The sequence below is a fragment of the Pirellulales bacterium genome, from assembly GCA_036499395.1.
GTDB lineage: Bacteria > Planctomycetota > Planctomycetia > Pirellulales > JACPPG01 > JACPPG01.
The window spans coordinates 1-57,671 of sequence record DASYDW010000064.1 but is presented as its reverse complement, the minus strand read 5'-3'; the positions used below and the strand labels follow the sequence as shown (position 1 = coordinate 57,671).

At 59.1% G+C, this 57,671-nt stretch carries 50 protein-coding genes and 1 tRNA gene (1 of these 51 running past the window's edge); 29 read left to right on the top strand and 22 right to left on the bottom strand.

Annotated elements, in window-relative coordinates:
- Positions 1 to 1,390, bottom strand: partial view of a mechanosensitive ion channel domain-containing protein gene (locus tag VGN12_11460; protein HEY4310060.1) — the 5' portion only. Its footprint begins 878 nt before the window's first position; the window shows 1,390 of its 2,268 coding nt (coding positions 1-1,390); it begins with the start codon at positions 1,388 to 1,390; its stop codon lies off the left edge, out of view.
- A gap of 299 nt (positions 1,391 to 1,689) precedes the next feature.
- Between VGN12_11460 and VGN12_11455 the strand changes: the two genes are divergently transcribed.
- The 8 genes from VGN12_11455 (at position 1,690) to VGN12_11420 (ending at position 6,597) form a co-directional block, all read left to right on the top strand.
- A complete protein-coding gene (locus VGN12_11455) occupies positions 1,690 to 2,073 on the top strand; it encodes a metalloregulator ArsR/SmtB family transcription factor (GenBank protein ID HEY4310059.1) in 384 nt (127 codons plus the stop codon).
- Positions 2,074 to 2,075: 2 nt separating this feature from the next.
- Positions 2,076 to 2,531 (top strand): SRPBCC domain-containing protein, encoded by a 456-nt coding sequence (locus tag VGN12_11450; protein HEY4310058.1) that lies wholly within the window; start codon positions 2,076 to 2,078, stop codon positions 2,529 to 2,531.
- Complete coding sequence (locus VGN12_11445) at positions 2,518 to 3,492, top strand: transglutaminase-like domain-containing protein (protein ID HEY4310057.1); 975 nt, start codon at positions 2,518 to 2,520, stop codon at positions 3,490 to 3,492. Before VGN12_11450 ends, VGN12_11445 begins: the two co-directional genes overlap by 14 nt.
- 78 nt (positions 3,493 to 3,570) lie before the next feature.
- On the top strand, positions 3,571 to 3,984 hold the full coding sequence (locus VGN12_11440) for a VOC family protein (GenBank protein HEY4310056.1): 414 nt from the start codon (positions 3,571 to 3,573) through the stop codon (positions 3,982 to 3,984).
- An 85-nt stretch (positions 3,985 to 4,069) separates the two neighbouring features.
- Complete coding sequence (locus VGN12_11435; GenBank protein HEY4310055.1) at positions 4,070 to 4,609, top strand: SRPBCC family protein; 540 nt, start codon at positions 4,070 to 4,072, stop codon at positions 4,607 to 4,609.
- Between the two features lie 94 nt (positions 4,610 to 4,703).
- Complete coding sequence (locus tag VGN12_11430; protein HEY4310054.1) at positions 4,704 to 5,105, top strand: DoxX family protein; 402 nt, start codon at positions 4,704 to 4,706, stop codon at positions 5,103 to 5,105.
- 83 nt (positions 5,106 to 5,188) lie between these two features.
- Positions 5,189 to 6,304: an exo-alpha-sialidase gene (locus VGN12_11425; protein HEY4310053.1), complete on the top strand. Its 1,116-nt coding sequence runs from the start codon at positions 5,189 to 5,191 to the stop codon at positions 6,302 to 6,304.
- A complete protein-coding gene (locus VGN12_11420; protein ID HEY4310052.1) occupies positions 6,301 to 6,597 on the top strand; it encodes a MoaD/ThiS family protein in 297 nt (98 codons plus the stop codon). Before VGN12_11425 ends, VGN12_11420 begins: the two co-directional genes overlap by 4 nt.
- A 33-nt stretch (positions 6,598 to 6,630) precedes the next feature.
- On the opposite strand, the gene VGN12_11415 is transcribed toward VGN12_11420, so the two are convergent.
- Positions 6,631 to 7,029, bottom strand: a complete 399-nt coding sequence (locus VGN12_11415; GenBank protein ID HEY4310051.1) for a hypothetical protein — start codon at positions 7,027 to 7,029, stop codon at positions 6,631 to 6,633.
- 334 nt (positions 7,030 to 7,363) lie between these two features.
- On the opposite strand from VGN12_11415, the gene VGN12_11410 reads away from it, so the two are divergent.
- The gene (locus VGN12_11410) at positions 7,364 to 8,368 is read left to right on the top strand and encodes a class I SAM-dependent methyltransferase (protein HEY4310050.1); all 1,005 of its coding nucleotides are present in this window, start codon (positions 7,364 to 7,366) and stop codon (positions 8,366 to 8,368) included.
- Positions 8,369 to 8,588: 220 nt separating this feature from the next.
- Positions 8,589 to 9,086: a hypothetical protein gene (locus VGN12_11405; protein ID HEY4310049.1), complete on the top strand. Its 498-nt coding sequence runs from the start codon at positions 8,589 to 8,591 to the stop codon at positions 9,084 to 9,086.
- Between the two features lie 52 nt (positions 9,087 to 9,138).
- On the opposite strand, the gene VGN12_11400 is transcribed toward VGN12_11405, so the two are convergent.
- The 5 genes from VGN12_11400 to VGN12_11380 all read right to left on the bottom strand — a co-directional run bounded on the left by VGN12_11400 (position 9,139) and on the right by VGN12_11380 (position 15,153).
- Positions 9,139 to 9,771, bottom strand: coding sequence for a DUF805 domain-containing protein (locus tag VGN12_11400; GenBank protein ID HEY4310048.1), 633 nt, complete (start codon positions 9,769 to 9,771; stop codon positions 9,139 to 9,141).
- Between the two features lie 201 nt (positions 9,772 to 9,972).
- On the bottom strand, positions 9,973 to 10,737 hold the full coding sequence (locus tag VGN12_11395; GenBank protein ID HEY4310047.1) for a hypothetical protein: 765 nt from the start codon (positions 10,735 to 10,737) through the stop codon (positions 9,973 to 9,975).
- Between the two features lie 247 nt (positions 10,738 to 10,984).
- A tRNA-Lys gene (locus tag VGN12_11390) sits at positions 10,985 to 11,058 on the bottom strand.
- Between the two features lie 398 nt (positions 11,059 to 11,456).
- On the bottom strand, positions 11,457 to 12,959 hold the full coding sequence (locus VGN12_11385) for an MBL fold metallo-hydrolase (GenBank protein ID HEY4310046.1): 1,503 nt from the start codon (positions 12,957 to 12,959) through the stop codon (positions 11,457 to 11,459).
- Between the two features lie 292 nt (positions 12,960 to 13,251).
- Positions 13,252 to 15,153, bottom strand: coding sequence for an ABC-F family ATP-binding cassette domain-containing protein (locus tag VGN12_11380; GenBank protein HEY4310045.1), 1,902 nt, complete (start codon positions 15,151 to 15,153; stop codon positions 13,252 to 13,254).
- A 374-nt stretch (positions 15,154 to 15,527) separates the two neighbouring features.
- Between VGN12_11380 and VGN12_11375 the strand changes: the two genes are divergently transcribed.
- Positions 15,528 to 17,735, top strand: a complete 2,208-nt coding sequence (locus tag VGN12_11375) for an FdhF/YdeP family oxidoreductase (protein HEY4310044.1) — start codon at positions 15,528 to 15,530, stop codon at positions 17,733 to 17,735.
- Between the two features lie 15 nt (positions 17,736 to 17,750).
- A complete protein-coding gene (locus VGN12_11370) occupies positions 17,751 to 18,884 on the top strand; it encodes an SAM-dependent methyltransferase (protein ID HEY4310043.1) in 1,134 nt (377 codons plus the stop codon).
- Between the two features lie 66 nt (positions 18,885 to 18,950).
- Here the strand turns inward: VGN12_11370 and VGN12_11365 are convergent, their stop codons facing one another.
- Positions 18,951 to 21,047, bottom strand: coding sequence for a redoxin domain-containing protein (locus tag VGN12_11365; protein HEY4310042.1), 2,097 nt, complete (start codon positions 21,045 to 21,047; stop codon positions 18,951 to 18,953).
- A gap of 396 nt (positions 21,048 to 21,443) precedes the next feature.
- Here VGN12_11365 and VGN12_11360 point away from each other — a divergent pair, with 396 nt between their 5' ends.
- Positions 21,444 to 22,442, top strand: coding sequence for a sugar phosphate isomerase/epimerase (locus VGN12_11360; GenBank protein HEY4310041.1), 999 nt, complete (start codon positions 21,444 to 21,446; stop codon positions 22,440 to 22,442).
- A 31-nt stretch (positions 22,443 to 22,473) separates the two neighbouring features.
- Here VGN12_11360 and VGN12_11355 read toward each other — a convergent pair whose 3' ends face one another.
- The 6 genes from VGN12_11355 to VGN12_11330 all read right to left on the bottom strand — a co-directional run bounded on the left by VGN12_11355 (position 22,474) and on the right by VGN12_11330 (position 33,367).
- Positions 22,474 to 23,787, bottom strand: a complete 1,314-nt coding sequence (locus tag VGN12_11355; GenBank protein HEY4310040.1) for an MFS transporter — start codon at positions 23,785 to 23,787, stop codon at positions 22,474 to 22,476.
- A 77-nt stretch (positions 23,788 to 23,864) separates the two neighbouring features.
- A complete protein-coding gene (locus tag VGN12_11350; GenBank protein HEY4310039.1) occupies positions 23,865 to 25,343 on the bottom strand; it encodes a DUF1501 domain-containing protein in 1,479 nt (492 codons plus the stop codon).
- A gap of 11 nt (positions 25,344 to 25,354) precedes the next feature.
- Positions 25,355 to 28,057, bottom strand: a complete 2,703-nt coding sequence (locus tag VGN12_11345) for a PSD1 and planctomycete cytochrome C domain-containing protein (protein HEY4310038.1) — start codon at positions 28,055 to 28,057, stop codon at positions 25,355 to 25,357.
- Between the two features lie 186 nt (positions 28,058 to 28,243).
- Complete coding sequence (locus VGN12_11340) at positions 28,244 to 30,406, bottom strand: PAS domain S-box protein (GenBank protein HEY4310037.1); 2,163 nt, start codon at positions 30,404 to 30,406, stop codon at positions 28,244 to 28,246.
- A gap of 454 nt (positions 30,407 to 30,860) precedes the next feature.
- Positions 30,861 to 31,289 (bottom strand): response regulator, encoded by a 429-nt coding sequence (locus VGN12_11335; GenBank protein ID HEY4310036.1) that lies wholly within the window; start codon positions 31,287 to 31,289, stop codon positions 30,861 to 30,863.
- A gap of 254 nt (positions 31,290 to 31,543) precedes the next feature.
- Complete coding sequence (locus VGN12_11330) at positions 31,544 to 33,367, bottom strand: CHASE3 domain-containing protein (protein ID HEY4310035.1); 1,824 nt, start codon at positions 33,365 to 33,367, stop codon at positions 31,544 to 31,546.
- A 378-nt stretch (positions 33,368 to 33,745) separates the two neighbouring features.
- On the opposite strand from VGN12_11330, the gene VGN12_11325 reads away from it, so the two are divergent.
- Positions 33,746 to 35,212, top strand: coding sequence for a sigma-54 dependent transcriptional regulator (locus VGN12_11325; GenBank protein ID HEY4310034.1), 1,467 nt, complete (start codon positions 33,746 to 33,748; stop codon positions 35,210 to 35,212).
- 57 nt (positions 35,213 to 35,269) lie between these two features.
- Here the strand turns inward: VGN12_11325 and VGN12_11320 are convergent, their stop codons facing one another.
- Positions 35,270 to 36,046: a response regulator gene (locus VGN12_11320; GenBank protein ID HEY4310033.1), complete on the bottom strand. Its 777-nt coding sequence runs from the start codon at positions 36,044 to 36,046 to the stop codon at positions 35,270 to 35,272.
- A 434-nt stretch (positions 36,047 to 36,480) separates the two neighbouring features.
- Here VGN12_11320 and VGN12_11315 point away from each other — a divergent pair, with 434 nt between their 5' ends.
- Positions 36,481 to 36,816, top strand: a complete 336-nt coding sequence (locus VGN12_11315; protein ID HEY4310032.1) for a hypothetical protein — start codon at positions 36,481 to 36,483, stop codon at positions 36,814 to 36,816.
- Between the two features lie 16 nt (positions 36,817 to 36,832).
- On the opposite strand, the gene treZ is transcribed toward VGN12_11315, so the two are convergent.
- Positions 36,833 to 38,728 carry a malto-oligosyltrehalose trehalohydrolase gene (treZ, locus tag VGN12_11310; GenBank protein ID HEY4310031.1) on the bottom strand — a complete coding sequence of 632 codons (1,896 nt, stop codon included), beginning with the start codon at positions 38,726 to 38,728 and terminating at the stop codon, positions 36,833 to 36,835.
- Positions 38,729 to 38,847: 119 nt separating this feature from the next.
- On the opposite strand from treZ, the gene VGN12_11305 reads away from it, so the two are divergent.
- Positions 38,848 to 39,234, top strand: a complete 387-nt coding sequence (locus VGN12_11305) for a low affinity iron permease family protein (GenBank protein HEY4310030.1) — start codon at positions 38,848 to 38,850, stop codon at positions 39,232 to 39,234.
- Between the two features lie 124 nt (positions 39,235 to 39,358).
- On the opposite strand, the gene VGN12_11300 is transcribed toward VGN12_11305, so the two are convergent.
- Entirely contained in the window at positions 39,359 to 39,532 is a 174-nt protein-coding gene (locus VGN12_11300) for a DUF1328 domain-containing protein (GenBank protein HEY4310029.1), read from the bottom strand.
- A 258-nt stretch (positions 39,533 to 39,790) separates the two neighbouring features.
- The gene (locus VGN12_11295) at positions 39,791 to 39,988 is read right to left on the bottom strand and encodes a CsbD family protein (protein ID HEY4310028.1); all 198 of its coding nucleotides are present in this window, start codon (positions 39,986 to 39,988) and stop codon (positions 39,791 to 39,793) included.
- Positions 39,989 to 40,338: 350 nt separating this feature from the next.
- On the opposite strand from VGN12_11295, the gene VGN12_11290 reads away from it, so the two are divergent.
- The 3 genes from VGN12_11290 to VGN12_11280 all read left to right on the top strand — a co-directional run bounded on the left by VGN12_11290 (position 40,339) and on the right by VGN12_11280 (position 41,449).
- Positions 40,339 to 40,758, top strand: coding sequence for a CsbD family protein (locus VGN12_11290; GenBank protein HEY4310027.1), 420 nt, complete (start codon positions 40,339 to 40,341; stop codon positions 40,756 to 40,758).
- A 102-nt stretch (positions 40,759 to 40,860) separates the two neighbouring features.
- Positions 40,861 to 41,064: a hypothetical protein gene (locus VGN12_11285; protein HEY4310026.1), complete on the top strand. Its 204-nt coding sequence runs from the start codon at positions 40,861 to 40,863 to the stop codon at positions 41,062 to 41,064.
- Between the two features lie 76 nt (positions 41,065 to 41,140).
- On the top strand, positions 41,141 to 41,449 hold the full coding sequence (locus VGN12_11280; protein HEY4310025.1) for a hypothetical protein: 309 nt from the start codon (positions 41,141 to 41,143) through the stop codon (positions 41,447 to 41,449).
- 158 nt (positions 41,450 to 41,607) lie between these two features.
- Here VGN12_11280 and VGN12_11275 read toward each other — a convergent pair whose 3' ends face one another.
- Entirely contained in the window at positions 41,608 to 42,474 is an 867-nt protein-coding gene (locus VGN12_11275) for a hypothetical protein (protein ID HEY4310024.1), read from the bottom strand.
- A gap of 425 nt (positions 42,475 to 42,899) precedes the next feature.
- Here VGN12_11275 and VGN12_11270 point away from each other — a divergent pair, with 425 nt between their 5' ends.
- The 3 genes from VGN12_11270 to VGN12_11260 all read left to right on the top strand — a co-directional run bounded on the left by VGN12_11270 (position 42,900) and on the right by VGN12_11260 (position 45,221).
- Positions 42,900 to 43,205 carry a hypothetical protein gene (locus VGN12_11270; protein HEY4310023.1) on the top strand — a complete coding sequence of 102 codons (306 nt, stop codon included), beginning with the start codon at positions 42,900 to 42,902 and terminating at the stop codon, positions 43,203 to 43,205.
- Between the two features lie 121 nt (positions 43,206 to 43,326).
- On the top strand, positions 43,327 to 43,995 hold the full coding sequence (locus tag VGN12_11265; protein HEY4310022.1) for a DUF5752 family protein: 669 nt from the start codon (positions 43,327 to 43,329) through the stop codon (positions 43,993 to 43,995).
- Positions 43,992 to 45,221, top strand: a complete 1,230-nt coding sequence (locus tag VGN12_11260; GenBank protein ID HEY4310021.1) for a glycosyltransferase — start codon at positions 43,992 to 43,994, stop codon at positions 45,219 to 45,221. The genes VGN12_11265 and VGN12_11260 overlap by 4 nt, the downstream gene beginning before the upstream one ends.
- Positions 45,222 to 45,322: 101 nt before the next feature.
- Here VGN12_11260 and treY read toward each other — a convergent pair whose 3' ends face one another.
- Complete coding sequence (gene treY, locus VGN12_11255; GenBank protein HEY4310020.1) at positions 45,323 to 48,661, bottom strand: malto-oligosyltrehalose synthase; 3,339 nt, start codon at positions 48,659 to 48,661, stop codon at positions 45,323 to 45,325.
- 434 nt (positions 48,662 to 49,095) lie between these two features.
- Between treY and VGN12_11250 the strand changes: the two genes are divergently transcribed.
- From VGN12_11250 to VGN12_11220, 7 genes are all read left to right on the top strand, one after another.
- The gene (locus tag VGN12_11250; GenBank protein HEY4310019.1) at positions 49,096 to 50,571 is read left to right on the top strand and encodes a sigma-54 dependent transcriptional regulator; all 1,476 of its coding nucleotides are present in this window, start codon (positions 49,096 to 49,098) and stop codon (positions 50,569 to 50,571) included.
- A gap of 83 nt (positions 50,572 to 50,654) precedes the next feature.
- Entirely contained in the window at positions 50,655 to 50,888 is a 234-nt protein-coding gene (locus VGN12_11245) for a hypothetical protein (GenBank protein ID HEY4310018.1), read from the top strand.
- Positions 50,889 to 51,268: 380 nt separating this feature from the next.
- Positions 51,269 to 51,433: a DUF3309 domain-containing protein gene (locus VGN12_11240; GenBank protein HEY4310017.1), complete on the top strand. Its 165-nt coding sequence runs from the start codon at positions 51,269 to 51,271 to the stop codon at positions 51,431 to 51,433.
- A 93-nt stretch (positions 51,434 to 51,526) separates the two neighbouring features.
- Positions 51,527 to 51,709, top strand: coding sequence for a hypothetical protein (locus tag VGN12_11235; GenBank protein HEY4310016.1), 183 nt, complete (start codon positions 51,527 to 51,529; stop codon positions 51,707 to 51,709).
- Between the two features lie 239 nt (positions 51,710 to 51,948).
- Positions 51,949 to 52,998, top strand: coding sequence for a glycosyltransferase family 4 protein (locus VGN12_11230; GenBank protein HEY4310015.1), 1,050 nt, complete (start codon positions 51,949 to 51,951; stop codon positions 52,996 to 52,998).
- Positions 52,982 to 55,162, top strand: coding sequence for an amylo-alpha-1,6-glucosidase (locus VGN12_11225; GenBank protein ID HEY4310014.1), 2,181 nt, complete (start codon positions 52,982 to 52,984; stop codon positions 55,160 to 55,162). The genes VGN12_11230 and VGN12_11225 overlap by 17 nt, the downstream gene beginning before the upstream one ends.
- A 225-nt stretch (positions 55,163 to 55,387) precedes the next feature.
- A complete protein-coding gene (locus VGN12_11220; protein HEY4310013.1) occupies positions 55,388 to 55,513 on the top strand; it encodes a hypothetical protein in 126 nt (41 codons plus the stop codon).
- A gap of 158 nt (positions 55,514 to 55,671) precedes the next feature.
- On the opposite strand, the gene VGN12_11215 is transcribed toward VGN12_11220, so the two are convergent.
- Positions 55,672 to 56,838, bottom strand: a complete 1,167-nt coding sequence (locus tag VGN12_11215; GenBank protein HEY4310012.1) for a choice-of-anchor tandem repeat GloVer-containing protein — start codon at positions 56,836 to 56,838, stop codon at positions 55,672 to 55,674.
- A gap of 413 nt (positions 56,839 to 57,251) precedes the next feature.
- Positions 57,252 to 57,515, bottom strand: a complete 264-nt coding sequence (locus VGN12_11210) for a GIY-YIG nuclease family protein (protein ID HEY4310011.1) — start codon at positions 57,513 to 57,515, stop codon at positions 57,252 to 57,254.
- Between the last annotated feature and the right edge of the window lie 156 nt (positions 57,516 to 57,671).

Genomic DNA, 57,671 nt, shown 5'->3' with positions numbered 1-57,671 from the left:
ATGAGACTTGCGGTGAATCGAGCCGGGCATCGAGTTCGCCAAGAAATCGCCGTGCCCAGCGCTCGTTAACCTTGAGCCGGACGAGGTGCGTTTCGCAGGTTTCGCGAACTTCTTGCCATCGTTCGCATTGAAAGTCACCCCACTTTTTCAGCTCGGCGTCCTCGTTGTCGCGCATGCGTTGCGAGACCTTTCCTTGCTCGAGCCGCGTGGTTTCGACCAGTTGTTGCAGCGAACGTTGTCGGTCGCGCAACTCGCTGACCAGGCCATTGAGGGTCTCGCGCCATTCGGCCACCTCGGCCGGTGTGGCCGTGCCGGTCTCGGCCGCGAATCGGCATTCCCAATAATACCGGAAACGCCGGGTGTCGCTGATTTCTTCATTCAGTAGCGACATTTCGATCTGTTGGGAGTCGCGGGCGGCGTGCCACGATTGGGCGGCCCAATCGATCGTCACTTGCGCCGACTTACGTTCGCGCAACTGCTTGACCGCGGCGGCCTCTTGTTGCTCAGTCTGTCGGCGCTGACCGCGGACCTCCTTCAACCTGGCGTTTAAGTCGGTTTCGGCGGCCGTCAGTTCTTTCAATCGATCCTGTAGATCTTGCTTGCCGAAACGCACGTCGCGGCCGACCAGTTCGATCTTTTCGGTAAGCAGGGTCTTGCGCAACGTTCCGATATCGTGCCTTAGCGTACGCACGTCGGCCTCGAGTTGTCTTACCGCAATCAGTTCCTTGGCTATCTGACTTTCTCGCTGCGCCAGCTTCAAATCGGTTGTCAGGCCCGCTTGTCGTTCCTTATGTTTATTATCATTGAGCGCCTGCTGAATGCGGCGGCGTTCGCGCTCGGCCTTGTCGTATTGGGCCTGTGTCGCTTCCTTCATTTGCGCGGCTGTCTTCAGATCAGCGCCGTTGACTTCTTCGTGGTCGTCCTCGGCGGCCAAATCGTCGCGCAATTCTTCCAATAACAGAAACGAATACGGCTTGGCTTTCGTAGGCCCGAACTTCCGCAGCGCTTCCAGGTCGTCATTGGCCCGTTGCTTTTCGAATAGCAGTTCTTGCCGTTGTTCGAGCCGGGATTGCTGTTCGCCGTAAACGCCGTCCAACGTTTCCAGGAACTCCAGCTCGTCCTCGATCGTGGAAACGTCAAGTGAGTCGGTGCCGGCCGTGGCGCCAGGATCGCGCTTGCCGAGCGCCGCGATCTGTGCGGCCAGTTCCTTGCGCTTGGCGAGCAACTCGTCGAGTCCCGTGCGGGCGGATGACTGCGCATCGGCAACGGGCTGTGCTTGCTCGGCGAACGCCGGTGATGCCGTGGCAAGTATCGCTGCCACGCGGATCGCATCTGCGATAAGCCGTGCGAATAACCAGCCGACGGGGCGGAAACGAGCAGAGGGTCGCATAGCGACTCCTTGGGCATGAGACGGCGGATTCGGCTCGCCGAGGCGAGTCATGCGGGGCAGGAAGCTTAGTCTTCGCCACGGTCCGCGCATAGACGATTCCCGACGCGTTCCGGTCCAGAACGCAAGTACAAAGCAAAAGAGCGTTTGCGCCGCTAGCTTATTGGGCCACGCGGTTAAGCTTCGCGCGTGATGCAGGACCATATTGGCGAGGGAGCGGGCACGAAATCGCAATTCTTCGATTCCCGCAAAATCCTGGTCCGCGGCATTGACGTATTCCGATATAGGAATACACTTCAAGCATGGCAAGAGCAGCAACCACGACCGACGTATTTAACGCGATCGCCGAGCCGCGGCGACGAAAAATCATTGATGTCCTGGCCGGCGGGCGGATTTATGCCGTCGGCGAATTGGTCGACGCACTGGGGATGCCGCAGCCCACGGTCTCGAAGCATTTGGGTGTGCTTCGCAAGGTGGGCATTGTTTCGGTGAGCAAGCAAGGGCAACAGCGCTTGTATCAACTCAATCCGAAGGAGCTCAAACCTGTGCATGACTGGGTAAAAACTTACGAGCAGTTTTGGACGCATCAGCTCAGTCGCATCAAGGCGCACGCCGAACGAAAGGCGCAGGCCCGGTCCTCGTCGTCGGCGCAAGTCCCTAAATCTCAACGCGATCCGGAGGATTAAACGTGCTCGATACAACCGCCGACGCCGTGCAGACTTTGGAAATCATCAGGCACGAGCAGATTGCCGCGCCGATCGACGTTGTCTTCGAGACGCTGCTTGAGCATTTGGGCCCACACATGGAAGTCGGCTCAGGCGCACCACTGGCAATGAAGCTCGAGCCCTGGCCTGGTGGTCGCTGGTTTCGCGATCTGGGTAACAATGCGGGACATTTTTGGGGGCATGTGCAAGTTATCAAGCCGCCGGTGCTACTCGAAATCTGCGGACCGCTATGCATGTCCTACCCGGCGATCAACCACGTGCAATATCGTCTGACCGCCGAAGGCAAGCTGACGCGATTGGCGATGAGCCATCGGGCGATTGGGGCCATCATCGCCGAGCATCGCGATGGGATGCCCGGCGGCTGGGCTCACGAGCTTTCGCAAATCCGCCGCGCGGCCGAAAGCCGTGTACAGCGCTAACCGTCCTTACGTCGGTTTTCAATCGACCTCGGACCAAACTGCTCTCGAAGAACAAGTCCTGTTGACGATGACGCAAATCCAATCAGATACGATCTTGGATTTCTATACGCAAACGGCTCCTTTTACAGCGCTCGATAGGCACGAATCGAGCTGCGCTGCCTTGCCGGTCGACGTGCCAAGCCTGACGCGGATCGTGCAGGGGTTGATGATTCACGAGTTCTTTACGTCAGCCTATGGAGTTACGATCCCTGACGCGCGGCGCGTTGAATCGCATTTACGCCCGGTTGCTCAGCTTCTGGATCGTATTCTCGAATTGGATGGCCGACCGCTCGACGTGCCGCGTGCTGCTGATTTCCGATTGCTGGGCGTTTGTCGGCACTTTTCTCTGCTGCTTGTTGCGCTGCTGCGTCACAAGGGAATTCCGGCCCGCGCTCGTTGTGGGTTTGGGACCTATTTCAATCCAGGCTATTACGAAGATCACTGGGTTTGCGAATACTGGCATCATGACCAGCAGCGATGGGTGCTCGTCGATGCGCAATTCGACCAGGCGTGGCGATCGACCCTGAAAATTACGCACGACGTCATGGATGTGCCGCGAGATCGATTTCTGATCGCTGCGGACGCCTGGCGATTGTGCCGGGCGGGCGTCGCGGATCCGGAAAAGTTCGGCATCTTTCGTGGCAACTTGCGCGGGCCGTGGTTCGTGGCGGGCAATCTGGTGCGTGACCTCGCGGCGCTAGTCAACCACGAGATGTTGCCTTGGGACGTGTGGGGTGCCATGCCCGGCCCTGCGGATCAAATGAGCGATGATGCCTTGGCATTCTTCGATCACCTGGCCGAGTTGACGCATGACCCGGATGTGCGACACTCCGAATTGATCGCGCTTTACGAAAGCGATTCACGCGTGCGCATCCAGGCAGTGGTTTTCAATGCCGTGCTGCAACGGCCCGAACACGTTTAAGAGAAAGCGATTCCCACTTCCGAATACCCGCTTCGATCACTCAACGACGAACAAGTTTTCCTGACGAGGAGCAACGCGATGCACGTACAGCCTTATCTTTTTCTCGATGGTCGCACCGAAGAGGCGCTCAAGTTTTATGAAAGCGCTCTGGGTGCCACGATCGAGCGGCTGCTGCGCTTTAAAGATAGCACCGAGCCGCCACAACCCGGCATGGTCCCGCCTGGCTGCGAGGATAAGATCATGCACGCTCAATTCAAGGTTGGGGATACACTGATCATGGCCTCGGACGGGCGATGCACCGGTGAACAGGTGATTCAGGGGGTGGCGCTGACGATCACCACGGACTCTGATACCGAGGCCGAAAAGGTCTTCTCGGCGCTGGGCGCCGGTGGTCAGGTGCAGATGCCGCTGACCAAGACCTTCTTTTCGTCGCGCTTCGGCATGTTGGCCGATCGCTTTGGCGTTTCGTGGATGGTCCTTGTGCGGCAATAGCATGTGGGTTGAAGTAGGGCGATGTGGCTGCTGTTGCGGCTATCCAAACATTGCGATGGCTTTCGACTCTTGGTGAGGAACAACGATGCTCGTCAAAATTGCGATCGGTTTCGTAGCGGTAATCGTGTTGTTCGTGATCGTTGTCGCTTTGCAGTCGTCAACGTTCCGCGTCGCACGTTCGACGAAAATCGCTGCCGCGCCGGCGGCCGTATTTCCGCAGGTCAACGATCTGCACAATTGGGAAGCGTGGAACCCGTGGGGCAAGATCGATCCGGCGATGAAGCTGACGTACGAAGGGCCCGAATCGGGCGTTGGCGCGGCCTATCACTGGGATGGCAACAGCCAGGTGGGTGCCGGCAGCGCTACGATCACCGACAGCCGGTCGGACGACCTGGTGCAGTTGCGGCTCGATTTTCTCAAGCCCTTCAAGAACACTTGCGTGGCCGAATTCGATTTCCAACCAGACGGAGACGCAACGACCGTCACTTGGACGATGGACGGAAAGAAGAACTTCATCGGCAAAGCGATGGGCTTGTTCATCAGCATGGACTCGATGGTCGGCGATCAATTCGAACGAGGGTTGGCCGATTTGAAGGCGGTCGTCGAAGCGACTCCGCAAGGCTAAGCTGCAGGGGCGGCGCGGTCAGCGGTTCTTTGCCGCACCTGATTTCGCTCATTTCGATCAACAAACCCTCGACTGATTCTGGGGAGCAACCATCATGTCATCTTCTGCAACCGGAGCCGCGGTGCCTGCTTCGCGAAAACTGTATTGGGCCGGCTGGGTCCTGACGATCCTGCCTTCACTCCTGTTCCTGATGACCGGCGCCATGTCAGTGACGCGGCAACCACAGGCAATCGAAGGGCTCGAAACCTACGGCTATCCCGCCAACGTTGGAGTGCCAATCGGGATTACCGAACTCGCCTGCGTGGCGCTGTACTTGTTTCCGCGCACAGCCGTATTGGGGGCGATTCTGTTGACCGGCTACCTCGGAGGGGCAACCGCCACGCACGTCCGCGTCGGCGAGCCGTTCTTCGCGGCGATCATCGTCGGCGTATTGGTTTGGCTGGGCCTGCTGTTGCGTGATGCACGGCTACGTGAACTGGTTCCGCTGCGCAAGTAGAGCAGTCCACAACGACAAATTTCCACCGAACAATTGCTTACTCGCCTCCCAACTAGAGCTGCCACATCACGCAGGTTCCTGACATGAGCACAATACGGGTCCTGGTCGGCACGCGCAAGGGCGCCTTCATCCTGACTGCCGACGGCAAACGCGAACGATGGGACGTCAGCGGACCGCATTTCGCCGGCTGGGAGCTGTACCACGTCAAAGGTTCGCCCGTCGATCCGAACCGGCTCTACGCATCGCAATCGAGCGGTTGGTTCGGCCAAACGATGCAACGCTCGGACGACGGTGGCAAGACATGGAGCCCGGTCGGCAATAAGTTCGTCTACGAGGGCGTTGCCGGCACGCACATGTGGTACGACGGTACGCAGCACCCTTGGGAATTCGCCCGGGTGTGGCACTTGGAGCCTTCGCTAACCGATCCCGACACGGTTTATGCTGGTGTCGAAGACGCGGCACTGTTTCGTACCTCCGACGGCGGGCTATCATGGCATGAGTTGCCCGCCTTGCGCTGCCACGAATCAGGCCCCTCCTGGCAGCCGGGCGCAGGGGGCATGTGCCTGCACACGATCATCCTCGATCCAACCGACCCACAACGCATCTACGTCGCCATTTCGGCTGCCGGCGCGTTTCGGACCGACGACGGTGGGCAGAGTTGGAAGCCGATCAATCGCGGCTTGCATTCGCAATACATTCCCAATCCCACGGCCGAAGTCGGCCATTGCGTTCATCGCATGGCGATGCATCCCGCGCGGCCGGGCGTGCTGTTTATGCAAAAGCATTGGGACGTGATGCGCAGCGACGATGCCGGCGATAATTGGCGCGAGGTCAGCGGCAACCTGCCGACCGATTTTGGGTTTCCGATCGACGTGCATGCCCACGAGCCGGAGACGATCTACGTCGTTCCGATCAAGAGCGATGCCGAGCATTTTCCACTCGACGGTAAGCTGCAGGTTTACCGCAGCCGCAGCGGCGGCAACGAGTGGGAAGCCCTGACGAACGGCTTACCGCAAAGCAATTGTTATGTGAACGTGCTGCGCAACGCCATGTCGATCGATTCGCTCGATCCTTGCGGTGTTTATTTCGGCACAACCGGCGGCCAGGTTTATGCGTCGGCCAATGCCGGCGATAGTTGGGCGCCGATCGTGCATGACTTGCCGCCCGTGCTCTCGGTCGAGGTTCAGACGCTACCATGATCCGCGTACAACTTCCCACACCGCTGCGCATCCTGGCGCAGACGGGGGCCGAGGTACAGGTAGAGGTCACTGGTGATGTGACGCAGCTCGCCGTGCTCGATGCGCTCGAAGCCCGGTATCCCAACCTGCGCGGGACGATTCGCGATCAGGTGACGGGAAGGCGGCGCGCGTTCGTGAGATTCTTCGCCTGTGATCAGGACCTCTCGCTCGAATCGCCTGAAGCGATGCTGCCCGCAGCAGTGGCCAGCGGCGCAGAGCCCTTCGTGATCATCGGCGCCTTGGCCGGCGGTTAGCCGCCACGCCAAGCACACAGCATTTCAGACCGTTTATTGCACCTGCTGACGATTCAACGCCGGGTAATAGTGCATGTAGTTGGCGCGGGTGGCGATATGCCCCGTCGGGCGCAACTTCGAGTTTTTGTCACCGCCCGATTGCGATCGGCTTCGAGTAATCTGTTGTTGCTGCTGTTGAACTTCGCGCAGCGCGGCCGTCGACTGCTTGTTGAACTTCCGCTGCTCCAGTTGTGGTTTCACCAGCAACTGGTAGTTCATGAAGACGCCCGTCGTCGTATCGCTATTGTTGTTCATTAAGTTCATGTACGGGCTGACAGATGGGGGCGGCGTGTAGTCGTCGTACGGGCGACGCGTTTGCGCACTGGCGCTTTCGGTGAGCCCTAGCAGTGCAATCGCCAAGGTTCCGGCCCCGATGGTCAAGAAGTGTCGCATGATCATTGATCCTCGCTGACGTACAGGAAAGCGTTGCTGCGAGTGCTAGCAAGCCTCCCGGAATGAGCGAATTCGACTGCTCCTACCATTCGGCAATTTTGCCCGGCAAACATTGCGGAATCCGCAAAGTTTGCCGAGTTTCGCCATGTTCAAGGCCGCAATAAATAGGGGCAGCATGCAACGAATTCGTTGCCAGCATCCACTCCGTTGGTCTGAGTTATTGCGGCCGAGCTTGACCGAAGTGGGACGTCTTCCTATTTTCCGCCACGGGCTTGGTCTCGAATGCCAGATCGTTGCGCCGAAATCGGTTATCGAGTCGGAGAAGTCCACGGCCATGGAACCCCTGATCGCCGACCCGCATGCTTGCGATTTGTGCGGTGAAAGTCTTTTCGAGCCGATTGCTTATCGTGATCGGCGCGGCGGATTGCTCGAAACGGTCGTTTGTGCGCGTTGTGGATTGGTGCAACACGCGCACGTCCCGAGTGAAGCAGAACTGGCCGATTTTTATGCGCGCGACTATCGCCGTGCGTATCACGGCGAAATCAGCCCCTCACCGCGGCGCGTGATGCGCGCCTGGCGCAAGGGCGAATTACTACTCGGCAGGTTGTCGCGCCATCTAGGCCGTGGGGACCGACTGCTGGAGATCGGTTCCGGCATCGGTTGCACCGTGCAGGTGTTCGAGCTGGCCGGCTACGACGCACAAGGGGTCGAGCCCAACCACGGGTTTTGCGAATACGGCGTGCGGAAGCTGCACGCGCGCGTGCGCAAGGGGTTCTTATTTGACGTTGCGCCTGAGGCGCAGTTCGACGTTGTGCTGCTGGTACACGTGATCGAGCATCTCGGTTCGCCGCGGCGAGCCCTGGAGCACATTTATCAACTTTTGCGGCCGGGCGGGCAGCTGTACCTCGAATGTCCGAACTTCGCCGCGCCGTTCGCCAAGGTCGAGCGGTTGTTGCACTTTGGGCATATCTACAACTTCACCTCGACCACACTTGAAACTTTGGCGCGGCGCGCTGGCTTCGAGTTGGTCACGCAATTCGCAACGCCCGAAGATCCGAACCTGCGATTCTTGCTGCGAAAGGCGGGCGACCTCAGCCGCACGATTCCGTCCGATGCCTATTCTCAGACAATGGCGGTCCTGCAGCGGGGAAGTGTGGCCCGATATCATATTCGCGCAAGCTATCTGCAGATGAGACTGAGCATGCTGCGCCGCTATGCGGAAGAATTTCTCTTCGCGCGCTCGTTTGTGCGGCGCCGCATCGAACTGTGTGCGAAAAAAGCGCAACACCGGATGCTCTCTTCTTGCTCCGACACCGCGGCCCATCCGGTCGCGGCCTAGTATGGCGTTGTCAGACCGTCCTGGCTAAGACGCGATGGCTCGTTGTAACGGCCGAGAAATTTCCGAGATTTTCTTGTCGCTCTGTCCGGCTGTGAATCCGATATCGCGCACGTGCCGGGTGTATCAATCGATCTGGCGCCTGGCTAGAATTCCGGCTGTGCATTGATAGCGGGCGTCGGGTAGGCGCCTCGCGCTATTGCCGTTCGGGAGGTTACTTCTCATGGTTCTCGGTTCGCCAGCGCTTACCTTCGCGCATGTCGCCATCAGCCTGATTGGGATAGCCTCGGGCTTCGTCGTCGTGTGGGGTTTGTTGAACTCACAACGTCTTGATCGTTGGACCGCGGTATTTTTGATCAGTACCGTGGCCACGAGCGTCACCGGCTTTATCTTCTTCCCATTCAACGGCATCACACCGGGCATCGTGATCGGCGCCATTTCGCTCGCCGTGCTGGCTGTCGCGATCGTGGCCCGCTATCCGCGGCGCATGATCGGGGCGTGGCGGCCGATTTATGTGGTCAGCGCGATAATTTCGCTGTACCTGAATTTCTTCGTGCTGATCGTCCAGTCGTTCATGAAAGTGCCGGTTCTGCATGATCTGGCCCCCACACAGTCTGAGCCCCCGTTCGCGATCGCGCAGGGCGCGGCGTTGATCGTGTTTGTCGCGCTGACCGTGGCGTCAGTGCTGAAGTTTCGCGATCAGACGGTGGCTGCCAACTAAGTAAAGCTGCGGGCAGCGCGAGGGCGATGCAGCGGTGCGTCTGCGGAAACCGCTACGCATTTTGTCCTAGCGGATTCGGCCCGTACTTGTTCGTGCCCGGCTCACTGGCGCGGGTCAAAAAGATCAGCATGATTATCCAACCGACAATCGGCACAATGGAAATCAGTAACCACCAGCCGCTTTTGCCGATGTCGTGCAATCGGCGGATTCTCACCATGACCGTAGGAACGATTGCGGCGAGCGCGTACAAGTTCACAATCATGCTCGAGCCATTGGCCATTCGTCCGGCGATCATCAGCAGAATTATCACGATGTAATGAAACAGGAGGAACGTCCAATACTCCATGCGGCGCGCGCGGCCGCTGGGATCGGCGAATTTTTTCCAGACGACCAGGTACCATTGAAAGCCGAAGCCTTCGGGCTGATTGCCGGGCGCTGGGGCCGACCCTTGGGCCGGCGCAGCCATTGCCCCGACGTGACGCGGCTCCTCGGACATGACCGACAAGTCCGCCGGCTGCGGAAACAGTCCATTGATCCTGCGGGCGGGAATCCAGTCCTGCATTCCCTGCTTCCAGACCCAATCGTCCGGAGTTATCGTTCCGCTCTCGGCAAACTGCCGTAGCTGAGCTGCCGACACAGGTCCCACGCGATTTCCGCCCTGGGAATAAAACCATTCGTCGGCCATGCCAGATGCCCCGTGAAGCGTTGAGAACAAAGACTTGTCGTATCGGACATCGCCCGCGATTAAATCACGGTAATGATGTCGACAGACGTACGAAAAGCTTAGTCTCGGCAAGAAACAAAAAAAAGCCTTTCCACGACAGTTGTCATGGAAAGGCTTCTTTCTTGCGCGGGCAAGCCGGTACCAATGAGGTGAAAGGTACGGCTATTTCTTTTTGCGCTGCCAAGTCCAGCCGGCGATGCAAACACCTAGCATTCCCCAGGTGGCGACGCTGGCCGGCTCGGGGGCAATGGTTAGCTGGGGATCGGCCGTGAGTCCGGAGTAAGCGACGTTGTCGAACTCGAACGCCAACTGGCTACTTTGTATCTTGACTTCATCGAAGGGGACGTCCGAATTGAAGTTTACGTACACCGTCCCGTTTTGCTGTTGATTGCCATAGTACTGACTAGCGATGATTTGCGTACCGGTGAATGAGGTCACTACTTGGCCGTCGTTGAGAAACGTCAGAGTGTTGTAGTCATCCACCGAGCCCCACAACATGCCGAAATACGATTGCGAACCCGACGAGAACGTCAGGACGATCGAAGCACCTGTCGGAACCCCGTCATTGCTGCCACTCGTTAAATATTGCGTCGAGTCCGGGCCAGTGTATGTGCTATTCGGATCCGCGCCAAAGTGCAAGTTATTGTCGCCGGAGAGATAGGGAGCCGCGTAGCTTGTGGTCGTTCCGGTAGCAGTGTCGGCGTTGGGTGTAAATGTTGCCGTGATGTATCCGTTACCAGCCGTGTTCTCAGCAACGCCCACATTCTGATTGTCAATAGACAAGCTATCGAAATTCACATAGCTGGCTCCAGCGGCTGCATGTCCGCCCACACCGGAATCAAGAAGCACGACACCCGCCCGAGTCATTTGACCACTGCAAATCAGCGCCGCGAATCCCGCAGCCAGGCAAATCAACTTTCGGTTCATCGTTTCCTGCCTCGTAAATAGGGTGCCGAACGAGGGACGAGACCCCGTCTTTCAAAATTCCCTTTTCACCCTTCTATATGCCGCCGGCTGCCGGATACTGACGGCCGACAAACCAGGCTGCGCAAAACGCTAAAAAGCAATTCGCAAAGCGGAAACCGCCGGGCAGAAAAAGGTGTCAGACACCTTTTTCGTGCAGCGCGCAAAAAAAGGCCCTGCCATAACGTCTGTTATGGCAGGGCCTTGCGAGTGCCCCCTCCCGGACTCGAACCGGGAACCCTCTGATTAAGAGTCAGATGCTCTGACCAATTGAGCTAAGGAGGCGTCTATTTGGGAGTCATTGGTTTTCAATGACTTGTGTCTTTACGTCTTCGTTCGATTCGACTTCTTTCCAGCGTTTTATCCGCACCCTTTCGATGATGACTCAGCTGGAACAGGATTTTGGGCAATTTGGGTCATTTGACAATGCCGCCATGCGAAATTCTTTAACCGATTGCATTTGGCATCGTACTGCGAAATTGCGGGAATACAAGTCCGCCCAGTCCAGTTGCGGCCCGCCCGACGGTCGCTGGACTCAATTGATCAATGACTTGGGTTTGGCCGGCGACGCGACTTACGCCGACCGCACTTAGGCGCTCCTCAGATGGTTGCGTCAAACGGAGCGAGGCGCCGATCCTGGCCCCTTTGTTCGCAGTATTGCAATTTGCCGATGCGTTCCGCAGCTACACGGATCGTGAAGCCCCGGCGGGCTGGCGGTCGACTTGCCGAGATCGGGCTCGCTCGATTGCTTGATTCGTTAGCGACATGGCGTCGGGGCGCGGCCGGTGAGGCAAAAAGTTGCGCAACCGCATATTGCCGTGTACCAGCTTGTTGAACACCAGGTGGAAGTACAACAGCACCTCGCGCCAGCGCAAGGTCCAGGTTTGGAGGAAACGGCCCTGCAACATGCGTCTCATCGGCAGCATGTCGTACTCGTAAAAATTGAACAGCGAGTTCAGCCGCTCGATGTACCGTTTGTCGCGCTTTCGCGACCGGTAACGAACTCGCTTGCTAATGGCCAGATGCGAAAACAGGTCCATTTTCAGGCACTGCCGCATAATCAACGTCGACGTGTGGATCTGGATCGGATTCGCGTCGTCGTCGTAATGATCCAGTTCTTCGAGAGTGCCGCGGTACAGGTCGACGCGAAAAATCGTCTTCACATCCCCGGCCGTGAGCACATACGTAATGGGCTTGTTACGAAACGACCGCTTCACGAAAAACGGCAGCGCCTTGCGAAACTTGTCGAAGTATTTCTGCATGTCGGCCAGAGTGACCTTTGACCGGGCCTCCTTGGCATAGAATTTCTCCAGTTTCTCGCGGTTTCGCTCTAGATATTCCTGCAAGCGCTGTTCGCGGTTGGTGAAATAGTCTCCATCCGACACGCAGAACCCGTCCTCCGTCGACCAACTATCGCCCGACACCATAACCTGCACGCTGGGATTCTCGATCCCGTGCTCTTCGAAATAGTCGCGGACCATGGTCGGCGTCTGCACCAGATCGTTGAAGCGATACGTCTCGCGGTGCAAGTAGCATTGATTACTGGCGAACGGAACGGCGTAGGTGGCTCCGGACGACAAGGCGAAATCGGCGAAATTCTCGACATAGGCCGAGATATCGTCGACGGCTTCCTGCGGCGCGTCGATCAGTTCGTAACACAATCGCGAATTGGCCGAACTGTGGCTGCGGAGCACGAAATCGAAGTTCTTATGCCGGTCCACGATCTGCTTGAGCGGACCACCCATGAATTTTGCGTCGTTGGCGTTGAGAATCTTGATTCCCTCGCACTCAATCACCAGCGCGCTATCGAGAAAAACACCGAATTGATACGAAGTAATACGAAAGTCAGGCGCTAAATCGACCGCTTCGCCATGGCGCAGCTCGACAATATTGGTAAAGCCCATGTGCTCGAGGTCGTTGCGAATGCGGCGGAAGTTGCCCTTGGGCACGTAGATCCGTGTCCCCTTGTCGAACTTCCGCAGCGATGGCCCCTGGAAGTGATCCCAGTGGATGTGCGTGACGTAAATGAAATCCGGCTTGAGCGAGCGAACGAGTTCACTCGGAACGGGAGGGTAATTCCACCACGAGCGCCAGTAGCAGCTCCCGAGAATCCACGGATCGGTGACCAGAGTTCGGCCATTCGACGTAACTTGGAGCCCAGCGTGCGATAGCACTTGAAACTTCATGGTGCGTACTCCGTAGACTCCGAGCAGACATGGGGACGGACGTGGTGACAGTCTTACTCGATTTTAGGTCGCGCCTGCGCTCGCAGCAAGCGCGCCAGGTTGTCTCACATTTCGCTCACGGTGAGATTTCACCCAGCCTGCAAGGCCTCGGACCGCGCGATCAGTTTAGCCTGAGTATTCGCTCGGCCTATTGACTGTCGACGTGGTTAAAATGCAGCCTCGCGCCAGGAATTTGATCGACGCCGGCGACAGGTCCGTGCCTGGTCTCGTGGTGGACTTCCGCGAGTCCGAATCAATTCAGTTCGCTGGCCTCTTCCCAATGCGGATAAAGCGATTCCAGGGCCGTTCGCTGCTCGGTGATTTCCGCCTGAATTTGTCGCACACGCTGCCCATCGCGCAAGGCCTCGGGCGTGGCCAACTCGGCATGCAACGCCTCGACGCGCGATTCACGCTGAAAGATTTCCGCCTCTAGATCGGCCACCTTGCGATAGGGAAATTTGCGTTTCGGTCGTGCCGCTTTTTCGGCGCGGCCTGGACGCTTGACCGCAGCTTTCGCTTTCTCGTCAGCCGCTCGGCCATTATCGTCGCCGGCCAATCCTTGCGCGACCAGATGCAGATAGGCGTCGTAATTTCCTTCGATCACACGAAATTTTCCCGGTTCGACCACCAGCAGGTGATCGACAACACGATTGAGAAAGTATCGATCGTGGCTGACCAAGAGCACGGTGCCGTCGAACTCGGTCAGCGAACGCTCGAGCGAGTCGCGCGCCCACAGGTCCAGATGGTTCGTCGGCTCGTCCAGCACCAGGAAGTTCGCATCGTCGGCCGCCAGTTGCGCTAGCGCAGCCCGGCTACGTTCACCGCCGCTCAGGCTGCCGACTTTTTGAAACACGGCGTCTCCTGTGAGTCCGAATCGCGCCAGCAGGCTACGCCTTTGCGGCTCGTTGAACTGTTTGCGCACAGGCCGGATCGCGTCGACTACTTGTTCCTCCGAATCCAGGCTGCGCAGCAACTGATCGTGATATCCAATGCGCACTTTCGCGCCGATGATGGCGCGCCCGTCGTCTAGTTTCTCTTCCCCTACCAGACAGCGCAAAAGGGTCGTCTTGCCCGAGCCGTTTGGGCCAAGAATTCCCCAACGCTCGCCGCGCTGAATATCGAAGGACAGGTCTGTGAATAGCGGCCGGTCGTAGGCCTTGGCCAGGCGCTCGACGCGCAGCACGACGTCACCCGTGCGGTCGGCCGGCGTAAAACCCATCGGCGGCGCCTGAATTTCGCGTGGAGCGTCGACCCGTTCGATCCGCGCCAGCTTTTTGCGCCGGTCTTCGGCCTGGGCGTGATTCTGCCCATAGTGGTTGCGGCGAATGAAGTCCTCGGTCTTGGCGATCTGCTCTTGTTGCTTTTCGTAAGTGCGCGCTTGCACCTCCAGACGCTGGGCCTTTTGCCGCCAATACGCCGAAAAATTGCCGGTATAGCAGTCGACTGTGCCGCGAAATAACTCGACGGTGCGATTTGTGACCTTGTCCAGAAAATAGCGGTCGTGGCTGACAATGATCATGGCCTGCTGGCTGTCGGCCAGAAAGCGCTCGAGCCACTGCGTGGCCTCGATGTCGAGATGGTTCGACGGTTCGTCGAGCAACATCACGTCAGGCTCGGCCAATAGCAGCCGCGCCAGAAGCAAGCGGTTATGCTGACCGCCACTGAGCTGCTCGATGGGCTGCTGGAAGTTCTCGCGCGAAAATCCCAGTCCTTCCAGCACGCGCTCGATGCGGTGGTCGATGTTGTAGGCGTCGCGGTGCGAGAGCTCGTGTTGCAGCCGTTCGTAGCGCTCGGCCAGCCGCTTGTGGTCGGCCGGATCCTCGGCCGCGGCCAGTTCGTGTGCCGTCCGCTCGGCCTCCTCCGACAGTTCCGTCAAACTCGCCAGAGCGGCGGCGGCCTCTTGCCACAGCGTACGGCCGGGCACGATCGTCGGTTGCTGCTCGAGATAATCGAGCCGCGCCGAGGAGTGTAACTCCACGCTGCCGCCGTCGGCCGACTGACGACCGGCCAGGATCGACAATAACGTCGTCTTGCCGGCACCGTTGGGACCCACGAGACCAATCTTTTCGCCGGGGCGCACCTCGAACGTCACCCCGTCCAGAACCGGATCGGGGCCAAAGTGCTTGGTGATATCGACGACGTTGAGCAGGATCATGGCAGTTGGCGGAGGCTGGAACGCGCGCTGTGCGGCAAAGTCGCTTTCGCCGAGACGATGGGGCGTTGGACCCGACCGGCAGCGGTGGCCGTGCTCGGCGGGCGCGGGACATGCTTCGCCGCCAATATAACAAATCAAGGTCCGAATTGGGGGGCGATCGGGCTTTCGAGGCTCAGCGCATCTATTGATGCCTTCCGCATTTAAATCGCGGCATTACCAGCTCCGGCGCCCTTTGTACGGCGGCTTCATCGCAGCTAAACTGCAGGAGTGCGGCCATCCCCACCTGCATCACGGACGCCGCTGGCGGAGCGGAAGCGCCGATGCCCACCGGCCGCAAGAAGGGCGCCACATGCCCCGTTAGTTCGAGACCAGCCATGAAGAAACTCACGTCCGGCGGCGGCTGGCAGGCCATTCGGTACACCTTTTCCAAGGCGCGTCAGGCCGGCGGCATCTGGAAGCTGTGGAAGGCCATGCGCTCGCGCAACGCCTGCAAGACATGCGCGCTGGGCATGGGGGGGCAGGCCGGCGGCATGGTGAACGAGGCTGGCCACTTTCCCGAGGTCTGCAAGAAATCGTTGCAGGCGATGGTCTCGGACATGCAAGGAGGCATTTCGCCCGATTTTTTTGCCACGTATTCCGTTGCGCAGATGCAACGCTTCTCGCCGCGCGAGCTGGAACATTGCGGACGCCTGACGCAGCCTGTCATGCATATCCGCGGCGAAAACTATTATCAATCGATTAGCTGGGATGAAGCTCTTTCGCGCATCGCTGACAAGCTGCGCGATGCGGCGCCCGACGAAACGTTCTGGTACACCAGCGGGCGAAGTTCGAACGAGGCCGGCTTCCTGGTGCAGCTTTTCGCCCGATTGTACGGCACCAATAACGTCAACAACTGTAGTTACTACTGCCATCAGGCAAGCGGCGTAGGGCTGGCCAACACACTGGGAACCGGCACTGCGACCGTTCAGCTCGAAGACCTTGAGCATACGGACCTGGTATTCGTCATCGGCGGCAATCCGGCCAGCAATCATCCGCGCTTGATGACCACGCTGATGCACGTCCGTCGCCGTGGCGGCGAAGTGGTCGTGATCAACCCGGTGCGCGAGACCGGTATGGTGAACTTCCGCGTGCCGAGTGATCCGCGCAGCATGCTCTTCGGCAGTGAAATCGCCAGCCTGTACGTGCAGCCCGATATCGGTGGCGACCTGGCTCTACTGACCGGGATCGCCAAGCGAATTGTCGAAATGGGGGCGACCGACGAAACATTCCTGCGCGAGAGCTGCTTAGGTTGGCCCGAGCTGGAGTCGCGCCTCGGTTCGCTCCACTGGAGCGAAATCTGTCAGCGCAGCGGAGTGACAAAGGCCGATATCGACAAAATCGCCGAGCGCTATGCCCGAGCCAAGAATGTCGTCTTCGCCTGGACGATGGGGATCACCCATCATTTGCACGGCGTGCAAAATGTCGAAGCGATCACGAATCTGGCCCTGCTGCGCGGAATGGTCGGACGTCCTCATGCGGGTTTACTTCCCATCCGCGGCCATTCCAATGTGCAGGGCATCGGTTCCGTCGGTGTTTCGCCGAAGCTGAAAGACGCGGTTTTCGACCGGTTGCAGAACTACTTCGGCGTGCAATTGCCGACCACGCCAGGCCTCGACACGATGGCGTGCGTCGAGGCGGCCGAAGCGGGCCGCTTGCGATTTGGATTTTGCCTGGGAGGCAACCTCTACGGCTCGAACCCCGATGCGACCTACGCCGCCCGTGCGCTGGGCAACCTGGAAATGATCGTCTATCTGAACACCACGTTGAACACGGGTCATGCTCACGGCCTGGCAGGCGAGACAATTATCCTGCCGGTGCTGGCGCGCGACGAAGAGCCGCAGGTAACGACCCAGGAATCGATGTTCAACTATGTCCGCCTGAGCGATGGCGGACCGGCGCGACACGTCGGGCCGCGCAGCGAAGTGGCCGCGATCGCGGACCTGGCCGGCCGCGTTCTAGAGCATAACCGTCCCATCGACTGGCAAGGGATGCAAAGCACCCACCGCATTCGCGAAGCGATCGCCGCGATTGTCCCCGGCTTTGAACAGATCGCCACGATCGATCAGACCAAAAAAGAATTTCAGATCCCGGGCCGCGTCTTTCATGCCGCCAGATTTAACACGGCTGACGGCAAGGCGCGATTAAAAACGCACGAGCTCCCCGAGTCGTCGCTGGTCAATGGCCAACTTCGTTTGATGACGGTGCGCAGCGAAGGGCAATTCAATACCGTTGTGTACGAGGACTATGACCTGTATCGCAATCAGGATCGGCGCGATGTGATCCTGATGCACCCGCAAGACATCGCGCGACTTGGGCTGCGCGTCGAAGAGCGCGTGACGATCTCGAGCGAGGTCGGCCAGTTGCCAAACATCCTGGTCCGTTCATATCCCGAGATTAAGGCCGGCAATGTGCTCATGTACTATCCGGAGGCGAATGTGCTGGTGCCCCGGCATGTGGACCCGGCCTCGAAGACCCCCGCTTTCAAATCAATCCTGGTCCATGTCGAGTCGCAAGCGCGCGTTCCGGCCGGGGCCGGGGTGTAAAGGCAATACCGCTCGATGGATTCCGAAGCACAGTTTCTGTTCGTCACGTGTCAGGTCGGCGCCGAGCCGGCCGTGAAAGCCGAGTTCGCCCGTCGCTGGCCTGACTTTCGTTTCGCCTATTCGCGCCCCGGCTTTCTGACGTTTAAGCTACCGCCGCCGTACCGTGTACCGGATGACTTCGATCCACAGTCGGTTTTCGCCCGCACCAGCGGCATGTCGCTCGGCAAGGTTACTGGCGACAACGAAGACGACTTGGCAAACGCCGCCTGGAAGCTGGCCGAGGGGCAATCGTTCTCACGGTTGCACGTCTGGCAGCGCGATCTGCGGGCGCCAGGCGATCATGATTACGAGCCCGGACCCAGCGAAGCAGGCGACGCGGTCCGCGTCGCGCTCGTGCGCAATGCGCCAGCGTCATGCGCCGAAATGACCACGGCGCCCCCCCTCGCACAGCCTGGCGAGTTGGTACTCGATTGCGTACTAGTTGACCCGGGGCAATGGTGGATCGGCTATCATCGCGCCCGCACGGGGCCTTCGTGCCGCGCGGGAGGTTTTTACGAAGTCGCGCCGCCGGCCGATATGGTGTCGCGCGCGTACTTGAAAATGGCCGAGGCGCTTGAGTGGTCTCAGTTGCCCGTCACTGCTGGGCAGCACGCCGTCGAGCTAGGCTGCGCGCCCGGAGGCAGTTGTCAGGTATTACTGGCACGCGGGCTGCAAGTCGTTGGCATCGATCCGGCGGTAATGCATGCGACGCTGCTGGCGCATCCCGGCTTCACGCACGTGCGGAAGCGCGCGTCCGATGTGCGACGGCGCGAATTTCGCAAAACGCGCTTGTTGGCGGCAGACATGAACGTGACGCCGGAAACCACGCTCGAAGCCGTCCAAGAGATCGTCACGCACGAGGACGTCCACATCGAGGGGCTGCTACTGACACTCAAGTTGCACGATTGGCAACTGGCCGACGTCGTGCCGGAGTATTTGGAGCAAGTTCGCTCGTGGGGCTATCCGCAGGTCATGGCCCGACAACTGCAGTACGGCCGACAGGAAATCTGTGTCGCGGCTCAGCGCCCCGCTCGACGCCGTACGCGTGGCGGCGCTCGCGGTGGTCGTCGCGCCGCCCGGTCCGGCCGTCGTGGACCGCGCGGCGAGTAGCACGATCATCACGACGCGCCTGTAACGTGGCGCAACTTCACTGTCATCTATCGTGGGTGCGAACCGCTACCGCCCGGCGGGATCTGCCGTTTCGGTCGCCTGTTTACGGGCGCCGCCGCCGCGATGAGTGTTGTCGTCACGGTCTCCGCGTTGACGGCGTCCGCCGCCACCACCCAATCCGCCCGGACGACGGCCACCGCTAGCTTTGACGAACTTCAGCGCCTCGTCGGCGTCGACGAAGCCGTCATGATTCGCATCGAGCAGGCCGAACATCAATTGGAAACGCTCGGGCACTTCATCCTTGGTCAACTTGCCGTCGCCATTGCCATCCAATTGGCTGACCAGTTCCTTCGCCCGGTCCTCGACTGTGGCGGCAGGATCGAGCTTCGGAATCGTACCGTCGGCCAGCAGCTTCTCGCGGTCGAGCGGAATTGCCACGTCGAAGAAGCCAATCATCATCTCCTCGAACGTCTGATCGCCCCAGCTCACGCGGGCCGACGGGTCGGGATTCGCCAAGTTATTGTCCGAGTTGTCCCAATGCGCAACGCAATGCACGCGAGCGCCGGGGGGCAGGACCTTGGCCTCGGTCAATTCGTAGTTGGTTTGCCAGTTAAAATCATATCGCGGGATGTCGAGCAACATTTCCCGCTTGCCATCGGGGTAGATCGCCTCGTACGAGAACGCCTTTCCACGGACGTGCATGTGAGGCGAATAAGAGAGGATCGTCAGATCGTGCTTATAGGCGGACATTGTCCCTTCGCGCGAGTAGTCCTCGGCATGCGGCGGGATGTTGATGCCGCGATTGCCTGTCGACACCGTTTGCACCATGTGCGTCAGTTCGTCGGGCTTGGCGAAAATGAAGCCGATCTTCGAGAGGTCCGCTTGCTCCTTGCCGACCGGCGTGTAGTGCATCTGAAATACCAGCTTCGAACCAGCCGGCACGTGCTTGGCCATGCCATCCGGAAACGGCGCGGCGCGGAAGCCAGGGACGTATGCTGCCAAAAAGCCGAGACCATTTTCGTCAATGCTGCCGCGATCGCGTCCTGGCGCTTGCACAAAGCACAACACGTGATGCACAACTGGAGCGCTACCGGGGATGATCTGGCTGGCCTTCACCCATTTATCTTCAGTGAAACCAGGATCGACGGTGAAGTATTGATATTCGACAACGCCGTCGGCCGGCACCGTGTACGGCTCGGCCTGCACGTCGACGATCAGGTCCGGTTCGCGTGGCAGCGTCCATCCCTGGGCGAATTCGCGAGGCGCAGGCAGGTCGGCGGGATTCCCTTCGGGCGCGCCGGCGGCAACCCATTGAAAAATCGTTTCCTTGTCCGCGTCGGACAGACTGATGTCATTGCGGAAGTGACCATATTTTGGATCGGCGTGCCACGGCGGCATACGACGCTCGCGCACGACTTCGGCGATCATGTCGGCCCAGCCGGCCACCTCGCTGTAGTCGGTCATGGCGAAGGGGCCGATCTCGCCCGGCCGATGGCAGCTTACGCAATGATCCTGAAAGATCCGTGCAACCTGATTGGAATACGTGATGGCGGATTTTGGATCAGCCTCGCGTGTGCGGCCGATCAGGCAGCCCACCGTGTCGACATGCGCCGTCTCGATCGTCATATCCGCCAGCACGGCATCGAGTGCCGACACGACATAATCGTGTTCGACTTTGTCGCGCGCATAGCCGACACCATAGCGATCGTCGATCCGGCCCGAGTAGCGGACCGTTTTGTTCTGGTCGATCACGAACACTTCCGGCGTGCGCGTTGCGCCGATCGCGTCGGCAATCTTATTGTTCATGTCCTTGAGGATCGTGAATTCGATCCCCGAGGTCCGCGCGTAGGCCCCGATCTCGGCCAATGAATCCTGGCGATTCGGGTCGATGCCGATGAAGGACACTCCTTGCGCTTGATACTTGGCGGCGAGTTCAGCCAGTCGAGGACCGTAGCTTTTCGCCAACGGGCATTCTGTTCCCAGGAACGCAATCACGGTTGCCCGCTTCCCTGCCAGGTCCGTCAGCGAGTGCTCGGTGCCGTGGTAATCGGCCAGGGTGAAATTCTCGACCTTTCCGCCGGGCTGTACACCAGACTTGGTCGCCGCTTGTCCGACCTGCGCCGCAAACGCCAAAACAAGGAAAGCTGCCGTCAGACGCTTCATAGAGTTTGACCCTTTGTCAAAACGTGATCGAAAAAGCGGGGCGGATTGCCAACTGCTGGCCAATCAGACCATGGGTTTATGCATGTATACCCGTGCCACATCACGCGCGGTTTCAGGGATGCAGTACGAGACGCGGAAGGGGCCGGAGTGTTAACTCTAACCGCGTGCGTAAACTGGGTAAATGCCAGCCGGTGCGGTAGTGCAGGCCGAGGTCGCACAAAGCTTCCTCTGGATATAACCCCGGACCGCGACGTCGGTTTTGTGCCAGGCGGATTCGGTTGTCAGGACAGAGGTATTTGAGAGAATCGAGTTTCGACTTTTCGTGGCCACAAGGGGCAGGACCGTCAACGGTCGCTGTCTTTTCGAGCCGCCCCGCGAATACAGGAGAATCTCGGCATGGCCAGGCCCGTTACGCTATTCACCGGTCAATGGGCCGATTTGCCATTGGAAGACCTGGCGCGGAAGGCCAGCGAATTCGGCTATCAAGGTTTGGAATTGGCATGCTGGGGAGATCATTTCGAGGTCGAAAAGGCACTCTCGGACGACGGCTACTGCGCCGGTCGTCGTGATCTCCTCGAACGCTACGACTTGCAACTACACGCCATCAGTACGCACCTGGTAGGTCAGGCCGTGCTGGACGTGATCGACAGCCGGCATAAGGCTATCCTGCCTGCGCATGTTTGGGGTGATGGCAAACCGGCCGGCGTGAACGCGCGCGCTGCCGAAGAGCTCAAGAACACAGCCCGCGCGGCGCAGAAGCTGGGTGTCGAGGTTGTGAATGGCTTCACCGGCTCGAGCATCTGGCCAATGCTCTATTCTTTTCCGCCGGTTCCGCAGGAGATGATCGATGCCGGCTACGCGCTGTTCGCCGAGCGATTCAATCCGATCCTCGACGTCTTCGGCGATTGTGGCGTGCGCTTCGCCCTGGAAGTGCATCCAACAGAAATCGCTTTCGATCTCTACAGCGCCGAAAGGACATTAGCTGCGATCGACCGGCGCGATGAGTTCGGATTCAATTTCGATCCCAGCCATCTGCTATGGCAAGGAGTCGATCCGGTCGAGTTTCTACGCGCGTTCCCGGACCGTGTTTATCACGTACACGTCAAGGATGCGATCGTGACGCTCAACGGGCGCTCAGGCATCCTGTCGAGCCATCTGAACTTTGGCGACCCGCGTCGCGGCTGGGACTTCCGTTCGCCTGGCCGCGGCGGCGTTAATTTCGAAGAGATCATCCGCTGCCTGAACCAGATTGGCTATGCCGGTCCGCTTTCAGTGGAATGGGAAGACGTGGGCATGGACCGCGAAGCCGGCGCTCGCGAGGCGGCCGACTTCGTCAAACGCCTCGACTTCCCGCCTAGCCAGGTCGCCTTCGACGCAGCTTTCGCCGAGAAGTGATTTGGCCAGTCGTGGTCCATTGCGAGGCTGTTTACGGCACGGCAGGTTGCTGTTCGTCCTCTAACTCTGGCAACGACCATGCAATGATGGCGGCGGGCACAAACAGCATGCCCGCAAATAGCAAAGCCAGGCGGTAGTCGCCCACCTGTGAGAACAGCCCAAAGAACACGGTGCCGATCCCGGCGGCGATGCGGCCGAAGTTAAAGCAGAAGCCTGCTCCCGTGGTTCGCAGCAGCGTGGGGAACAACGGCGGCAGATACATCGTGAACAGGGCAAACACTCCCTGGCACAGTCCGATCGCGGCCAGCCCCCACCACATCTGGTTGTAATCGCGCGGCACACCATAGGTGACCAACATCGACGCCGCGTAGCCCAAGCACAGCAGCGCGATCGCCCGGCGATACTTCAATCGTCGCGCCAACCAGGCGGCGAAAAAATTACCGACAATCGACGACACCATCACCAGCCAAACCATTTTGCTGACCAGTTGGCCGACTTCGACGTCGGTCCAGGCGCTGACTGTGGGCAAGTTGCGCAGTTGCTGCAGGTACCAAAACAAGAATGCCCAATGCCCAGAGAGTGACAAGCCGCAGACGCACAGCGCCAGAAGTGTCGTGCGGCGCACAGAGCCGCGGAACAGGTCGGTGAACGCAGGTCGTTCGACACCGCCCTGCAGTTGCGCGTCTTGCCATTCTTCTGGTTCAGGTACGCTGCGCCGGATCCAAAGAACCAATAGCGCCGGCAATACGCCCACCAGAAATACTGTGCGGTAGGGAAAGCCAGCCAGCAGGAAATTCGCCAGGCTGGCCAGGATTACTCCCAGGTTGACGCCTGTTTGCAAAACGGCTGCCATCCACGGTCGCCAGCGTCGCGGCCACGTTTCCGAAAGCAGCGACGCACCGACGGCCCATTCGCCGCCGATCCCCAGCGCCGCCAGAAATCGAAACACGAGCAGATGCCACCAGGCCTGCGCAAAGAACGATAACCCGGTGAAAGCCGCATAGGTAAGGATGGTCATCACCAGCGCCCGACTGCGCCCCAGACGATCCGCGATCATGCCGAAGAAACCGCCGCCGAGGGCCCACCCGAAGAGAAACGCGGCCTGAATCCACGAGCTGTAGTAGCCCACCTCACGATTCTTGGCGCTGGACACGCCGAGGAGTTCAGCGACAAACGGACCAGCGACCAGCACATACAAGTGCATGTCCAGTCCGTCGAACATCCAGCCCAGCCAAGCGGCCAGTCCCGATTTCCATTGCTGCGGAGAAAGATCGCGCAGCCGCGTGACGTCCTGCGGAGCTTCGGCCGCGGCCGGCTGGTCGAGTGTCGAGCGAGATGAAGGCATTTTCCGAAGGATTGTCAGAGGGAGGGCGCTTAAGCGGTAGGTGCGGCGGACGTGTCGAAATCAATTCGGCAATCGGATCAGGCCAGAATCTCGCGAATGACCCGGGCAGGATTCACGCTGGTCAACTTTTCTTTCAGGCCATTCTGATCGATGTACAGTCGCTCGTGCGATAGGCCAAGCAGGTGCAGGATCGTGGCGTGCCAGTCCGGCACACTGACACGATTCTCGACCGCGGCAAATCCTAGGTCGTCAGTGGCGCCATAGGTAATGCCTGCCTTGACGCCGCCACCCGCCATCCACGAAGAGAACGCGTTCTTGTTGTGATCGCGTCCGGCTTTGTGCTCGTCCTTGTCGGGGGACAATTGTGCCATCGGCAATCGACCGAACTCTCCACCCCAGATGACCAACGTCTCGTCCAATAGCCCTCGTTGCTTCAGGTCCTGCAGCAACCCGGCGATCGGCAGGTCTGTGCGCTCGCAAGCGGCTTTCATGTCCGTGGCTAGCGCCGAGTGGTTATCCCAGATTTGCTGATTGATATAAAGCTGTACGAAGCGGACGCCCCGTTCGACCAGCCGGCGCGCGATCAGGCAGCGACGGCCGTACGAATCAGTCGGCTCCCGGCCAATGCCATAGAGGGCTTGCGTTGCCGCCGACTCTTGCGCTAGATCCAGCGCGTCGGTCGCTGACAATTGCATCCGCGCCGCGAGTTCATAGCTGGCGATTCGTGCGCCAAGATTCGGCTGCCCCGGCCGTTCGGCTTTGTGTCTTTGATCGAGCTCGCCGAGCAGTTCACGCTGTAATTCTGCGACCGCCGGCGGATCTTCGGCCGCGGCGCGTAGGTTCAAAACGGGTGATCCGGTCGGGCGGAATCGCGTCCCTTGGCAAATCGGCGGCAGTAAGCCGGCCGTCCAGTTCTCGATGCCGTTGATTGGCAGCCCGCGCGGATCGTCGAGCACAACGTAGGCCGGCAAATTCTGGCATTCACTTCCCAACCCGTACACGACCCACGAGCCCAGCGACGGATAACCGCTAGGCATGTGCCCAGATTGGATCAAATACAGTGCCGGCTCGTGGGTAATATTCGTCGTATATAACGAACGCACGAGTGCCAGATCATCTACCTGTTTCGCGATATGCGGCAGCGCGTCCGATACCCACATTCCCGACTGACCATGCTGCGCAAACTTGAAGGGGCTGCGCATCAGCGCCCCGGCCGCGGCCGGCGATTCGACTTCGCCCGCGATGCGATCGAAATACGCCTCTCCGTGGCGCCGATCGAGCTCCGGCTTCGGATCGAACAGATCCATCTGGCTCGGTCCGCCGTTCATGAACAGGTGAATCACCGACTTCGCGCGAGCCGGATGATGGGGCGGGCGCGGTAGCAAATCGACCGACCCGGGTACAGAGTCGTCGCTGCCGGTCGAGGCAATTCCATCGCTGCCGAGCAGATGCAGCAAGGCCGCGCCTTGCATGCCGGCGCCGACGTGCGCAAAAAAGCTGCGCCGCGAGAGCATTCCGGCCGGCATCCGAGCGAACGGCAAATGAGATTCACGCACGATCGTCGCCCTCAATCCACGTATAAGAACATTGCCGAGTTCAGGATCGTATGACAGATGGTTGCCAGGGCACGCGAGCCAGCGTCCTGCTGGGACGCGCCGGCTGCACTTGCTTGTACTTTCCAGGCGTCGGTCAGGCGCGTCAATGATTCCAGCATGATCGTCGCCTCGGCCTCGCCTGGCGGGCGACAGAGCGTGATCGCATAGAGATGTCGTATCTGCTCGCGCGGCTCATCTCCGGCTAGTTTTGTCACGCGTTGCGCAAGATGACTGGCCAAATCGCGCACCACGGTATCATTCATCAGATGTAAAGCCTGCAATGCAACTAAGGAATCGGTACGCGCCAAGCAGTTCGGATTCATCGCCGGCAAGTCGAAGCATTCCAAAAGTGTAGGCGGATGCTTGCGCAATTGTTGAACATAAACGCTGCGCCGTTGGCCCGTTTGCACAACACCATCCGGCATCACCTGTACAGCATCCGCGGGGCCGAAACGCGTCTCATCCAATTGCCCGGCCACGACCAGCAGCGTGTCTCGCAGTTCTTCGGCCTCGAGCCGTCTTAGCGGCATGCGCGACAGCAATCGATTGTTGGGGTCAAGCCTTTCATGCTGTGGCGTCACGGCAGACGTTTGCCGATAGACGCTCGAAGTCATCATCACACGGTGCATGGCCTTCATGCTCCACCCCTCGCGCATGAATTCGCAGGCTAGCCAATCGAGCAGCTCGGGATGGCTGGGGCGTTCGCCGGTCTTGCCGAAATTGCCGATCGTCTTTACCAGCCCTTCACCGAAATGATGCTTCCAGATCCGATTGATCATCACCCGCGCCGTCAGCGGCTGTTGTGGATCGACTAACCAGCGTGCGAAGGCCAGCCGGCGCCCGGTCGACGGTGCATCGGGTCGCGGCGGCGCGATGTCCACGCGCGCGTCGGCCTCGGTTAACACGGCGGGCGCTCCCGCCTGAACCAACGTGGCGGGATTTTGGTAGTCGCCGCGGCGGTAAATATATGTCGGCGAGGGTTCGCCGCGATCCCATAAGGCCATGATTCGTGGTTCGGCCGGAAGCGAGGTTTCGAGTTCCTTGATTCGCTTATCGTTTTCAGCGGATTGTGGCGCAGCCTTCGCCGCGGCAAGCTCTTGCTCGGCCTTATCCCGATTGGCGCGCCAACGGTTGTGCTCGTCCTGTGCCACGCAAGAGAGGAACCGTTCGCCGGCTCCCGCACTCACGGCGCCGCCGTAGCTGATCAGTTGCGGCTTCAACCAATCATGCTCGTCGTACGCTCCCTTGAAGATGGCCGTCAGGCGGTAATAGTCGCGCTGCGGAATCGGATCGAACTTATGGCTATGGCAGCGCGCACATTTAAAGGTCAATCCCATCACGCCCGACCCGAGCACGTCGATTGCGTCGGCAATCACTTCCAAGCGGTCGGGGACGAAGCCGGTGAGATTGGCCCATGTCGGGTCAGGCGCCATGCGCAAGAATCCTGTCGCAACGACGCAATCTTCGATCTCTTTTGACCGCTCCGTCGCGTGCTCGAAATCGACCAATTCGTCGCCGGCCAGTTGCTCGATCAGGAAACGGTCGTACGGCTTGTCGGCGTTGAAAGAACGAATCACGTAATCGCGGTAGCGCCAGGCGTCAGGACGCGGCAGATGCTGCTCGCGGCGCCCTTCGCAATCGGCATAGCCGGCGACGTCCAGCCAGTGGCGCCCCCAACGCTCGCCATAGCGCGGCGAAGCAAGCAGCCGATCGATCAATTGCTCGTACGCGTCTGCCGATGTATCTGCCAGAAAGGCTTCGACCTCGGCCGGCTCGGGCGGTAGCCCCGTGAGGTCGAATGTCGCCCGGCGGATGAGCGTGCGCCGATCGGCCTCGGGCGACAGCGACAAACCTTGCGAGGCGAGCTTGTCGATGACAAACGCGTCGATCGGATTGCGAACGCGGCCGGTTTCCGTGACCGGCGGTGGCGACGCAGATTGCGGGCGCTGAAAAGCCCAAAACTCTCGATCCACGGCGCTGACCAACGGATCGGCCGAAGTGCCTGCCAGGTCCGGCTCGGCTGTGGCCTCCTGGGCGCCCGACGCGATCCAACGTTCGAGCTTCGCCAATTCGGCCGCTTCGATGGGTTTGACCATTGCCTCGACCAATCGCGGCCGGGGTGGCATTTCTTCGGCATGAATGCGCTTGATTAACAAACTCTCTTCCGGCTTGCCTGGCACCAGTGCCGGCCCCGACTTGCCCCCTTTCAACATGCTGGCGCGCGAGCGCAGGTCGAGTTCCCCTTCTCGTCGCTGGCGGCCATGACACGAAGTGCAGCGCAGTAGCAGGATGGGCAGGACGTCGTGATAGCCTACTGTCTGCTCGCTGGCAGCTTCATCGCCGAACGAGGCGCCATCGTCGATCCAGCGGCGAATCGTTTCGACCTCGGCCTCGCTCAGCGGGTTTTCGCCATCGGGGGGCATCTCGCCGGCGTGAATCTTTTCGTACAGCGGGCTGTCGGCCGATTTGCCCGGCGTGATCACGGCGCCAGATTCGCCCCCTTTCTGCACGCCGGCGCTAGTGTGCAGAGCCAACTCGGCCTTTTGCGTTTGGGCACCGTGGCAGCGAACGCATTTGGCGATCAACAGCGGCTGGATGGTCACAGCGAAGCGATCTGTAGCGGGCTTCGTTTCCTCAGCCATCGCGCCAGGCGGGGGCGGCACGACAAGTGCCATGCCGATAACCAGCCATCCAATAATGATCGGGCGCACAATCATTGCACGAGGCTACGGAGGAAAGCAGCTTCAGGGTAAACGCCGTGGGACGAGGCGCTCGGACCCGAAGCGGGGGGACGCGAGGTCACGTACCTCGTAGCATACACCACCCGGCGCCCTGATTGCAGACGCGTACCGCGGCGTTATTTAGTGCGCCCCCATGTCCGCGATAAGAGTCACCAGGTCGGCGTAACCGACCGGCTTAGTCATGTGGCGGTCAAAACCCGCGGCCAACGCCCGGCGACGATCTTCTTCCTGGCCGAAACCCGTCACCGCGACCAGATGCGTCCAGCGCGTGGCCGGGTCGGCGCGCAAGGCCTCGGCAACGCGGTAGCCGTTCATTTCGCCCGGCAGGCCAATGTCGCAAAGGACGAGGTCGGGGCGAAATTCTCGCGCCATATTCACGCCCGACGAACCATCTTTCGCCACAGCGACCGTGTGTCCGCGCATCTTCAACAACTTGCTGATCAGATGTAAGACGTCGCGATTATCATCGACAACCAGTACACGCAATGGATCGGTTGCCGGCTGGTCGACGTTCGTTTGTGGACTGAGTGAGCGCGGCGCTGGACATAGCTGCAATTGAATCACAAAGCTGGCGCCCTGGCCTGGTCCTGGACTGCTGGCGGAAATTCTCCCGCCGTGCAATTCCACCAATCCCTTCACGACGGCCAATCCCAGGCCTAGCCCCCCCGAGCTGCGCTCCAGCGTCGCCTCGGCTTGGGCGAAGGGTTCGAACAGCGAGGCAATCGTCTCGGGCGTCATGCCAATACCGGTGTCATGCACCTCGAGCACAGCCTCTCCCCGCGTTGGCGCGGGCCGAACTCGCACCGATATGCGACCTTGCGGATCGGTGAATTTAATGGAATTGTTGAGCAAGTTGGTCACGACTTGCGCGAGGCGCACGGCATCACCTTCGACCCAGGCGTGGTCGTCCCCCGTATCGACCTCTAACGACAATTGACGTTGCTCGAACTGCATGGCGTGGTCAGCAACGGTTTGCTGTACGAGTGCCGTAAGGTCGAGGCGGGTTCGGTCGAGGGTCACCTTGGCGCGAACGATTCGCGAAACGTCCAGCAGATCATCAATCAAACGGCTCATGTGATTCGCTTGCCGTTCGATGATCGCACGCACGCTGCGCACATCTTCATCGTCGGCGCCCAATTGGTTCAGCACTTCGACACCGCTGACGATGCCGGCCAGCGGATTGCGCAGCTCATGCCCCAATAGCGCCAGGAAATCGTCTTTGCGACGATCGGCTTCGCGCAGGGCCTTTTCGGCTCGTTTGCGGTCGCCGATATCACGGGCGATCTTCGAGCAGCCGATGATCGCGCCGGCGTCGTCGCGAATCACGGAAATGCTCAGCGAGACGTCGACCTTTTGCCCGTCTTTCCGCACACGGACGGTGTCAAAATGCCGCAGTAATTTTCCGTGACGGACTTTTTCCAGAATCTCCTCCTCTTCATTCACCAGATCGTCGGGTAGAAGCGCCAGCACAGGATGGCCGACGATTTCGGCGGCCGTGTAGCCATAGAGTTTTTCCGCGGCCTGATTCCAACTCGTCACGTTTCCGCTGAGATCGAGCCCGATCACCGCGTCCTCGGACGATTCGATGATCGACGCCAGTTTGCGCAGCTCTTCTTCGTGGCGCTTGCGCTCCGTAATGTCGCGAAAATAAATCGCCAGATTCTCTTCTTCGGTCGGCGCCGCCTTGAATTCGAACCACCGCTGCCAGGGCACGTAAAAGTCTTCGAACTCCACGACCTTGCGCTCGACGGCGGCCTGTTTCAATTGCGTTTGCGCCGCGGGACCGATCGTCAATGGAAAAACGCCCGTGGCGCTCGCGGTTGTCCGCTGCATGAAGTGTCGCCGGTTGTACTCCTCGGTGGCGCGGTTCATATAAACCAGACGCCAACTGTTATCGACCACGACGAAACCATCGGTAATGCTTTCCACGATCATCTTGACCTGCTCGGCGTTCGCAATGGCTCTCCGCATCGAACGCTTCGAGATCTCACTGAATAGACCGATCGCCAGGCAAACGAAGATATAAACGAAGGCGGTCGCATTGGGCCGAAATGCGTCGCGCGACGAAATAAAGTACACGTTGGCAATCGTGTAACTGACCGCCGTCGCCAGCAGTACTGGTCCAAAACCGCCGTACCAGCCGATTGCTGCTACGGCCGCGACGTACATGGCTATTAGAACAGCGACATTGCTCGACAATAGCCCCGTGACGAGGCTGGCTGCCACGATCAATAGCACTGCGGCGATGTAGGGGATTGATCGATAGAGATGCGAAGTCGACATAGCGCAACGTAAATAAGTAGGACAAGCCGGCACATCAAGTTCGATCGAGAATTGCCCGCCACGCGACCGGGAGGGCGCTTTGGACTTCCCGTTTCGCGCTATCGACGCGGAACATGCAAGGACTGGCGGCCGAGCGGAGAGATATTGCGTCCGAAAGGTGAAAGCAAACTATCGAATCGACGAGATTCGTGCGCCACGATCCGGAGCCCCCGAACAGCGGCCAGGGCGCTTGGCGAAAGCGCCTCGATGAATCTTGGTGCAGTCCAGCACCCTATGCAAATCTTGAACCAGCAGGTTCCCGACTCAGGTGGGGGGGGGTGAAGAGCACTGCGAAATGCACCTCCATATGCATTTTTGCGTTCGTTTACGTCGCTGAGGATGGCTGTTTGCGTGCCACCCTGGCGGTCGATCGACCGCCCAAGCAGCGCTACCGACTAGAAGCCGGATAGCCGGACTACTCGTCGTCGCCGATACCCGGGCCGATGAGTGCTTCGGCGATGTTGAGCAGCTCACGCGAATTCAGCGGCTTTGCGAGCACTCGTTCCACCCCTGCTTCGATGGCGGGAAACACCGTGTTGATGTTCGCATAAGCGGTCAAAAACACGCCGCGAAGATCGGGCTGAACGTCCCTGGCCAATCGAAATAGCTCGACGCCGTTCATTCCCGGCATTTGATAGTCGACCACCGCTAGGCGATATGCATGCCGCTTCACGAGTTCCAACGCGGTACGTCCGTCGACGGCAATATCGACGGCATAACCATGCGCGGCCAGGACCCGGGAAACGATCTCTGAGTTGCTGCGGTCGTCGTCCACGACCAACACGCGCGGGTGGGACGTTTGTGCGTCTTGTGCCGTCCGAGTGGTTTCAAATGTTCCGTTCACGGTGTCCCCCGCATCTCGAGGTAATTCTCTGTTGCCTGACTAGCGGGCGCGTTTGCCAAAACACGACCCTCGCCCGATGAGAATGCAACAATTATGCCGTGTCGTCGCGGCGTGAGCCAGCCGTTGCGGTACTCAGTAACGCACCTGGCGGGCAGCAAGGCAGGTGCAATCGCTATAGGTCGCGAAACCATCGCCTTGGTTGCTTCTCGACCGCCTCGGAATGCCCCCTTTTGACAAGCGCTGCCCGCGCGGCTTTACGTCGCCGAGCGCATGCGGTCTCGCTCTCCGATACCGCACGGTAGCGAGGCGAGAATCTCCCGAATTTCGTTCACCGAAGCGGGTTTGGTCAGATGGCGGTCGAATCCCGCCAGGTGCGCTTTCCGCCGTGCTGCCTCGTCGCCATAAGCCGTGAGAGCCACCAGGAACAGGGGAGCAGTATCGGGGGAATTGCGCAGCGCCCGTGCCACGTCATAACCATCCATGCCGTTCGGCAAACCGATGTCGCAGAACACGATATCGAGTTCCAGATCCTGCGCCATGGCAAGACCGCTCGGGCCATCGACGGCCACATGAACTTCGTGTCCGGTATGTTCCAGCATGCGCTGGATGGGGAATGACGAATCGCGGCGATCGTCGATAATCAGGACGCGGCAGCTTTCCGGCGCATTCTGGGGTGATCCGCAATGCCCTTCATGAGGAGCCTCGTACTCGACGCAATGCAAGGTCACGATGAATGTTGTACCGCGTCCTGGGCCGGCACTTTCGACGGCGATGCGTCCCCCCTGCAATTCGATCAGGCCTTTTGCCAAAGGAAGTCCCAGACCTAGGCCACCGCGGCTGCGATCGCCATTGTCCGCACCCTGGGCAAAGGGTTCGAAGACGCGGGCCAGTGTGCGCTGGTCCATACCGATACCCTGGTCCTTGATCGCGAGCCTTGCCTGGGCGCCGGGCGAACGCACGATACTCACGGCCACGTGTCCGCCGCTCGGTGAGAACTTCACCGCGTTATGCAGTAGGTTGCCGATCGCCTGGCCCAAACGCGTCGCGTCGCCGCGTACCCATAGGGGCTGCGGTGGGGCATCGAGGGTGATGGTCACCTCGGAGCCATGCACGGCGCTGCAAGTGTCGGCAATGGTGCGCTCCGCTAATTGCCCGAGATCGAGCTGCGAGCTTTGCAATTCGATTTTGCCGTGGGCGATGCGCGAAACGTCCAGCAGGTCGTCCACCAATCGCCCCATAACTCCGGTCTGGCGGCGAATAATACCGTGCATTTCGTCGACGGGCTCGGACGAATTTCCCAGCAAATCGAGGACTTCGATCGCGTTGCGAATCGCCGCCAGAGGATTGCGCAACTCATGCCCCAGAATCGCCAGGAACTTGTTTTTATTACGATCCGCGGTCTGCAACGACTCGGACAATCGCCGCCGCGCCGCGATCTCGCGCTGGATCACGTAGAAGCCGACAGCAATGATCCCGCAACTGAACGCCGTCGCGATCAGCAATGACATCATCGCATAGCGAATGCTGACATCGACCGCCTCGCGCAGCGCATCGCGGCGGTCCGAGATTTTCTGCTCGATCGTTCCGATCGTTTCGCGAATGGCATCCATCTCGTGCAAGCCACGATGTTCTGCCACGACGCGACGCGCTTGCTCGAGGTTCTCGCCGTCCGCTACCCGCAACACTTCCGCCAATTCTGCAAGTTTGGCGTCGATAGGGCGGTCCAACTCGGCGACATGCTCGGCCTCGGAGGGCTGATCTCGCAGCGCGTCGCGTAGTTCATGGCGTGACCTTTCGATTGCCCCCAGGGCCGCTTGATAGGGCGTGAGATAAGTCGGCTCGCCGGTCAGTAGAAAACCACGCTGGCCCGTTTCCGCATCCTGCAGGGCGGAAAGCAGTTTCACGGCCGAATTGGCCGCGTCCGTCGCGTGCAGGACGCCCGCCTCGTGGGTGGCGATCTTGCGCAGGTGCCAATACGAAACCACAGAATACGTGAGCAGCACGGACAGCAAGATCGCCGCCGTGATTGTGCCCACACCGACAAAGCGAGGTCGCGGATCTGCGGCTTTTTTTATCATGCAACGCCCCGCTGCCGACTTTCCGAGCGCGCCGTTAACACACGGCGTCTCTTGGACCGGTAAATGGTGCAAAATGCGGAGCCACTGAGCGCGTCCCACAGCGCGAGCTTCAGGCGAGCCTGAAAGGAAGTATTGCATCCTAAGCTGGGTCGCAAGCGAAGCAAGCCGGTGGTCGCGCATTGACCAATTAGTAGGTCAAACGCTCCTGACGTCGCCTCTATGCAACTGCCGTTCCTGAATAAATGGCAGTTTTGACGGAATCCCCGTCGACTCCATTGAAAGCAAGGCCCAAACTCGCACAATGGATTCAGGACGCTCACGGGTCGCACTTCTTCCGGGGTGTTTGCCCGCAACCCTATTTAAGCAGTCGAACGCAGTATGCCCATACTTCTGGTCGTTGACGATGACCGCGCAGTACGCCACCTCGTCCATCAAGCTTTCGAAGGAACTGATGTCACGGTTGTCGAGGTAGCGACTGCCGAAGACGGCCTGGACGTGCTCCGGCGCCAATCACCGGACACAGTCCTGTTGGACATCAATCTGCCGGAAATGTCGGGTCTGGAAGCGTTTCGGGCGTTCCACGCGCTGGATCATAAGCTGCCGATCATATTTGTTACAGCACTCGACTCGAGCGACGTCGCGATTCAGGCCATGACGTTAGGGGCCTACGATTTCGTGATGAAGCCGCTGGACGTAGCGGCGTTGCGCAAGCTGGTGGGACAGGCCATCGAAGTCCGCCGCTTGATGAACGTGCCGGTCTCGGTCCCTGGGTCGAGCAGCCCCAACGATCGGTCCGATCGCCTGGTAGGGCGCAGTTCGGAAATGCAGGTTGTCTATAAGGCTGTCGGCCGCGTCGCCCCGCAGAACGTGACGGTGCTGATTCGCGGCGAAAGCGGAACGGGCAAGGAATTGGTTGCGCGGGCCATTTACCAGCACAGTCCACGGGCCGATCGGCCGTTTCTGGCGGTGAATTGCGCCGCGATTCCCGACGCTCTCTTGGAGAGCGAACTCTTTGGCCATGAAAAGGGCTCGTTCACCGGCGCCGACCAAAGACGTATCGGAAAATTCGAGCAGTGCAACGGTGGCACGCTGTTTTTGGACGAGATCGGCGATATGTCGCTGCTCTTGCAGGCCAAAATGTTGCGCGTCCTGCAGCAACAGCAGTTTGAGCGGGTGGGAAGCAATCAAACGATTTCCACCGATGTGCGGGTGATCACGGCCACGAACCGCGACCTGGAGCAAATGGTCGCCGCGCGCGAGTTTCGCGCGGACCTGTACTATCGATTGAGTGGCGTGACGATCAATCTGCCGGCGCTGCGCGAGCGGACCGCGGATTTGCCGCTGCTGCTCGAGCATTTTCTGCGTCGTTTTGCCGCCGATCTGGAAAAAGATGTACGCGGCATTTCGCCCGAGGCCCTCGATGTGCTGCTGGCCTACCAATGGCCGGGCAATATCCGCGAATTACAGAACGTGTTACGGCAAGCGATGTTGAATACCGTCGGTCCGGTGCTGCTGCCCGAGTTCTTGCCGGACACCGTGGCCCGCGCCGACAGTGTAGGTGTCAGCAGCGAGGGGCACGGCGGCGATCTTACCGAGCAAGTCGACCGGCTGTTGGACCAGAACGGCGACGGACTATACAAGGACGTGATTGCCGCCGTCGAGCGCTATGTGCTATTGCGAGTCCTGGACAAGACGCAAGGAAACATCTCGCAATCCGCGAAAAAGCTGGGCATAACGCGCGGCAGCCTGCGAAACAAGATTCACGCACTCGGGCTGTCGATCGATCGGCAAATCAAGATCGACGACGGCATCTCGGATATTGAAGAAGTCGACGAACCAGTGTAGCCGCGTGGTGCCACCGAGAAGCTGGCTCGCAACAAAGGAGCCGCGATCGTCACCCTGTCAGTGTGATGCGTTCTTGTCCTTGGACGCCCCATCGCACGCGCTGGCCGAGTACTCGGCCAGCGCCGCGGCGAGCCATGCCACCTCTTCATCGGCGTCGGCGACAAACGTGGCAAACGATTGGGCGCTTGCCGCGGTTTCGCCGTCCCGGTCGCAACTCTCTATGGCTTGCAGGATATTGACGGCGGGCGCCGCACCGAAATTGGATGATAAGCCTTTCAAGCTGTGTGCCGCCCGGCGCGCCTCGTCCCAGTTCTGCTTATCGATGGCTGCGTGCATCGCGGCTAATATTCCAAATGCATCTTCAAAGAAGAATTGGATCAAATCCGCCAGTAGCGACTCGTCCCCCCCCAGTCGCGCTAGCGCCGCTTGCAAATCGATCGACGACGCGCGCCGCGCGGCTGCCGCCAGATCGCGCCGTGGTCGAATCGGCGCGACCGGCGTCGCGCGCAATAGGCGATCAAGCTCATCGGCATTGAAGGTGGTCGAAAAAAAACCATCGACTCCCGCCGCCAAATGACGCTGTTGATCGGCACCCTGAACCGGTGAAATGGAGAATATCCGCACGCGCTGCTCTCCCGTTTCCAGGCTGCGCAGCAATCGAGCCGTGACCGCGCTATCCAGAACCGCGTCGGACAAGTCAAGCAGCACCGCATTGAACGGATGTCTCGAAAAGGCTTGAGTCGCCTCAAGGCAGTTGCCGGCAAGCTGGCTTTGAAAACCGAACGCAGAAATCGCTTCGGCCAAGGACTGACGTTGCTCAACATCTTGAGCCACGATCAACACGCGCGGCTCTGAGAACTCTGCCCGATGCGGATCTGAAATCACTGCGGCAAGCCCTGTCAGGGAAATTGTCGATGGTCAACGAGTTATACCAAGCGAAGGTTGCAACTTTTATACCCGCGTCGAACTCCGAGATCGCGGCCGGCGCTGGGGCGGAATGTCACCGGCTAAAAAGCCCGAGATTCCGCAGCCGGATGCGTTACTAAAGGTCCATGCGACCTGGGAGATTTGGAGCCGAAGCGGTCATGGTGGCCGGCTTCGAACCATGAGTTAACAAGACTACCCGCAGTCAACGCGTTCTTAAGGAGCGAACATGGCAAGAGAAAACCGCTGTGATTCATAGAATCGGAATTTTTTGGCCCCTGATTTGCAACCGCGGTCAAGGGCTTCAGACCTCCTCTCCTCTCGCACCGTAGGATTTGCTCTCCATGATTCCAGCCGCTTGCCGGGCTGCCTTTGCCGAACCGCTTCCAGCTCTCACACAAAAATCCTCGGCCCAACTGGAAGAACTCCGTCATCTAAGGCGTCGCATACTGGGCGAGCTTCTTCGCCAAATGCCCACCAGTGGACACAGCGTTGAAATCGAATTCAACGCGGCGGCAGCGGAGTTGATTGTCTCGGGCGTGGTTTCGACGTTCCATGCCAAGCAGACGGTCTATCGGCTGTGCCAGCGATTGGCGACCCGCCTCGATGTCGTGGACGAAGTCGTTGTGGACCATGTTCCACCGCCGTGTTGGTCGAAAGTCGCTACGGCCCGTCGGTGAGCGAAGGTTCCCCGTTTTAGATCGACGGCATTGTTGCTGCTCGAAAGTTCGCGGGACGACTCAATTCTGCTGGTCCCCATACCAGGCATTCATAGGGCCCCAGTTGCGTGATCGCATCATCGTCGTTTGCGCGCGTGCCACCGTAAACGCCGGCAGCCGTTGAGAGCATTAAGTGGCTCCCGGCGCTGGGCGATCTCGGCACCGGCGCCGTCTGACCAGAGAGGTTCGCGCAAATCTGCACAGCGGTGGGACCACCTCGCTCGCACCACAGGCAGGCAGACTTACCATCCCCTCCCAGAATCTCGGCACACGTGACCTCGCGCGGCGGATCCGTGAACCAGGCCTGGCGCGCCGCTAACAAATCTTGGTACAAGGCTCGCAAACCGGCGCGCTGCGAATCGCTCTGCCAATCCCAGGACAACTTCGCATCGAGGAATGCGGCCTCGCCTTGCGGGTCCGGGGGCTCGTGCTTCCATTGGAATTTCACCGAGGCCAGTTCCGCGCGCCGACCGCGCCGGACCGCTGCCACCAGGCCGGGGTCCGAGAAGGAACAGAAGAAGGGGAAGGGCTGGCGCTCGCCATACTCTTCTCCCATGAACAATAGCGGCATCGCCGGCGACAAAAGCAATAAGGCAGCCGCCAGCCGCAACTCGGCGGGGGACACGTTCGCGGCCAGCCGGTCGCCCAGTGCGCGGTTGCCAATCTGATCGTGATTTTGCACGCAGAAAACGAACTTCTCGCGCGGCGTGTCGCCGGCTCGGTTACCGTGCCGGCGGCGATGAAAGGGACTGTAGCGGCCATCGTAAACGAAGACGTCCCGCAGGGCCTTCGCCACATATTCTGGCGGCCCAAATTCCGCGTAATAACCGTCCCGCTCGTCCGTCAGCAGCGCGTGGACGCTGTGATGAAAGTCGTCCGCCCAAATACCGTCCAAAGCGTACCCGCCGTGTTCGCGCGGCGCGACTAGGCGCACATCATTCTGATTGGTTTCGCCAATGACGATGACGTGTCGATTCTGCTCGCGCGCGATCCGCTGCACCGATTCCTGCAATTCGGCCAGAATATGCAGCGCACTGGTATCGTAGATGGTTTGCACCGCATCCAGACGCAACCCATCCAGGTGGAAGTCGCGAATCCACATCGTGGCACTATCAAGCACCAGCCGCCGCACAGGATCGCAATCGCGACCGTCGTAATTCAGCGCCGATCCCCAGGGGGTGTGGTAGCGATCCGTAAAGTAGGGAGCGAATGCGCCGAAATAGTTTCCTTCCGGGCCAAGATGGTTGTAGACCACGTCCAAGAGAACGGCCATTCCCAGCCCATGAGCCGTATCGACCAATCGCTGTAACTCCTCCGGCCCGCCATAGGAATTCTGCGCGGCAAAAGGATGGACGCCGTCGTAACCCCAGTTGCGTGCGCCGGAAAACTGCGAGATCGGCATGATCTCGATGCCGGTGATGCCCAAATCTCGCAAGTCGCGCAAGCGTTCCGCGACCGCCGCGAACGTTCCCTCGCGTGTAAATGTGCCGACGTGCAATTCGTAAATCGACAACGCCTCGGCCGCCACCCCTTTCCAGCCGGAATCCGACCAGATGAAACGATGGGGATCGAATACCGCCGACGGCTGATGGACCCCCTCGGGCTGCCAGCGGGAAAAGGGATCGGGGTATTCACGGCCGTCGCCTGCCAGCCGATACGCGTAGCGCTCGCCATGCGCAATGTCGCGACCGATCCACCGGAAATGCCCGTCGTCGCCGCTACGCATACGGTGCTCACGCCTCTCTCCTTTTTCCCATAGGATCAACGAGACCGCATCGTGCTTCGGTGCCCAGATGCACCAGCGAGTGCTGCCGTCTGGCTGGCGCACGGCGCCCTGCGGTGGAACGATTAGTTCATCAACGACGCCGATCATGTAATCCACCTTGCAGCGCTCATTAGTCGGGTACCCAGGAGGAGCGGCATTGGAATTGCATCTTGCAGTAATGGCGAATTGCGCACCGGCCGCAAATTACTCTTTTCGGAGAAACGCTCGTGCAAGATTCGTTTCGCATCTTCTCGAGGGCGACGGCCGATGTGCTCGGCTCTAACCGGGCGTTCATCGTCGCAGTGATGACAATTCTCGTCTGGGGCGTGACAGGGCCATTGTTCGGATATTCCGACACTTGGCAATTGGCCATCAATACCGGCACGACGATCGTTACCTTTCTGATGGTCTTCTTGATTCAGAATACGCAGAATCGCGACTCGCTGGCCATGCAATTGAAGCTGGACGAGTTACTTCGCGCCGTTGGCGAAGCCCGCACCAATATGGTTGATCTTGAAAGTCGCTCGGACGAGGAATTGCATCGGATCAAACGCGAGCTGTCCGATATCTCGCAGGCCGAAGCCGCATCGGATCTGCCCGATTCCTTACACTAAGTCGGTTCCTGCTCCGTCTTGATAACGGCGTACCGAATTACGACTGCGCATGAAGAGGCCCGAGGATCTCTGGCGCAAATCCCCGGGCCTCCCTCTGCCAATGGCAGTCGAGCGGTGCGATTCGTCAAGCGAGCGGACGACGATTGAGTCCTCCGGCGACCAGGCTCACGATGAACAGCACCAAAAAGATGAAGAACAAAATCTTGGCGATTTCCGCTGCGGCAATGTATATGCCGGTAAATCCAAAAACCGCGGCTACCATTGCAACGACGAGAAATACGAGCGTCCAGTACAACATGATCAGGCTCCTTATCCAGATTGACCGAGTTATTTGTGCGAGATCGCGGTGCCGTGTGAGGCCACCGCATTCATCAGAGGATTTGCATGCCAATCGCGTCTATTGAGAGGTTGCACATCACGTGCCATTCGAGTTTTTGGACAGTATCTCCGAGAAATCTGCCGGCTTTTGGCCTCCGGAACTCCAACTGCTCGCGCGGCGATCACTCTGGTTTAAGGGCCGCTGGACAAATCACGGTGAAAGGGGGCGTGCTCGGCTTTATGCCGAGCGGCAGAACTCGTCTGCTTCCTGCTCGGCCTGCTCGCGCTGGTAGCCGTATTTAGCTTGCAGCGTGCTGGCAAGCTCCTCGCGTTTGCCGTCAATGACATTCAGGTCGTCGTCGGTCAACTTGCCCCATTTCTCCTTGATCTTGCCGCGCAACTGCATCCAGTTTCCTTGGATCTGTTCCCAATTCATGGCTTAACTCCTGCAGGGGCTTTTGTGGTCAGTATTGAATTAAGCAGTGGCGTCCGCCCATCGACGAAAATGCAAGGACTGTGCCGCGGCCTCCGGACTTTTGAAGATCGTTTCCGCCTATTGACCCGACATTCACAATCGACGGTGGATCAGTCTGAACTTCGACTGCGCCCGTCCGAGCAGTCGCACTATCCCAATGGTGGGTCTACAAATCGCAAACCGTTATGTCGGCACGGAATATGCAATTCATGTGGTAGCGTTCCGACCTTTTCCGCAGACCGATTGCCATTACCCGAAAACGGCGGCGCAGTCTGCTGTATCCGATTCCGTAAGCAAAAGGAGCGTCCCCGATGATTAACGCACAAATCCTGCAAGGACAATGGAACGAAATTAAAGGCATTCTGAAGCAGCACTGGGGCGATCTCACGGCTGACGACTTACGCCGTTTCAACGGTGACGTCGATCAATTGGTCGGCTTGATTCAACGAAAGACCGGCGAAACACGGCGCGCCATTCAGGACTACCTGGAGAGCTTGACCGCCGATGCGTCGTCAGACATTTCGACGGCCGTCGAGAATGGTCGGACCTTCGTCAATGATGCGGCATCCGCCGCCCAGGGAACGCTGCACGACGTCGCCGACCATCTGCGCGACCACTATGGCGATGCCGCGGACTTGGTTCGGGGACGCCCGGCCGAATCGGTTGTGGCCGCTTTCGGCGTGGGCTTGCTGACGGGCCTGGTCTTGAGCCTATTCATGCGCGATCGCTAGACGGTGAAGCAGTTACTCTCATGTTCACCTATCGCGTAAGCGACTTCCTCAAGGGGTCGCATTTTCGTCAAACACAAATCGCCTTTTGGGAGAACACTAATCATGGTACGGAAATCTTCAGCGGCTCACGAATCTATGACCCATCGGCGCAATGCTGCGGCAACGGCGCTCGCAGTCTCCGATCACAGAGCCGAGGCGGACCTGGTCACGCATTTCCGCGAATACGCCCGCGAACGCCCCGAAATGGTCGCCCTGTGGTGCCTGGGAGTGGGCTTCGTGATGGGCTGGAAGTTGAAACCCTGGTGAGTCGGCGCGCAGCGTCCCCTCCGAGAAATTTCGACTTCGATTTTCACCTATGTAAATCAAAATGTGGAGGTGCGTCATGCCCCGAGGTGACAAAGCCAAGTACACCGGCAAGCAGAAGCGGCAGGCCGAACATATCGAAGAGGGATACGAATCCCGCGGCGTACGCAAGGGCGAGGCCGAACGTCGTGCCTGGGCGACCGTCAACAAAATGGATCATGGTGGTCGAAAGCCGGGCGGCAGTGGCGTGGGCAAAACCACGAATAAGGCGCCGGCCAAAAAAGGAGGTCGTCTCGGAGGTCAGGCGGCCGCCGCGCGCCCGAAAACAGAACGTGTCGCTGGTGCTAAGAAGGCGGCCCGAACCCGCGCGAAACACACAGCTAAGTAGCGCGCACGATCGCGACGGCTCCGGATTTTGTGTTAGGACGCACGCCCGCGATCGAAAAAAAGGGTGGCGGTGAAAACTGTTTTCATCGCCACCCTTTTCGTATCACAGTGAGCGCGATCTCGAGCGACAAGGGGTTCCATGTCCCGCGAAGCTCTGCCTCACTTGCTCTCTTTCTGAGCCGTGGCCTGATTGGGTTGCGCCGTGCGATTAACCCCGTCGAATACCGAGCGGCCGTAGCGCACATGGACGTACTCGAGCCAGCCGCGATCTAGCGTGGTAGGCCAGCTAGCCGCGGCGAATTTCGGGGTATTCTCGACGATGTCAGGCGGGAGATTCAGCCGCCATTCGGTATTTCCCACCGGGGCGATGAATGCACTCAAGGGAATCGGGTGCAATTGATCGGCTTTATCGTGCTGGCTCAGGCCGGCGTAGGCGATGTCGCCGCGCGATGTCATCGCAAAATCCTGGATCCGTCCCAGCGGCTTACCGTCGTCAGCCACAACAACTACGTCGTGCAACTGACTGGCTCGCACCAGGACGTCGCGGTCACTGACGCGATCGTTATCGGCTTTCCAATAGGGCTCGGTTTTAAAATGTCCTAGCACGCTCGTGGCCCAGGCTCGTGTCAGCTCACTCGCTGCTTTGGGAACTTTCGGGCTCTGTCGTAACTCATTGGCAGTCAATCGCAGCGATTGCTCGCGCGTGCCGAAATCGCGAATTGCGCTCGTGGGGACGACCAGCGATCCTGCGGCGCTAGCGGCATCGTCGATCGCAAGCACGATGAACGGCACATGGCCCGTATCCAGATCCATGATCACGTCCTGGACCTTTGCCGATCCTTTGGAGTCACTACTGGACAGGTTTGATCCCATGATCGCGCCGACGCGAAATATCGGTCCCTCGGTCGAACGAATTTGTTCATTGCTCGGTTGAGCGGACGCCTTGCGCGCCACTGGTTCCACGGCCTGGCCGAAACTCGTCGCTGGCAGAACACCAATCGTTGCAAGCGATACGAAAGCAACCATGGCCGAGCTGAGGCTGGTAGCCCATCCTTTAACCTCGCGAGATAAACTCGACGAGATTGGTTTTGCGGGAGAGTCTATTAAAGGGCCCTTCGTGAAAGTTGTGAAAGCTGTGGCTGTCATGAATGTCTTCTCCCCAAAAAAAGCGTGCTGTTCGTAATTGCGAGGACCAACGAGATGCTCGTCGCCGACAATTCGATGAGCATCTATCGCGCCAAAGTGGTTAATCACGCCAATGTTCTGGCGGGATGGCGGTCAAGGTGGCTTGCAATTAGCTAGTTCGCTCGTCAATCAGCCAACTGCGGTGGGCCCCGATGCCAGTTGGCATGGCGCTTGCAGGACGGCGAGATAGGTGGGAATGAGGATGACCGATGCCCGACTGGGCACCTTACTCCTGCTTGCGAAGCCCTCTGTTACGAGATGATTCCATGAAAACGACAATTTTCTCGACCCTATGCGTCGGCCTAATCGGGATAACCCTGCTCGCGAGCGCGGGGTGCGACGAGAAGAAACGGATCGACGACAACCCGCCCGTCGGCCGTGAAACGAAGATCGATGTTCCTGGCGCTGATATTCGCATCGAAGGGCCTGCAACGCCCGTCGTCCCTCGTTCCGGCGACGGTGTGGACGTCAACGTCGGGCCGGGCGGGGTGCAAGTCGATGTCGACGGAGCTCCACTCCGGGAGCGCATTCGCGAGCGGCGAGAGGAAGCAAAAGAGTCCGCCACTCCGTAGGAGTTCTTCGGGCGCGATTGACGCCGTGCCCTGAGATGGTTGCGGATTGCAGTCCGGCAGTGCATTTCAGTTCAGAGCGATTTGTATTTGAGCGAGTGGATCTGGCCGAGAGGAGCTAGCGATGAAGCAGGAATTCATTATCGAGGATTGCAGCCTGGTGCGCTGCGCGACGGGTCGCGCCTGCTGCAATCTGCGCGAGTTGTTAGATGCCGTCCGCTCGGCGGAGCCCATCGTGCTCGAGCATCATTTAATGCGATGTGCCCTGGAAGACCATTTCGAACTGTACGAATTTCCCAACGACCTTGCGCGCTGGAGTTGGGACGCGTTAGGCGATCGTGAATTGGCCGAAGAACTGGCGTTGCTGAACCCCTATGCGCGCTGCGGTATCGAGGGGGCGCGGGCTCAGTTAATCGACATACTCGAGGAGCATTTGTGGGCGCTGGAACGCGTACCCTGGTGCCGCCCGGGGCTCGAATTGCATCTGGTCGAATCGCGGCTGGTGGCCTTCGATACCGGTGAACGTTTTTCTACTTTGGCAGGCTTGGTTGAGGCGCTGCCACGCATGTCTCGGCGGTCACTCTTCTTCCACGTCCATGAGGCCTATCGCCGAAAGAACGTGGATGACTTTTCGAGTTGGCTCGAAGAGATCGGCGCGCCCGACGAATTGGTGCAACGGCTGCGTAAGATCGATTTTTATTTCCTTAATTTGAATCAACTTCGCGAACAGTTCTTGGAACATCTCTGCGCGTTTCTCGCCGAGCCGAAAGCTGTCCTGGGAGGTGCCGCATGAGCCTGCTCGAACGTTACGAAGAAGTGGTCGGACGATACGAAATCGAGCGGCTGCGCCGACTGGGCTCGCGCCTGGCGGGTAAACGCATCGTTCACGTGAATTCAACGCGTCAGGGTGGCGGCGTGGCCGAAATTCTCGGCTGGATGATCCCGATGATGGTCGAACTAGGAATCGACACCCACTGGGAAGTTATCCAGGGAAACCCCGATTTTTACCGGGTCACCAAGTCATTTCACAACGGTCTGCAAGGCCTGCCTGTGAATCTACGCGCGGCGGATTACAAATTGCATACGGATATCAACGAGGCCAATGCGCGGCGGTTGAACCTCGAGGCCGACGTCGTCTTCGTACACGATCCGCAGCCGATTTTTCTGCCGCGTTTCACAGCGCCGGGCAAGGTGGGCCGCTGGGTCTGGCGATGCCATATCGATGCCTCGCGTCCGGACCGAATGGTGTGGAAGCACTTGAGCGAGGGAATCGCCGATTACGAAGCCACGATCTTTTCGATGGCCTCGTTTACGCGCCCCATTAATCGACCGATGTTTTTGATTCCTCCCTCGATTGATCCCCTGGCCGCGAAGAATTCGCCCATGGATGATGCGGAGCGCGTGGCGATTCTGGAACGCTTGGGAATTGACCCCGAGCGCCCCATGCTGCTGCAAGTCTCGCGCTTCGATCGATTCAAGGACCCGCTGGGCGTCATCGACGCATTTCGGCTGGTGAAGCCGGCGCATCCGGAATTGCAACTGGTATTGGTCGGAGGGCCCGCTGACGACGATCCAGAAGGAGCCGAAGTGTTGGCCGAGGTTATGGAGCGGGCCGGCAATGATCCTGATTTGCATGTGCTGCTGTTGCCCTCGGATTCGCATCGCGAGATTAACGCTTTGCAGCGCTCGGCGATCATCGTGCTGCAAAAATCCCTGAAGGAAGGTTTTGGCCTCACTGTGACCGAGGCCTTGTGGAAGGGAAAGCCGGTCATCGGCGGAGCGTCGGGCGGAATCGCCCTGCAAGTACACGACTATCAGACCGGATTTCTTGTCCATTCGCCCGCGGGAGCTGCTTACCGCATCCGTTACCTGCTGCGCTATAACGACAAACGACTGCGCATGGGAGATGTCGGGCACGACTTCGTCCGCGAAAACTTCCTCCTCACACGCCACCTGCGAGATTACTTCTCGATGCTGATGTGGCTCGATCAGCCGGGCAGCGGCGTGATTGCCGCTTAAAGAATGTGAGAGATCATCAGAATTGTCATTGTCGAGCGTGATTCTCGGTATCGGCGACGCACCTATTAATAGATACCACTAATCGAGGTGTGCCGGCCAGATCACTGCGGGGCGAGCACGGCAACCGGGAAGTTCGCGAGCAGCTCGCCCATCGTGATGCCACCCGAGAGAGTTCTTTGCTCCCCGGTGAAGGCGTCCTGAAATTCGCCCTGAACGTCGCTCGGCAACTCGACCCGAGTATCGGTCCATACTTCCGGTCCGCAAGGCAACAGCGTCGCGTCGGCGCTTTCGGCCGTAAAGCCCAACAGTCGCGCGACCAGCCGTGGTACGACAACGACGATGGCGCGTTGGGGGTTCTCGTCATCGGGGACCGCCACCCGTGCAAAGGCCACGACATGTTCGGCCTTCAACCCCGTCACATGCAATGGCAAGTAGCGGTGCGAATGGCCCAGAAGGCTTTCAAAATGCCGACGCAATTCGAGTAGCCGCCAGGTGACGAAGAGCTTCATGCGTGGATCGGCCGGATTCTCGGTTAATGTCCGCGCCAGTTCGAGCAACCCTTCACGACCGCCGGCCGTCTGTTTCAGCTCGGCCAGCAGCTGCGCGTGTTGGGTGTAATCCACGTGTCCCCGATTGTCCGGATCGACCAGGCGGAAGGCCCAGCACTCCTGTCCCTGATAGATGTCCGGGAAGCCGGGAGAAGTGAGTTTCAACACCAACTCGGCCAGCCCGTTCACGAGGCCCAGCCTAGCGACGGGCCCTTGCCATTTGCGCAAATCTGCTAGAAACCGATTGTCGCGGCGCGGTTGTAATAGTGACGTGACGAAACTCTTGATTGAGCGATTGTATGCCTCGTTGGGATTGATCCAACTCGTGCGCTGCTTGGCTTCGTGAACGGCCTTTTCCATATATTGGCACATTCGCTCGGTGAGCGAGCTCATGGCGTCGGCGTTCTCCTCCAGCGGCCAAACGCCGACCAGGCTTTGATAACACAGGTATTCGTCGCCGCGGCTGGGTGCCGGTGCTCCGTCGATTTCGACGCGGCGGCGCCGATTCAGACGCATCCAGTGCTGTACGGCGCTGCGCCAGGCGCTGGGCATCTCGGCCAATATATTGAGTCGCGAACGGACGTCTTCGCTCCGCTTAGTGTCGTGCGTGGACGAGGCGAGCATCGCGTGCGGATACAATCGTGCACGCTCGCCGTTCCAGGCGTGAAACGCGGCCGGCGCCACCACCGGGGCCTCGGGCTTGTTGCCTACTTCATTGACCGACAACAGCGGGCTGTAGACGTAAAATGTCGTGTCTTCCACCCCCTTGGCCATGACGGGGCTCGTTACTTGCTGGAAGCGGCCAGCGAAAAGTTCTCGTTCGCGGATCGCCTCGGCACTCAGTCCGGCAGGATGCACCAGCAGCAGCACATCGCGTACAAAGTCGAACAGGCTGGCATCGACCACGGGGTTACGACGTTTGGCCTGTGCTACCGCCAATGCGACAAAATGCCGATCACGTTCCGAGACCCCCAACGGTCCGGGATAGATGCGGTACACCGGAAAGCAGATCAGAATCTCGCGCAGGGCATAGCGCAACATGTTCAAGGTGAAATCGCGCGAGCGTCGGTGTTGCTCCGAAATTCGGTTTAGACGATGCGCCAGCATCTGCAACTCGCCCGCCATCGCGACGGTGAGGATCAGCTTCTTGCTGTTAAGCGCTACCTCTTCGAACGATGTCGGATCTCCGGTGATGCGGGCGAAGTCCCGCTTGATTTGCCGCCAGCCGTCGTCGGGCAGAAAGAGCCCGTCGCACATTTGCAAAAAATCGTACCCCGTCGTGCCGGCCACGGGCCACGTTTCGGGAAGCGGCTCGTGAGGGCCCAAGATTTTCTCGACAACGACGAACAGCGGAATAAACAAATCGCTCTGTTCTTCGGCCGCGGGGACGTTCGTCCGTTGCACGATGCTCGCTTCGACAGGAACAGTCGTGACGGTTCGGCCCAGGACCGCACGCCAGTCGTCCCCCTGGGGACAAGGCATGCCCAAGCGGCAACAAATCGTGGCGACGATCTCTGCCGCGCGATCGGGCGGGGGGACGGCGGCGTCTTCCGCCGCGGCGTCGGTCGTGCCATTTCCATTGGTTGCTGACGTGCCTGTTTCCTCGCTCAACGCGCTCTGCACCAACTCTGCCAGATAGGCCCATTGCAGCCGCCACAAATACTGTTCGGGCGCGTACAGTCCATCGATATGGTCGATACGCAATCCGCTCGCCGTTCCCTCGGCGAGCAGACGCGTCACCAACCGATGGGTTTGGAAGAAAGCGTCAGCATCTTCAATACAGAGCGCCGCCAATTCGTTAATGTCGAAGAAACGTCGGTAATTGACTTCGTCGCCCGCCACCTTCCAATGGGACAAGCGATAGACCTGCGCGGTGCACAATTCGTCGAGCTTGTCGAAGCTCGCCGGTTCTCCGGCAGTGCCATTGATCTGTGAAATATTCTTATCGATGAACTCGCGGACGCGTGGGGAACTGACCGTCAGTTCGCGCAGCCGGCGTTTGATGACCTGCTTGTCACGCTGCCGTTCGACGATGTATTCATTGGTCTTCGCATCGCGCGAGGGCAAATGATCGAGCGCCGTCAGGATACTTTCGTATTCGGCCAATTCATCGGGCGCATCGACTAACGCCGCGCGCAGCTCGTCGAGGTTTCTTCCCAGAATCATGGGGGCCGTCTTTGGATCCAGCGGAAGCAACCGATCGAAGTAGCCCAGGAACATCGCTCCCGCTGCGAAGACGACGCGTAACTCTCCCGCTTCCAGTGCCTCGCCATACTGCCGCCCCAAAACAGGCAGCAGGACACGTCCGTCGAGCTCGGGCTTTACGGGCTGCCAATCGATATCGAAATAACTGGCATAAGGCGAACTTGGCCCGTTCTCCAGCATGTCGTCCCACCACAAGTTCTGGGCATGCGTGCTCATGTGATTCGGCACAACATCCAGCAGGATCTTCATTCCGTGCTCGCCCAGCGCGGACTGGAGAACATTCCAGCCCTCTTCTCCTCCGAGTTCCTCGTCGAATTCTTGATGATTGCAGACGTCGTATCCGTGCGTGCTGCCAGGACGAGCATGCCAAACCGGCGAGGCATAGAGATGCGAAATGCCCAGCGATGCTAGATACGGCACGACCGCCGCCGCGTCGCGGAAAGCGAAACCATTGTGGAATTGGCAGCGATATGTCGCGCGCGGCGCAACCTTGCGCGCCCGAACCAGTGACACGATGCGGTCGGCAGTGGCAACGTCCGCTGAACCCAGCATTCTTGTCGGTGGGGACGAAGCACCATTGCCTTCGATCACCGGCGACCATCCCGCCCCGGTTTTGGCAGACTCTTCGACGGAAAGGAATTCATTGGCCGAGTTCGGCTTTTCTAAAACCAAGTCATTCGATGCCATTTGTATCCTTTACTAATCCAACTACGAGTAACACCGTTCCGCCGGACAAAAAATTGTGGCGGCGCTCCGAACCCCCGGTTACATGGTCGCTGGGAGACCACGGCGGCTAGTACTCGACCATCCATGGGTGAAGAGGTGGGTTTTCCGAGGAATAAACCGAGAGGACCTGCCTTGCCCACACTGCAAACCGGCCCAACCCCGGTGCCGAACAACGAGTGAAAGCAACCGGAATGCCAAAATCGGGGGATTCCGCATCACAGTTGGATATCGTGAGTTTCGTCGACTGGTTACTAATCTCGCAGGTCGTTCGAAAAAGAGTCGGCACACCGTTTGCGACCAGTCCCCCCGGACTATCTGGTGCCTCGATGTTGCATCGAGCGCCTGCACAATCGAACAAATCTGCCCCAGCGGCTGAGTCGAAGGAGTGTGGAGTCATGGCCAAGCTGCTCGTCATCGACGACGATCGCACGGTTCTCCATCTGATCAGTCAGGCGTTCCGCGATTCACCGATCTCGGTACTCACGGCGCAGACGCCCGAGCAAGCGCTCGCCCTGATCGACGAGAAGCCTGACGTCGTGCTGCTGGACATCGTGCTGCGAGATTGCTCGGGCTTGGAACTGGTGCATCAGATCCGCGAGCGGGACGCGAAGCTGCCCGTGATTTTCATCACCGGGCGTGGCTCGAGCGATACGGCCATCGAGGCTATGAAGCTGGGCGCCTATGACTACCTGCTCAAGCCATTGCACCTGCCCAAGCTGCGTGAACTGGTGGAGCGCGCGCTGAAGATTCGCGACTTGATGCAAGTTCCGGTTGAACTCGAAACGGGCGAGTCGATCGATCCCACCGGCGACGAACTAGTGGGGCGCAGTGCCCACATGCAAGAGGTCTTCAAGGCGATCGGCCGCGTTGCGCCTCAAGATGTGACAGTTCTCATTCATGGTGAAAGCGGTACCGGCAAGGAACTGGTCGCGCGGGCCATCTATCATCACAGCCGCCGGGCCGACAAGCATTTTTTGGCTGTCAATTGCGCCGCCATCCCCGAGGCGCTGCTGGAAAGCGAGCTCTTTGGGCACGAAAAAGGGGCCTTCACGAGCGCCGATCAACGCCGCATTGGTAAGTTCGAGCAATGCTCGGGAGGCACGATCTTCCTGGACGAGGTGGGCGATATGTCCCCGCTCGTACAAAGCAAGGTATTGCGCATTTTGCAGGAGCAACGGTTCGAGCGTGTGGGCGGAGGCGAGACCATCCAGACCGATGTCCGCATCATCACCGCCACGAACCGCGATCTGAAGCAAATGGCGATGGACGGGCAGTTTCGCGAGGACCTTTACTATCGATTGAACGGTTTCTCGATCAAGCTCCCGCCCTTGCGCGAGCGCGGCGAGGACGTCCAGTTACTTATTACGCGATTCTTGCAGCGTTACGGCACCGAGATCGGAAAGAGCGTCCGCGGCCTTTCGCCCGATGCGCTTGACGTGCTCACGCGGTACCCTTGGCCAGGCAATGTGCGCGAGTTGCAGGCCGTACTTCGCCAGGCGTTACTACAGACGACCGGCCCCCTGATTCTTGCCGAATTCCTGCCGGATGATGTGCGGCATTACGAGGATAGGGCGCAGAACTCGGCGCGCTCCAGCTCCGGCATGCCGAATAGCAACCTGCAAACATTCATGGACGACCAGTTGCAAAGGCGTTCGCACGATATTTACGCCGAGACAATTGCCCTGGTCGATCGCTATGTCCTGGCGCGCGTACTGCAGCACACACGTGGCAATCAATCACAGGCGGCCAAACTGCTGGGAATCACCCGTGGTAGTCTGCGAAATAAGCTGCGTACGCTGCATATCGCGGTCGACGCGATCGTGACCGTGGACCAAGACGCGGATGAGCGACTTGCTCCCGCGAACTCCTGAAATTGGCATGCGACGTGCATGTCATCCTAAAGAATGGCATCGTAGGACTAGCGGAACAACGAGATTCCACTGGGAGGTTAATCATGTTTCGGAAAAGTCTATTAGCACTTGCCGTCGTTGCGGCATTTGTCGTGGGTTTGGCCTGCGAACCGAATCAGGCCCAGGCGCGCTGGGGCTATGGCCGCGGTTATGGGCGCCCGTATTACGCTCGAGCGTACTATCGGCCTTACGGACGCGGCTTTTACGGCCCCGGTTATGGGTATGGTTACGGCAATGGTCCCTATCGTGCCGCTCGACCATACGGTTATTACTGGTGAGTGGGTCGGCTTTGAACGGATAGGCTTCTATAAGTGGCCTCTTAAAAATTCGCTTGCGCGACCAGAGTCGCGTCCTTGAGGTGTGCCGGCTCTACCTCGGCATGCCGTAAAGGGCGCGACTCTTTCTTTGCGCACCCTTCTTCATGCGTGGCGGCTAGAGAATGTCTGCTGACTTGTGTGACTCGTGAACCGCCAGGCAGCGAGGGCATAGTGTAAAGACGCCTAACAAACGAGTTGGCTTGCAAGCCTGCGACCGTTCGGTACGCAAAATGCAACTTTAAGCGAGCGAGAGCGCTCCAGCGGGTTTCCCGACGTTCGGGCCCGGAAGCGACTAAAGGTGATTCGCTGCTCGGACGCGGCTAACTTCAGCGAGGCATGTCATGGCAACTCTATTGCTGTTGGTTTTGATCCTGCTATTGATCGGGGCTGTGCCGGCGTGGCCATACAATAACGGTTGGGGTTATTACCCCTCAGGTGGAATCGGTTTGGTGGTGGCCATCGTTTTGCTGTTGGCGATTTTCGGCGCCATCCCATGGAGATTCTGAATGTTGAAGCCCTTGCGGGCGTTCGTCGCGATGCACCGACCGTTATAGAAACACCGCTAAACGTTTTCGCTTTTGAATAAGAGGATTAGAGCCATGAAATCGATAAGACTTCTGATCGCCATGTTGATTCTTGGGGTCAGTGTCGCGGGATGTCACAAGGAAAGTTCGGTGAAGAAGTCGACGACCGTCACGTCGCCCGAGGGTTCGACGACGACAACGACGGAAACAACTGTCGAAACGAGCGGCAAAAACCCGCCTGCTGCTCCGAATCCGTAAGATTTACGGTCGCTTGAACCCACACGGGGGGCCGTCTTCTTTAATCGCGTGGAGGTACCGATGATCCGCAAGTTGTCGGATGGCTCATACCGACTCTACTCCCGAAAGAAAAATCCCAAAACCGGTAAGCGTCGTAATCTGGGAACCTTCGAAACGCGCGCAGGTGCGGAGAAACATGAGCGGGAAGTTCAGTACTTCAAGCAGCACTAGCCCCGTGATTCGCAGTCGGACACTGTCCCATGAAGATTGCCGAAGTCGCCCCGTTGTATGAAAGCGTCCCGCCGAAGTTATATGGCGGTACCGAGCGAATCGTGTCGTTTCTGACCGAAGAGCTTGTTCGGCAAGGACACGACGTCACGCTTTTCGCCAGTGGCGATTCCGAGACAGCGGCGCGACTAGTGCCGATGGCGCCGCATTCTCTGCGCCTCGACGAGAAATGCATCGATCCGCTGGCGCACCACATTCTGCTCGTCGAGAAGGTTTCAAAATGCGCCGCGGATTTCGACGTCGTGCATTACCACATCGATTACTTGCATTATCCCGTTTCACGGCGCATGCACATCCCGCAGGTGACCACCTTACACGGTCGGCTGGACTTGCCGGACCTGGTCCCACTTTACAACGAGTTCCGTGACATGCCCGTTGTCTCGATTTCAGACAATCAAAGAACGCCGCTACCGATGGCGAACTGGCAGGCGACGATCCACCACGGCTTGCCACCGGACTTGCTCACCTTTCATCGCCAGCCCGACGACTACTTGGCGTTCCTGGGGCGCATTTCGCCCGAGAAACGCGCGGATCGGGCGATCGAGATTGCCAAGCGAGTCGGCATGCCACTCAAGATCGCGGCGAAAGTCGACGACGCAGATCGCAAGTATTACGAGACCGAGATCGAACCGTTGTTGGGGCAGGCTCATGTAGAGTTCGTCGGTGAGATCAATGAATCGCAAAAGAACGAGTTTCTCGGCCGCGCACGCGCCTTGGTGTTCCCAATCGATTGGCCCGAACCGTTCGGGCTGGTAATGATCGAAGCCATGGCCTGCGGCACGCCGGTCGTGGCCTTTCGTCACGGCGCGGTGCCCGAAGTGATTGACGAAGGCGTCACCGGATGCATCTGTGACAGTGTCGATCAGGCAGTCCAATGCCTGGGCAACCTGCTGAAGTGGGACCGACAGCGCTGTCGCGAAAAATTCGAAGAGCGCTTCACGATCGAACGCGCCGCACGGCAATACGTTGAATTATTCTCGCAGTTGCCAAGCCGTGGAGGCACGCATGGACGAGGTCATTGAAGTCAATGATCAGTTTTATATTCTCGCGACGTCTTCTCGCACTAACGACCACGTCAGAGTTCTCAAGAACAACGACATGTTCGGCGTGTTCGACCAGTACGGCGACATTCAGCCGCTGGGACTGGGCGAGGAAGGACTTTATTTCGAGGGAACGCGCTTCCTGAATTGCTGCAAGCTGACGTTGAACGGCCGCCAGCCACTATTCCTCAGTTCGACCGTCGTCGAAGATAACTCCCTGTTGACGGTCGACTTGACGAATCCGGACCTGACGTCCGGTGAGCATGTCCTACTGGGACGCGAAACGGTTCACATCTTGCGGTCTTGCTTTCTATGGCAGGGCGCCTGTTTCATGAAAGTGAACGTGCGGAATTATGCGCAACACGAGGTGCAACTTTCGTTGCGATTATCGATCGACGCCGATTTCGTCGACATCTTCGAGGTCCGCGGCACCAAGCGCGACAGTCGCGGAAAACGTTTCGAGCCGGCGATCGAACCGGGCCGACTGATGTTGGCGTATCAAGGATTGGATAACGTCATGCGTCGGACGAATATCGAATTTTCGCCGGCACCCGACCGGTTAAATGCGTCGGCCGCCTGGTACGACGTGCGTCTGGATGCCGCCGAGGAGCGAACCTATTTCATCACGGTCGAATGCCGCGTTGCCGAAGATTCTCGCGTGGCCGAGGTTGGATGTACGGCCGACTACGATCAGGCGCTGAAGAAATCACAACGTTCGAGTGCCGACGCTCGCCGCGGGGACGCCGTTCTGTGGACGAATAACCCTCTCTACAACGGCTGGCTCAGCCGCTCGGCGTCCGACCTGCACATGATGTGTACGGAAACGGATGCCGGACCTTATCCGTACGCCGGCGTGCCTTGGTTCAGCACGGTGTTTGGCCGCGATGGCATCATCACGGCGCTGGAATACCTGTGGATCAATCCGGACATGGCGCGAGCTGTGCTCACCTACCTGGCACAGCATCAGGCCAGTGAAGTCATTCCGGAACAGGACGCCGAACCAGGAAAAATTCTGCACGAAACGCGACGCGGTGAGATGGCGGCGCTCGGCGAAATCCCTTTCGGCAAGTATTACGGCAGCGTCGATGCCACGCCGCTGTTCGTCGTATTGGCCGGCGCTTACTACGATCGCACGGCCGATCGGGAATTCGTCGCCCGGCTTTGGCCGCATGTCGATCGCGCCATCGCCTGGATCGAAGAGTACGGCGATCAGGACGGTGACGGGTTTATCGAGTACGCACGACAGTCGAAACACGGTCTGGTATCGCAAGGCTGGAAAGATTCGTTCGATGCCGTCTTCCACGCCGACGGCGCGTTGGCCGTGGCTCCGCTGGCCCTGGTCGAAGTGCAAGGCTATGTCTATGCGGCCTGGCGCGCCGCGGCAAACCTGGCGGCTGCGCTCGGAGATTGCGTGCGCGCCAAGCAACTGCGTGACAAAGCCGAAAAATTGCGAGCCGGCTTCGATCAAGCCTTCTGGTGCGAGGAATTGCGCACCTACGCGTTGGCACTTGACGTGGACAAGAGGCCATGCCGGGTGCGGGCCTCGAATGCGGGCCACGCGCTCTTCTCCGGCATTGCGCTGCCCGAGCGAGCACCGTTAGTGGCCCAGACTCTGCTTGACGACACCTCTTATTCCGGATGGGGAATTCGCACGGTTAGTACCGTCGAGAAGCGCTACAACCCGATGGCCTATCACGACGGCTCGATCTGGCCGCACGACAACGCGCTCATCGCGCACGGTTTTGCCCGCTATGGCTTGCAGGAATGCGCGTTGCATGTGATGCGCGGACTATTCGACGCCAGTACGTTTTTCGAGTTGCGTCGTACGCCGGAATTGTTCTGTGGATTCCCACGCCGCCGTGGCGAAGGCCCCACGCTCTACCCCGTTGCTTGCTCTCCGCAATCGTGGGCTGCGGGGGCGGTGTTTTTCATGCTGCAGTCCTGCCTAGGACTGTCAATCGACGCGCCGCGGCGGCAAATTCGCTTCACAAGGCCCGTCCTCCCCGATTCGCTGACATGCATGACTATCAAGGATTTGCACGTCGGTGATGCCGTGGCCGACCTGGTGCTCGATCGGTACGCGCACGACGTCGGCATCAGTGTGACGCGCAAAGATGGCGACCTCGAAATCGTCGCGATCAAGTAGAGCAATTGTCCCACGGTCGGCATGCCGGTCGCGGTCCGGCCACTATGACCTGACGGCGTGCGACATACGAGAAAATGCTGCGAAAACTCCTGTTATTTCGGGCTTTTGCACTTCTGGCACGTCACTTGCATTAAGTCTGTCGTAAAGCGTTCGACGAACTGAACGCGAAGCGATTGTCGAATCGCTGCACAGAAAACAAAAGGTCTTTTGCTGGGAGAGATAGAAATGGAACCGATTAGCAGTCTGGTTATCGTGGGCGCCGCCGGTTATTCGCTCGTGTACTTGCTGGCAGGCGGTGGCTTGGGCGGAGCGGTCCTGATCTTCATCGCTGCGAAGCTGCTCGGCCGCTAAACGCTTTTCCACTACAAGGAAAACGATACGGCTAAGCCAGCGCTCGACGCCTGATACGTTGCAAGTAGAAATACTTAAGACGCGTCGGAGCAGTCCGCTTGGCTTGGCCGTTTTTTATGCGCTCGGTGCGTATTCAAGTATCGCACGACGACCACGCTTTAAGAAGATCGACGGCGATATCTGAGCAATGTCGAGAAAGCAAACGTGGCAAATGCAGCCAGGGACCACGTCGACGGCTCAGGCACCTTATAGGCGAAGATTGCCCCCATCCCCAGAGAGCTCACGCCGTTAGTGCCGCCATAGAGCGTCTCTCCCGACAGAGTTAGCGGTGTGCTCGCATTGATAGCCGCGAAGTTCGTTAGATCATGAACTGTTTTATATGTTGACGTGGTCGGATCGAACGAAAAGATCGCTCCCTCGCCAAGTGCGCCGCCCAGATTGGTCGCCCCATAAAGCAAATGATTCACCAGCGTCAAACCTGCCGCAGGATTGTTTCCTTCGCCGTTGGCAAAATAGTGGTCCACCTGGAAACCCGACCCATCGAGATTCAAAGAATAGATGCTACCCTGATTATTGGGCCCACCGATGAACGTGGTGCCATAGAGACGTGTGCCATCCAGCGCAAGGCTGCCATTGGGATAGTTGCTGGGGCCACTCGGCAGAGCGTGCAGGGCGTGCAGGTTCGATCCGTCGAGATTCAGGGAGAAGACCGTGCCATTGCCGTTGAGCCCCCCCGATTCCGTGGTGCCGAAAAGGGCCGAGCCCACAACGGTCAGTTGCGAGTGCGCACTGGTGCCCACGGCGGAGCCGAGAGAAGCCAAGACGTGATAGTTCGAGCCGTCGAGATTGATAGCGAAGATCGAGCCGCCGCCTGGGGCGATTCCGTAGAGCGTCGATCCGACTTGGGTCATGGCAGCGTTACTACCGCCGACGGTTCCTCCGAAGTCATGAAGGACGCGGTAGTTTGACCCGTCTGTATTCATTTCGAAGATCGCGTTGCCGCTTACGCCGTAGAGCTCTGACCCCGCGAGCGTGATCGCCGCATTTCCGCCGGTATCACCAGGCCCTGGCGCGCGTAGCACTTGATAGTTTGAGCCGTCGCGATTCATGGAAAAGATTGTCCCCTCGTCGCCGGCTCCGCCGAACGGCGTGGTTCCATAGATCCCCGTCGTGCTCACCGCGACAGCTGCGTACGGCATGTATCCGTCGCTGGTGCTGAAGGTATGCAATACCTGAAAGTCGTCTGCGAACGAGAAACTCGCAGCAGAAAGAATGAATACGCAGCAAGAACAATGCTGCAGCAGTGCCCTCTTCGATCGGATCATGAGACTGCCCTCTCATTAGATTCTTAAATGACAACTTATAAATCAGATAGTAGCACTCTAGAGCCGGTTTCAAAACCTACGTAGACAGATAGTGATGCAGGCTTAGGTCGCCACGGCGACTCCTATTTTCTCGCTGGTTTCTCCGCGAATGCAGAATCATTCGCAGAGCTTGGACGATCGCAAACACTTAATTTCGGCCACCCCGAAGCACAAATCCATAACCACTTATGCCAATACGACTTGCCGATATTCGCATCGCTTTGACATATGTATCCGCCGGGACAATGTCCAGTCCATGGCGAGCCTTAGGTGCTCCTCGCGCTGAAATTCTTCGCCCCGGTTCCAATGCCATCGCCTGGCAAGAAACAAGAAGACGGTACCGCCACTTAATACGTCATTTGCGCCCCATCCATTCACGAGGGCGTCCAAGCCGCAGCCAATTTCAGCTTGCCCGCACTATCCAGCGATTTAATCTCGGCTTCCCGTTTCAGGGCACGCCCCTTCATGCGATGTTCCTCGCTATCGACGACCTTGAACGGCTCACGTCCCCTGGTGTATTTCGCGCCTGTACCCTTGGCGTGTTTACCAAGTCGGCTTTCCAAGTCGGTCGTAATCCCGGTGTATAGGGTTTGGTCTGCGCATTCCAATATGTAGACAGTCCAAGCTACAGGCTTCACCGAATCAATGTCCCCTTAAGAGCCTATCCGAGTACCGAACCGTTTGGCTGCAAGCATCCGTAGTGCAGGTTGAGGAGACCATTCTCGATTTGCACGGAGGTGCCTGTGGGCGATCAATCGACGTCAAAGTTTCACCACATCCCCGACGCGCTGTGG

Coding starts and splice junctions, on each gene's coding strand:
- VGN12_11375 (HEY4310044.1), top strand. CDS start 15,528: ATGAAGAAACTCACGTCCGGCGGCGGCTGGCAGGCCATTCGGTACACC.
- VGN12_11250 (HEY4310019.1), top strand. CDS start 49,096: ATGGCCAAGCTGCTCGTCATCGACGACGATCGCACGGTTCTCCATCTG.
- VGN12_11300 (HEY4310029.1), bottom strand. CDS start 39,532: ATGTTGTACTGGACGCTCGTATTTCTCGTCGTTGCAATGGTAGCCGCG.
- VGN12_11325 (HEY4310034.1), top strand. CDS start 33,746: ATGCCCATACTTCTGGTCGTTGACGATGACCGCGCAGTACGCCACCTC.
- VGN12_11330 (HEY4310035.1), bottom strand. CDS start 33,367: ATGATAAAAAAAGCCGCAGATCCGCGACCTCGCTTTGTCGGTGTGGGC.
- treZ (HEY4310031.1), bottom strand. CDS start 38,728: ATGATCGGCGTCGTTGATGAACTAATCGTTCCACCGCAGGGCGCCGTG.
- VGN12_11265 (HEY4310022.1), top strand. CDS start 43,327: ATGAAGCAGGAATTCATTATCGAGGATTGCAGCCTGGTGCGCTGCGCG.
- VGN12_11415 (HEY4310051.1), bottom strand. CDS start 7,029: ATGCGACACTTCTTGACCATCGGGGCCGGAACCTTGGCGATTGCACTG.
- VGN12_11420 (HEY4310052.1), top strand. CDS start 6,301: ATGATCCGCGTACAACTTCCCACACCGCTGCGCATCCTGGCGCAGACG.
- VGN12_11285 (HEY4310026.1), top strand. CDS start 40,861: ATGGTACGGAAATCTTCAGCGGCTCACGAATCTATGACCCATCGGCGC.
- VGN12_11235 (HEY4310016.1), top strand. CDS start 51,527: ATGAAATCGATAAGACTTCTGATCGCCATGTTGATTCTTGGGGTCAGT.
- VGN12_11215 (HEY4310012.1), bottom strand. CDS start 56,838: ATGATCCGATCGAAGAGGGCACTGCTGCAGCATTGTTCTTGCTGCGTA.
- VGN12_11295 (HEY4310028.1), bottom strand. CDS start 39,988: ATGAATTGGGAACAGATCCAAGGAAACTGGATGCAGTTGCGCGGCAAG.
- VGN12_11425 (HEY4310053.1), top strand. CDS start 5,189: ATGAGCACAATACGGGTCCTGGTCGGCACGCGCAAGGGCGCCTTCATC.
- VGN12_11245 (HEY4310018.1), top strand. CDS start 50,655: ATGTTTCGGAAAAGTCTATTAGCACTTGCCGTCGTTGCGGCATTTGTC.
- VGN12_11440 (HEY4310056.1), top strand. CDS start 3,571: ATGCACGTACAGCCTTATCTTTTTCTCGATGGTCGCACCGAAGAGGCG.
- VGN12_11395 (HEY4310047.1), bottom strand. CDS start 10,737: ATGAACCGAAAGTTGATTTGCCTGGCTGCGGGATTCGCGGCGCTGATT.
- VGN12_11340 (HEY4310037.1), bottom strand. CDS start 30,406: ATGTCGACTTCGCATCTCTATCGATCAATCCCCTACATCGCCGCAGTG.
- VGN12_11405 (HEY4310049.1), top strand. CDS start 8,589: ATGGTTCTCGGTTCGCCAGCGCTTACCTTCGCGCATGTCGCCATCAGC.
- VGN12_11290 (HEY4310027.1), top strand. CDS start 40,339: ATGATTAACGCACAAATCCTGCAAGGACAATGGAACGAAATTAAAGGC.
- VGN12_11380 (HEY4310045.1), bottom strand. CDS start 15,153: ATGATCCTGCTCAACGTCGTCGATATCACCAAGCACTTTGGCCCCGAT.
- VGN12_11270 (HEY4310023.1), top strand. CDS start 42,900: ATGAAAACGACAATTTTCTCGACCCTATGCGTCGGCCTAATCGGGATA.
- VGN12_11360 (HEY4310041.1), top strand. CDS start 21,444: ATGGCCAGGCCCGTTACGCTATTCACCGGTCAATGGGCCGATTTGCCA.
- VGN12_11370 (HEY4310043.1), top strand. CDS start 17,751: ATGGATTCCGAAGCACAGTTTCTGTTCGTCACGTGTCAGGTCGGCGCC.
- VGN12_11435 (HEY4310055.1), top strand. CDS start 4,070: ATGCTCGTCAAAATTGCGATCGGTTTCGTAGCGGTAATCGTGTTGTTC.
- VGN12_11240 (HEY4310017.1), top strand. CDS start 51,269: ATGGCAACTCTATTGCTGTTGGTTTTGATCCTGCTATTGATCGGGGCT.
- VGN12_11230 (HEY4310015.1), top strand. CDS start 51,949: ATGAAGATTGCCGAAGTCGCCCCGTTGTATGAAAGCGTCCCGCCGAAG.
- VGN12_11260 (HEY4310021.1), top strand. CDS start 43,992: ATGAGCCTGCTCGAACGTTACGAAGAAGTGGTCGGACGATACGAAATC.
- VGN12_11275 (HEY4310024.1), bottom strand. CDS start 42,474: ATGGTTGCTTTCGTATCGCTTGCAACGATTGGTGTTCTGCCAGCGACG.
- VGN12_11220 (HEY4310013.1), top strand. CDS start 55,388: ATGGAACCGATTAGCAGTCTGGTTATCGTGGGCGCCGCCGGTTATTCG.
- VGN12_11455 (HEY4310059.1), top strand. CDS start 1,690: ATGGCAAGAGCAGCAACCACGACCGACGTATTTAACGCGATCGCCGAG.
- VGN12_11355 (HEY4310040.1), bottom strand. CDS start 23,787: ATGCCTTCATCTCGCTCGACACTCGACCAGCCGGCCGCGGCCGAAGCT.
- VGN12_11410 (HEY4310050.1), top strand. CDS start 7,364: ATGGAACCCCTGATCGCCGACCCGCATGCTTGCGATTTGTGCGGTGAA.
- VGN12_11430 (HEY4310054.1), top strand. CDS start 4,704: ATGTCATCTTCTGCAACCGGAGCCGCGGTGCCTGCTTCGCGAAAACTG.
- VGN12_11225 (HEY4310014.1), top strand. CDS start 52,982: ATGGACGAGGTCATTGAAGTCAATGATCAGTTTTATATTCTCGCGACG.
- treY (HEY4310020.1), bottom strand. CDS start 48,661: ATGGCATCGAATGACTTGGTTTTAGAAAAGCCGAACTCGGCCAATGAA.
- VGN12_11345 (HEY4310038.1), bottom strand. CDS start 28,057: ATGGCACTTGTCGTGCCGCCCCCGCCTGGCGCGATGGCTGAGGAAACG.
- VGN12_11385 (HEY4310046.1), bottom strand. CDS start 12,959: ATGAAGTTTCAAGTGCTATCGCACGCTGGGCTCCAAGTTACGTCGAAT.
- VGN12_11400 (HEY4310048.1), bottom strand. CDS start 9,771: ATGGCCGACGAATGGTTTTATTCCCAGGGCGGAAATCGCGTGGGACCT.
- VGN12_11280 (HEY4310025.1), top strand. CDS start 41,141: ATGCCCCGAGGTGACAAAGCCAAGTACACCGGCAAGCAGAAGCGGCAG.
- VGN12_11315 (HEY4310032.1), top strand. CDS start 36,481: ATGATTCCAGCCGCTTGCCGGGCTGCCTTTGCCGAACCGCTTCCAGCT.
- VGN12_11365 (HEY4310042.1), bottom strand. CDS start 21,047: ATGAAGCGTCTGACGGCAGCTTTCCTTGTTTTGGCGTTTGCGGCGCAG.